Consider the following 56,470-nt stretch of genomic DNA (forward strand, 5'->3'; position numbering starts at 1 on the left):
ACCGGCGCCGGCAACGACATCGAGAAGGCCACCGGGCTGGCCCGCGCGATGATCACGCAGTACGGCATGAGCTCCAAGCTCGGCGCGATCAAGTACGGCACCAGCGGCGACGAGCCGTTCCTCGGCCGCAACATGGGCCACGAGCGGGACTACTCGGACACGGTGGCCGCCGAGATCGACAGCGAGATGCGGGCCCTGATCGAGCTGGCCCACGACGAGGCCTGGGAGATCCTGGTGGAGTACCGGGACGTCCTGGACAACATCGTGCTCGAGCTGATGGAGAAGGAGACCCTCTCCACGGCCGACATGGCCCGGATCTGCGCCCGGGTCGTGAAGCGCCCGCCGATGGCCCCGTACAACGGCTTCGGCAAGCGCCAGCCCTCCACCGAGCCGCCGGTGCTCACCCCGGCCGAGAAGAACGCGCTCAAGGCGCAGGCTGAGGCCGACGGCGCGACCGTCGGCGGCGGCACGCCGGGCTCGAACAACTCGGACGGTACGCACTGAGCACCGACCCGACGATCGGCGACGAGGCCCCCACCCGGGGTGCCTCGTCGACCGAGCCCGACACAGACGGCTTGGACTACCTCGCCGCGCGCCTGATCAACGGCAAGTTGACCGGGCGCCCGGTCGAGGAGTCCGTCGACCTCGGCCGGATCGAGAAGGCCGTACGCGAGATCCTGATCGCGGTCGGGGAGGACCCGGACCGCGACGGCCTGCTCAACACGCCGGCCCGGGTCGCCCGCGCGTACGCCGAACTCTTCGCCGGCCTGCGGGTCGACCCCGCGCAGGTGCTCAGCACCACCTTCGAGGCCAACCACGAGGAGCTGGTGCTGGTCCGGGACATCGACGTGATGAGCCTCTGCGAGCACCACCTGCTCCCGTTCCGGGGCAGCGCGCACATCGGCTACATCCCCGGGCCGGACGGCCGGATCACCGGCCTGTCCAAGCTGGCCCGCCTGGTCGAGGTCTTCGCCCGCCGGCCCCAGGTCCAGGAGCGGCTCACCGCGCAGATCGCCGACCTGCTGATGAGCCGGCTCGCCCCGCGTGGCGTGATCGTCGTGCTCGAGTGCGAGCACATGTGCATGGCGATGCGCGGCATCCAGAAGTCCGGGGCGAAGACGATCACCTCGGCGGTGCGCGGCACGCTCCAGAACGACGCGAAGTCGCGCGCCGAGGCGATGGCCCTGATCATCCCCCGCTGACGGCGGGAACCTCCTGCACGGCTGACGCCGGGCTGACCGTAGGGGTCGGCCCGGCGTCGTCCTCCCTACCGACCCGCCGGGCTCACCCGGCCAGCATCGCCAGCACGATCCCGGCCGTCGCCAGCACCGCCGGAACGAGGCAGACCAGGGCACCCCACCGGGGCGTGCGGTCGAGCCGGCCGCCGCCGAACGGCTCGCGCTCCGGCACGAAGGCGGCGGTGCGGCCGGCCGTCGCGCCCGCGTTCGCGGCCGGGCTGGCGGCGGTGGTCTCTACGGCCGGGTCGCTGGCTCGTGCCGCCGCGGCGTCGGTCTCGGGCGCCGGATCGTTGGCCGCTGGGTTGTCGACCGTTGCCGCCGGGCCGGGACCGCCGTTGCGCACCGAGAACTGCCCAGGGAGCCGGTTGGGCACCCGGCCGAACAGGCGGCCGACGCCGATCCAGCCGGCCAGGAAGGCGACCGCCGGCATCGGCAGCCCGCACACGAGCGCGACGAGACTCGCCGGGCCGGTGCCCGCCGCCGCGTAGACGGCCACCTGGAGCAGCGGCACGACCAGCGCCAACGGCCCGTACACCAGCAGGTTGCGGATTCGTGGCGGCCACGTCGCGACGGGGAGCGGACCCCGCGCGGCCAGCAGGGTGTCCGCCGCGTCGGCCCGGTCGCGGGCCGCCCGCAGCGCCGTCAGCACCGCCGTCGGCCCGGCGAGCATCTCCCGGGCTGCCTCGCTCAGCTCCGGCGGCGCGGGTACCAGCGTGATCGGGGGTACGCCCGACTCGCGCAGCCTGGAGCGCTGCGACGCCAGCCGCTCGCGTACCCCGGTCAGCTCCTCGCGGGCGGCCTGGACCGCCCGCGCCTGCTCCGTCGCGGCGGTCGTGGCGCCTCGGCGCACCCCGTCGAGCTGCCGCGCGGCGGCGACGTACTCCCTCCAGGCCGCCTCGCCGTCCACCGGGCGGGGTGGGGCGGTCGTCGCGTCGTCGCCGGTGCGCTGCCGAACCGGGCCGGCGACCGTCCGCGCGTCGGCGGCGCTGGTCGACTCCCCGCTCATGCGCCCTCCTCGGCTGGGTGGTCGTTCTGAGGGGTGGGCGTGGGTTCGGCGAACGGCACCAGCAGGACGCCGCGCTCGTCCCGGCCGTCCCACAGCATCGCCCGGCCCGGTCGGGGACGCCACTGCACCGGCTGCGCGAACACCGTCGCGAGCTGCGCCCCCGGCACGCCCACCGCCACCACGGCGGCCAGCTTGTCGACCTCGCCCTCCGGGCCCGCCACCGCGGTGAACGGTGGCACCGTGCGCCACCAGCCGAGCAGGTGCCGGCCGGCCGCCGGGCCCTCCCGGAGCACGGTCCGCAGCCGCTCCGGCGGCAACTCTTTCGGGGCGGGCGCGTCCAGCCGGAAGACCACGAGGTAGCCCGGCTCGTCGGCATCCATCGCGGCGAGCAGGCCCGGCAGGTCGACCCGGTCCACGCGGTGCTGTCCGGCCAGGTCGGCGGCGAGCGCGTCGGCCGCCGGCGCCGGGGCGTCGCCGAGCGCCGCCACGACGAACCGCGCCGCGCCCGGCGGATGGTGCGCGGCGACGCTGCGGGCCGCGGTGGCCAGCAGCGCGGCGGCGTCCCCACCCGGGCCGAGGACGGCGAGATTGCGGCCGGCGGACGCACCGAGCGACACCGCGACCGTGGAACGGGACGGGTCCACCGCCCGACCCAGCAGGACCGCCGGCACCCGCGCCCGACCGGCGAACGCGGCCCGGTAGCGGGGGTCGTTGCGCAGCAGCGGGCGCGCCCAACCGGCGAAGACGACCGGGGGCGCCGACCGCTCCGGGCGGGCCGTCCAGAGCCGGTGCCGCAGCTCGCCGACGGTCTCCGGGACATCGTGCGGGTCGGGGAAGCGGACCATCCGCTCGTGCCCACGGGTCGCGCCCCGGGGGCCGCCGAGCCCGCCCGCCGTATTCACCACCGCGCTGCCCACCGGCAGCCCGGCCGCGGCGTCGTTGCTCGGCTCCAGCACCGGCCCGCCGCCAGCCAGCGCGACCCGCACCGGGAACTGCCCGGCCAGTGAGTCGCGGGTCGTCGGCCCGCCGGCGATGCCGAGGTCACCCTCCCCGGCGAGGACGAGATGGACACCGTACGCCCGGCCGGCGCGAACCAGGGTGTCCAACCGCGTGGCCAGCGCATCCCGGTCGGTGAGGAGGAGCGGAACGTTGTCGATCACGCAGACCAGCCGGGGCAGGGACTGGTGCTCCCGCAGGGCGGCGAACCGCTGCCCGCCGGCGCGCCGACCGGCCTCCTCGCGGCGTCGCACCTCGGCGACCAGCTCATCGAGGAGGCCCACCACGTACTCCGGGTCGGCGGCCATACCCGCCGAGCGCACCTGCGGCACCCACGACCGGTCCCGCTCGATCTGGAGGAACTCCGCGAACGACTCGCCGTCGCCCAGATCGGCCAGGTGCAGGACCAACTCGTCCGGGCCGTACCGCGCGCAGAGGCCGAGCAGCACGTTGGTGAGGAACGCGGCGCGACCCGCGCCGGACCGTCCGCTGACCAGCCAGTGCGGGGTCAGCTCGGTGAACCCCACCGTCACCGGTCGGCCGGCGGCGTCGCCGACCGTGGTGGCGATGCCTTCCGCCGAGCTGGCCGCCCACAGTGGCTCGTCCGGGCCGGGCAGCAGGTCGGTGAGGCTGAGCCGGGACCCGGCCTCGATCTCCTCCGCGAGCCGTTGACAGACGACGTCGACCAGGGCCGGGGGCGGGTCCTCGTCGACGAGAACGGGCGAGTTCAGCCCGCCGGGCTCCGCGCCAGGCCCGGCGAGCGAGGTGCCGGGCGGGTCGCCCAGGAGCGCGTACGCGTTGCGCATGGCCAGCGGGGTGGCCCGGGGCAGGGGCGCACGGGCGGCGTACGGGCCGGCCGGGGGCCAGCCGGCGACGACGAGGTGCAGGCCGGCGGACGGCCCCTGCCCGGCCAGCGCCTCGATCCGGCCCAGGTCCGTCGGCCCGGTCAGCTCCGGCAGCGCCGCGACGACCAGCAGCAGTGTCCGGTCGTGGCGGCGCGGCCGTCCGCTGCCCGGCGACACCCACTGTTCCGCCTCGGTGAGCACCGCCCGCAGCCCGGCCACGTCCACGGCGGGCGGGGGCAGCAGCCCGGCGTCGGCGAGCGCGGCGAACGGCGCGAACGTGCCCCCCGGTGCCCCGCCCGGGCCGGTGCCGGCCTCGGCCCGCGCCCCGTCGACGGCGCGGACCAGCAGGCAGCCGGCGGGCGTCGCGGCGAGCAGGCGCAGCAGGACCGCCCGGAGCAGCCCGGCGACGCGCGGGTCCCGGGCATCGGCGTCGACCGTCAGGTGACCGGTGCCGAGCAGGGGCACCAGCGCCGGGAAGCGCGCGTCGTCCAGCGGGGCGGCGATGCCGACCCGGACGAACGGGGGTGGGCCGTCGCCCGAGGCCACCTCCGGGGCGACCGCCTCCAGCGGCGCCCCCGCCCAGCCCGGAGCCAGCAGGGCCGCCGCGCTGCGCAGCCGGTCCGCCAACTCGTACTGCCGTCGCTGGTCGGCCGGCGCCGGCCGGGTCTCGTCCAGGATGCCCGCGGCTGCGGCGGCCGTCGCCTCCGCCTTCCGGTGCAGGGCAGCGGCGCGGTTCGCGCGTGTCCTCGGACCGATCACCGCGTCCACCCCCTCTTCCCGAGGCTGGCATCCCCTCCCCGAACAGTGACGGTATCCCAGGTCCGGCCCCTCCTCCGGGATGCGCCACGGCGCTGCGCTGGCGGCCCCGGTGATTGTCGGCACGGGCTCGCGGCGCCCGTCGCGCGACGGTCCGGTAACGACCACGATCGGTGGCATCCGGGGCATTGGGTACGAGGCGTCCAGCCGATAGCCTCAGGGGGTGGAATCAGTGCAGCCCCCCGCCGGTTCCCAGGTCTCCCGCGTACCGGCGCAGCGGACCCCGCCGGACCAGATGGCGCCCCCCGCCGGCCCGCCGGCTCCGGTCCGCCCGCCAAGCCGGCTGCGAACCGTCCTCATCGTGGTCGCGGGGGTGCTCGGGCTGCTCCTCGTGGGCGGCGTCGCCACCGCCTTCGTCCTGTACGACCGCGCCACCGCCCCGGACCGCACCGCCCCCGACGTGGCCGTCGACAACTACCTGCGCGCTTTTCTCGTCGACCGCAACGACACCAAAGCCAACCAGTTCACCTGCTCCTCCAACGCCCCTGAGCTGAACCAGCTTCGGGCGCTGCGTGAGGATCTTGTCGCCCGGGAAGAGCGTTTTGCCACAACGTTCGCTATCAGCTGGGGGAGACTTGATGTGCGGTCGCAAGCGAGACAAGCACAGGTCCGGGTCGATTTGATCATATCCGCACGTGTCGCTGGGATTTCGCAGAGTGATCGTCAGTCTTGGCAGTTCGAGCTTATGCGAGTCGATGACGGCTGGAGAGTGTGCAGCGGGGCTCTCGCCAGCTGAAGCGGATCACTCGATCCAGAGCAGGTGGACCGGTATCTCCAGGGTGGTCGGAGGTTGTCCCCGCCAGGCCCAGCGGTACCACTCCAGTTCCGGGGTGACCCGAACGCAGATGTCCCCTTCTGCGCCCGAGTAGGTCTCGGTCACGGCGCGTAGGTCCCGTTGCTCACCGCCGTCGACCACGTGCACGACCCGCCGACCGGTGACGGCGTCGGTCTCGAAGACGGGAGTCGGCGCGCGGTGGGCCGGCGCGTCCAGGGACACCAGGTTGACGCCGGAGCCGCCGGCGGCGGGGATGGCTGGCCGTTCCCCTACGGCCTCCACCCAGACCCGCTCGACCGGCACGAGCGGAGCGAAGACCTCCATCTGTTCGGACTCGGCTCGGTACCACTCCTGCTCCGGGATGACCGGCACGTAGGTGCGGCTGTTCTGCACCACTCGCTCGTCGGCGCGTAGGTCACCGCGCCACCCGAGACCCGGCAGCCCGATGAGGACCCGCCGCCCCCGCAGCTCGACCCCGCTGGTGGCGGGCACGATCTCGATGGGCCGGGGTGGCAGGGGCGCCCAGTCGGGCCGGTCGGCGAAGGGGTCGGGGAGCGGCCCGGTCATGCGGTCCCGAGCCTCACGCCTTGCCGCTCAACGGCGCGCCCCGGTCCCGCATGAACCGCGCCGGGTCGATGGCGCTGCGGCGGGACCGGTCCCCGTCGAGGTGCACCTCGAAGTGCAGGTGTGGGCCGGAGGAGTTTCCGCTGCTGCCGACCTCCCCGATCACTTCGCCCGCCTTGACCAGCTGGCCGGGAACCACCCGAGGTTTGACGATCATGTGGCAGTAACGGGTGACGTAGCCGCCGGAGTGCAGGACGTCGACGAACCAGCCGCAGCCGCCCTTGCCGGGCCAGCCGTCCGCGTTGCAGCTCAGACGACCGCTGTTGTCCGGGTCGCAGCGCGCGACGAGCACCCGGCCGGTCGCCGCGACGCGGATCAGGGTGCGCTTCGGCGCGCCGATGTCCACGCCGTTGTGGCTGGGCCGCGATGCCGTGCGGAACCCCGATCCGACCCCGCCCGGGATGGGAGCCGTCCAGCCCGAGGCGGCGATCTGACCCCGGGCAGCGGCGTTGCAGACGTTGCGTTGCGCGATCTGCACCGTACGGGCCGCGCCGCCGGCGAGCGCGTCCACGATCTTGCTCGCCAGTTCCTCGTGCTTGGCGTAGGCGTCAGGGAACGCGCTCACCTGCACCCGCTGGGCCGCCCGGGTCAGCGAAAGCTGCTCCCAATTCGGGACCTTCACCAGCTTTTCATAGAACTTCCGGGACGAGTAGGACGGGTCCTGCAGCTGCTGCGGCGTTCCCCAGCCCTGGCTGGGACGCTGTTGGAAGAGGCCCACCGAGTCGTGGTCGTTGCGGCTGCCCAGGTGGCCGAGGTTTCGCAGGGCGGATTCCTGCATGGCAGTGGCTACGGCGATGACCCAGCCGCGAGGCGGCACCTTCATGTCCGACCCGACCTTGATGATGACGGCCGCGTTGCGGATCTGGCTGTCTCCGTACTGGGCGAAGCGGGGCATGGTGCCGGAGATCTTGACCTGGTGCGTCCGGCCGCAGGCGGACTGGGCTTCCGGGGAGAGGGCGTCACGACCGCCGCTCAGCTCGGTGAGGAAGAACGCGGCGGTCCCGCCTGTGCAGCAGAGCAGCGCGAGGGTGGCGGTCAGTGCGACGGCCACCGCGCCCAGCCGCAGCTGCCTGCGGCCAGGGCTGCTGACATCTCCGGTGTGCTCGCTCATGCCCGCTCCCAGTCCACGGCGTCGACCAGCCACTTTCCGTCGGGGGCCACCAGCTCCAGTCGGAGCCGTCCGGTATCGAGCGGTACCAGCACCTCGACGAAGGTCCCCGTCCGAAGTCGCAGACTCGCTTCGCCGGTCGTCCGCTCAGCCGGGACCCCCGAGGGATCGGCCCCGGCGAGCTTCTCGGTCAGCTCGGGCGTGGAGAGCGGTCGCAGGGCGGCATGCCACTCGTCGGCACTGTCGCCGCGACCGCTCAGCCAGGTGGCGGTGAATCGGTCTGCGATCTGCTCCGGGGTTGGTGTGCCTGGCCGGGTGGACGGTGTCGGCGGCGTGGTGCTCCCCACCACGCCGTCGTCACCCGCGGCCGGGTCGACGGTAGTGATCGGCTGGCTCGGGCGATTGCTCAGACCCGAAGTCGGATCACCCGGCCCGGAGACCAACCGAGCGGTTCCGACCGCGCCGACCACGAGGATTCCGATTCCCAGGGCGATGCCCAGCCGGGACCGCAGAAGCCGAGTGAAAAGGAATTCCAGCGCACGTCGCATCGCCGTCACCGCGCCTCGGTGCGAATCCGTGGCGAGGCGGGGCGAGGCGCGGCGGGTTCGACCGAGCCGGGCCGGTAGACGACGAAGGAGGGGCTCTCCTCGGGCACGTCCGGCTCGGTCCAGGTCGCCGGCTGGCGACGCCGAGGTCGCGGTGCTGTGGGGCGTGGGGTGGTCTGCTCATCGGGCGCGGTTGCCTCGTCGGGGCGCTCGCGCCCGTCCGGCCGCTGACGTTGGTTCGTGTCCGCAGTGGCGTCAGCGGCAACGACGGTGTGGCTCGGGTCCTCGTGCCGGCTCTCCGGCCTGAGCCGAGTCTGCTCCGACGTGTTGCCTCGCCGTCGACCCATGGTTGGCTCGGCCGTGCCGCCCGGTTCTGCGACGTCCAGTCGGGCAGCGGTGCGCATGTCGCGGAAGAACCGCCGGTGCCACGAGCCGGCCGAGCTGACCGCCTCGCTGCTGTCCTTCCCGCCGAGCTGGGTGATCCGCCGGTACGGGCGCAGCAGCAACCAGCCCACCACTCCGCAGAGCCAGACCAGCACCACCTGCAGCCAGCCCGGCAGGGAGGCCGTGCTCATGATCAGATCTACGGCGAAGAGGTAGATGGCCGCTCCGGTGCCGAAGATGGCGACATTGAACACGGCGGCGACGACGGCGTTGGCCAACCGCCGCAGCCCGGCACTGGCCGGACGCATCAGTCCCACCGTGCCCAGGATCGGCGCCGCGATCACCGCCCACCGGAAGATGAGGAAGCCGAGCAGGACCAGGACCGAGGCGGTCAGGTCGAACATCGCGAAGAGCAGCGCGGCGAGCACGGCGATGAAGCCGGAACCCACCCGGTCCATGTCCCGGATGCCCTGGAGGTACTCGTACGCCTCGGGGTCCTCGGTCTTGATCAGCTCGGCGACCCGGGCCCACTGCTGCTGCTTGGCATCGAGGGTCGTTTCCCGGGTGGCCGGGTTGGCACGGAGCTTCTCGGCCTCCTCCCAGGAGATCGACTTCGCGTCGTAGAGCGCCGGGCCGTACTTCTTGGCCGTCTCGCTGTCGGCGGTGCCGAGCACTCCCCGCAGCCAGTTGCGGTAGAGCATGGACTCGGTCGCGGTATCACTCGCCCGCACCGCAGGAGGGCGTTTGTCAAGACAAGCATCAGGGTTTGGCAGCGCGCACTTGTCGGCTGGTACGTCCTTGGTAGCTGGGCCGACAGCGTCGTGGACTACGCCGAGGGTGGTGATGAGTGTGCCATCGGCGATGTTCGCGGACTTGACCGGCCACGCGGCCAGGGCGGTGACCGCCACCATCACCAGCAGGGCCCAGCCGGCCGTGGTCATCGCGTTGCTCATGTCCGACTGGCGGGAGCGCCAGAGCAGGTAGAGGCCCACCACGCAGAGCGTGATGATGCCGAAGACGCTGAAGACCTTCTGGTAGACGGCCTTGGTGGCCTGCTCCACCAGCGGGTCGGCCCACGCCCACATCGACCGGGGGTTCCAGGCCCGCTCACGCAGCGCGTTCGAGCCCCCGATGATGGCGGTCGCGATCATGAACTCGCCGTTCGCCACCGTCGTGGTGAACTTGTAGTCCGCATGGATCACTGCGGAGGCACAGCCGCCCGGCATGTCGTACGTGGGGAAGCTGTATCCCGCGTACCCGTAGTCGCTGTAGAGGCCCTTGGGGCCGGGAAGCTTGGCGGAGTCCGGCCGGCTGGCGAACCAGCCGGCGATGCCGGAGTCGGGCGCCGAGGGGACGGGGGCGTTGCGGCACTTGACCTGGTCCTCGCTGACCTTGGTCAGCTTGTTGACGCAGGAGCGGAAGTCGGCCTGCCATTCCTGGGTGCTGCACAGGTCCGCCCGTGCCTGGGTCACCGGCGGGGCCGCGTACGCCGCCTCGCCGCCCACCACCGGCCAGCCGACTGTGGCCCCCGCGAGTACGCCGAGCGCGAGGAGGAACGCCGCTATTCGGGCCCGCACCCTCGCCATGTCACGCCTCCAGGTCCGGCAGGTGGGTCGGCAGTTGCCCGGCGGCTGCAGCAGCCGCAGCGGGGGTGGTGTCCAGGTGGTCCAGCAGCCCGTCGACGTACGACACGTCCACCCGGACCTTCTGCACCCGCCCGTCGACGTCCCGCATGACGAACTCGCGGAAGCCGAGCCGGGCGGCGGATGTGGCGTCGGCGGTCGACAGTGAGGCCAGTGTCGCCTCGTACCCGTCGTTGACCGGGACGCGGAGCAGCCGCAGCGCCTCGGAGGCGATCTCGGAGTCCTCGGCGATCCGGCCGACGAAGACGGTGGAGACCAGGTTCTGCACGTCGAGGCCGAGGATGTCCTTCGGGTTCTGCGAGGCGACCAGCGCGGCGAGGTTCCACTTGCGGGAGTCGCGGGCGAGCCGGACGAGGAAGGAGCGGCCGGAGCGCCAGCCCTCCATGAAGTGCGCCTCGTCCAGGCCGACCAGCTTCCGGGAGGACATCGACCCGCCGTAGCAGCGGCGTACCGCGAGCCGGTGGGCGGTGTGCAGCATGGGCAGCGCGAGCGCCTCCTCGGCCGACCAGTACTCGCGCTCGATCTTGAGGTCGGGCAGCCGCAGGCCGGCCATGGTGATCACGGTCAGCGCGGCGTCGGCGCCGAGCAGCCCCTCCGGCGGCCGGCCGAAGAAGAGCATGGCCAGCGGCATCTCGGCGGTGTCCAGCAGGAGGTTGGCCAGCTCCTTGCCGGCGTCGTCGTCGAGCTGCCCGAGGCAGGCGACCACGTCGTCCAGGGTGGACGTCTCCTCCGCCGGCACCTGCCGGACGGCGTGCCGGAACAGGGTGGCGGTGGACGCCTCCCGGGCCACCTGCGGCGGCACCAGCATCATGCAGATGTCCTGCACCAGCATCCGGCGCTCGGCGCGGGCGTTGGAGACCGCGATCTCGAACTCCCGGTCACCGGCGGCGCCGGTGCCGAACTCGCTGCGCAGCGGCGTCGGGATGAGCGCGTACGGGGCCAGCGTCCCCTGCTCGGAGCCGGTCAGGTTCAGCACCCGCGAGTACGGCCGCAGCTCCGGCATGGCGCAGAGCCGGGCCAGCGGGCCGGACGGGTCGAGCAGCGTCACCTGCGCCCCCCGCCGGGCGGCCAGGTAGCCAAGCGCGCCGAGCAGGGTGGACTTGCCGCCGCCGGGCTCGGCGACGAAGACCGCGAGCCCGGAGCGTTCCCGCACCTCCATCGGGAAGTGCAGGTCGAGGAAGACCGGCCGGCGGCAGGTGCCGGCAGTCCGCCCGATCAGGTCGCCGCGCCGGTCGCCCACCGTGGACGCGGCCTGCGGCAGCGCGGCGGCGAGCAGGTTGACCGGCATCCGGCGGACGTACCCGGTGTTGGCGATGGGCTCGCCGGGGACGAACTCCCGGGCCAACCAGTCCTGGTTCTTCGGGTGCTGCAGCGAGATGCGCAGCTCGCGGGAGTAGAGCTGGATCAGCCTCCGGGCCCGCTCCAGGCACTCCTCCCGGGTCCGACCGCCGACGGCGATCCGGTGCCAGCCGTGGGCCCGCGCGGAGTCGACCGGCAGGCCGGTGGTCATCTCGTCGCCGATCACCAGCGCGCGCTTGGCCAGCCGCTCCAGCTCGGGCGGGGCGTCGATGCCGTGCTCGGCGTAGTCGAGCTGCTGGGAGCGGATCATCCGCAGCCGGTGTTCGAGATTACGGAACGAGTCGTTGGAGCCGAGGATGTCGACCCGCGTGGAGATCTCCATCGGCCAGGGCAGCCGCTCGTGGAAGTGCAGCCAGGGCTCGTGCCGCTCGGGGATCTCCAGGGGCTCCATCCGGCCCACCGCGAGGACGGCCACGTGCCGTTCCTCGCCGGTCATCCGGTTGATGAGCTTCACCGTCGACCCGTACGGGGTGCGGTAGCGTTCCACCTGCTCGGTGAGGGCGAGCAGGTCCCCGCGCTCCCACCGGCCGTTGGTGACGGGGGACAGCGTGCCGGGCGGGGCCATGCAGAGCGCGACCGAGCGGTAGAGCAGCCACTCCAGTTCCTGGGCGGTCACCCGCCGCCCGCGCATGCCGAACGCGCCCAGCACCTCGTCGAACTGCTCCACGGTGCGGCCGAGCTTGCGGCGTTCGCCCTCGGCGACGCCCCGGCCGAAGGTGCGCAGCAGCCGCTCGGAGAGGGAGTTGCCCAGCGAGCGCCGGGCGAAGGTGACCCCGAGGTAGGTCTGCCCTTCGGCGTGGTTGACCGAGAGCAGGTGCCGCTGGGCGGCGACCAGGTGGTCTGCCCAACTGGCGGTGCCGGGCACGTCGGGAAGCGGGGCCGCGGTGTGGGCGTCGACGGTGCGGGCCCACTCGTCGGCCGGGAAGGGCCGGGTGGTGCGGCGCAGGTGCAGCCGGAATCCGGCGAGGCCGGCGTACTGCTCGGAGATCGCGGCGAGGAGGGCCTCCCGCTCGGCGTCCGGTCGGAACGCCCAGCGCACCTCGGGCAGCCAGTACCACGCGGTGACGGTGTTGGGGGTGAAGGTCAGGTGGCCGGCGATCTCGGTGATGGCCAGGTCGACCGACGGGTCCCGGTCCCCGAACTTGATCTTCGGCGGCTTGACCGGCTTTGCGGGCTTGGTCGGCTTCGCGGGCTTGCCGGACCGCTCCCGCCGGTCGGGCGTGCGCTGCCGGGGCGGGGCGACCTCGCGGCCGGCGGGGGGCGGCGTCGGCTCGGGCGCGGGGCGCGGGTTCCGCTCCGGGTGTCGGGGCGCGGGCGGCTCGACGTCGCGCCAGCCGTACGTCTCGTCGTCGAGGCCGGTGGGCGGGGCCGCCGCAGGCGGGGCGGACACGGCCGGGGGGGAGGGCGGCCCGGGCTCGGGGCCCGGGCGGACGGCCGGCAGCCGGTCCGCCGGCTGCTGGGGGACTCGGGGGCGGGCCTGCGGCGCGGCGGGGGGCCGCACGACGGGGGCCGGCGGGATCTCCGGGCGGGCCGGCGGCGCCGCGGCGGCCGGCTGCTGGTGGGGGATCGCCGGGTGCTCGCGGGACGGTGCGGGCAGCTCCCGGCCGGTGGGCCGGGGCGACGCGGGCAGCGCGGGCCGGGGCGCCGGGCGGGCGCCGCCGAAGAGGTCGAGGAACGGCGAGTCGATGTCGGGGTTGTCGGCGACCGCCGGCGCGGGCGGTTCCGGGGCGGGCGTGGCGGCGCGCCCGGGGGCGGGCCGGGGGGCCTGGAAGACCCCGACCCGGCCGTGACCTGGCGTCGTGGCGAGCGCTGGGTCGAGGGCGACCTCGTCCAGCCCCTCGTCGGAGGGGTAGTTGAACGACCGCGCACGGTTACCGTGCGGGGCGGCCTGACGTCCTGCCGGGGAACCCGGCATGGAGGAGCGATTCATGCCACCGCCTCATCCGCGTGCTGCTTGCGCCCGATCGGCTTACGCCGGGTCATGCCAGTTCCTCCCGGATCCTGATCCGGCTCGCCACCATGCGCGGGTCGCGCTGCTCGGCGGCCGGCTCCCGGGTGCGTCGCCAGTCGGTCAGCGCGGTGCGGATCACCATGCGCGCGGGCCGGTCCGGGTCGACGTGCCGGAAGATGAACGAGGTGGTCACGATGGCGAGCGCGATCTCCCAGGCGGGGAAGATCTCGACCTGCATCGTGAACAACCAGTGGATGAACATGTAGAGGGGCACGAGGAGCATGAACAGCCCGTACTGGGCGTACGGGAGGTGGACGGGCAGGGTGTAGCCGGGCGGCCCGAGGTAGACCAGGCGTGCCCGGTAGATGTCGTCGTCGGTGCGCAGCCGCATCTGCCCGCGCCTATTCGAAGATCAGGTCGATCAGGTAGTCACCGACGAAGAAGAGTGTGGCCGCTCCGGCGATGAAGGCCAGCCCGACGATCGCGATCGCGGAGCTGGTCAGGACCTTGGAGATCTCACCCCGGCTGGCCCGGCCGATGAAGATGACGCCGAGCACGGCCAGCAGGATCGGCGCGATCTTGCTGGCGAAGAAGGTGACGACACCGTTGGTGTTGATGCCCTTCGGAGCCGGCTCGGCGAGTGGAGTCGACGCCAGGGTGTGGAGCGCGTGGGCGACGCCGGACGACGCCGTCTCCATCAGCTCGATGGCGATCACTGGAACCTCCCCATATCGCGGCCGGCGGAGCCGCGGCGGTGCAGTAGGCAAGCCTGGCGGGATGGTGCTGTTTCGACGCAGCGTCGGCGACCCTGCGTCCGTCGTCCACCACAGAGAGTGGCGAGCTTTGGGGGGATTTTTCCCGCTTCGGCCCTCCCTCCAGGCTCCGCCGTCTCGCTGCTGGGCAATTCCAAAGGGTACGGGCCGCCCCCCTTTGCGACAAGCCGCGAAGAGTCGACCCCGAAAGCCCCGAACGACCGATAGTACACGTGTTCCAATGCCCATGTCAGGGCCGTCGTGGACCCGCCATACCGGGCCGTGGGAGGCCGCCCGGGCGACCGGTACGGTGCAGTCGTGACCGATCTGGTACGGGCGCAGGCCCCGGTGGTGATGGGCGTCCTGAACGTCACGCCCGACTCCTTCTCCGACGGTGGCCGATACGCCGATCTCGGCGCCGCGGTCGCACAGGGCGTGCGACTGCGCAGCGAGGGCGCGCACCTGGTGGACGTCGGGGGCGAGTCGACCCGGCCGGGGGCCGACCGGGTGGACGCCGAGACCGAGACGGCCCGGGTGGTGCCGGTCGTCCGGGAACTCGCCGCGGCCGGTGTCCCGGTGAGCATCGACACCAGCCGGGCCAGGGTCGCCGAGGCCGCCCTGGCGGCGGGGGCGACGGTGGTCAACGACGTCTCCGGCGGCCTCGCCGACGTCGACATGGCCCGGGTGGTCCGGGACGCCGGCTGCCCCTGGGTGCTGATGCACTGGCGGGGGCACTCCCGCACGATGCGCGACCTGGCGCACTACGCCGACGTGGTGACCGACGTCCGGGCCGAGCTGGCCCAGCGGGTCGACGGGGCGCTGGCCGCCGGAGTGGCCGCCGACCGGATCGTGATCGACCCGGGCCTCGGCTTCGCCAAGACCGCCGAGCACAACTGGCAGCTCACGGCCCGCCTGCCGGAGCTGCTGCAACTCGGCTTTCCGCTGCTCTTCGGGGCCAGCCGCAAGTCGTACCTCGGGCGGTTGCTCGTCGACCGCGACGGAACCCCCCGGCCCACCGGCGGCCGGGAGGCGGCCACCGTCGCCACCAGCCTGCTCGCGGTGGCGGCCGGAGCCTGGGGGGTACGCGTGCACGACGTCCTCGGCACCGTCGACGCGCTGGCCGTCTGGCGGGCCAGCGGCAGCCCGCGACTCGTCGCCGCGAACAGCCCGACGAAGCCGGGGAAGCAGCCGGACCGCCCGGGGGAGCCGGGGGAGCAGCCGGGCCGCCCGGGAACGCCGGGAAACTCGGCGGAGCCGGGGGAACAGCCGGGCCGCCCGGCCGGCCAGGGAGAGAAGGAGGCAGACCGGTGACCGACCGGATCACGCTGACCGGCCTGCGGGCGCACGGCCGGCACGGCGTCTACGACTTCGAGCGCGAACGGGGGCAGGAGTTCGTCGTCGACGCCGTACTCGAACTGGATCTCGCGCCGGCCGCCCGCTCCGACGAGGTGGCCGACACGGTCCACTACGGGGAGCTGGCCGACCGGCTGGTGGCGGTGCTGACCGGGGAACCGGTGAACCTCATCGAGACGCTCGCCGACCGGCTGCTGGCGATCTGCCTGGCCGACCCCCGGGTGGCGCGGGCGACGGTCACCGTGCACAAGCCCGAGGCCCCCGTCCCGCACGCCTTCACCGACGTGGCGGTCACCATGACGCGGACGCGGACCGACCGGACGGCAGAGGCCGGGGGCGCCTGGTGACCCGCGCGCTGCTCTCCCTCGGCAGCAACCTCGGCGATCGGCTGGCCCACCTGCGCTCGGCGGTGGACTCCCTCGGCGGGGCGGTGCTGATGACCTCCGGCGTCTACGAGACGCCGCCCTGGGGCGACGCCGACCAGCCGGCGTACCTGAACGCGGTGGTGCTGGCCGGGGACCCGGCGGCGGCCCCGCGCGACTGGCTGGAACGGGCCCGGGCCGCCGAGCGACGGGCGGGGCGGGAGCGCGACCCGGGGCGTCGGTTCGGCCCCCGCACCCTAGACGTCGACGTCGTCGCCGTCTGGGGCCCCGACGACGAGCCGGTGCTCAGCGACGACCCCGAGCTGACCCTCCCGCACCCCCGGGCCCACCTGCGGGCCTTCGTGCTCCGCCCGTGGATCGACATCCAGCCGTACGGGCGGCTGCCCGGGCACGGCTGGCTGACCGACCTGCTCAACGCCGAGCCGGTGGCGGGGGACGCCCTGGAACTGAGTCCCCGGCCGGATCTGGCGTTAGAGTCGTCGGCATGAGCCAGTGGAGCCGGTCGGCATGAGCCAGGCGCAGTCCCCGCCGCCGCGCGGGACGGACCCCGACCGCTTCAGGATGGGCCCCACCCGGATCTCCACCCTGGTCGTCGCCGGCCTGGCCGCCGCTGCGGTGGCCTGGCTGCTGATCAGCGCCCTCTACTACAGCGGCATCCCCCGGCTGCCCTGGCTGCCGGTGGTCACGCTGGCCGCGCTGGCGGTGTTGGAGGCGTACGCGGCGGTCAACACCCGGGGCCGGATCGAGCGCAGGCCGGGCCGCGACCCGGTCAACCCGCTGCTGGTGGCCCGGTTCGTGGTGCTGGCGAAGGCGTCCGCGCTGGCCGGAGCGATCTTCGCCGGCTTCTACGCCGGGCTGACCGGGTGGCTCTTCGTCGAGCGCACCCGGGCGGCCGTCGAGGACCGCCCGGCCGCCGGGGCCGGGCTGCTCGCCGGGCTGGCGCTGGTGGCCGCCGCGCTCTGGCTGGAACGGTCCTGCCGGGTGCCGGAACGGCCGGAGGACGAGCGCGACACCGACCAGCGGGAGAGCCGGCCCGGCCAGCGCTGATCGCGGGGGTTACGCCCGGCCCGGAGCGCGGGTACCGTGCCTGGCGACCGGCGAGCAACGGCCGCCCCGGTCCGTCCGGGTCGGACCCTGCGGCCGTGACCTGGGGAGGGCACGCGTCATGGGGTACGACGATCCGGGCCGCGACGCCCCGGTGGAGCCCTCGTCCGGAGTGCCGATCTCCGGGGTGCCCGCGTCCGTGGTCGAGCACGGCTTCGACGACCCGGCCCACGGCGAGCCGGGGCGGGACCGCGTCGGCGTACACGTCGCCTGGGAACTGGTGCTGGCCGCCGGCCTGGCCGTGCTGACCTGGCTGCTCTGGCGGGACGGCCCGGCCGCCCTGCGCGGCGACGGCCTGCGCGTCCTGCTGGTCGACGTGGTGGCGGTGGGGCTGCTGGTCCTGGCCGCCGGCCTGAGCCTGCGCACGGCGGCGGTGAACCTCGCGGTCGGCCCGGTCGCGGTCGCCGCCGCGCTGCACGTCGCCGAGCAGGGCGACCGTGGGGTGGAGGTCGCGCTGGGCCACGCGGCGGCGGTGGCCGCCCTCGGTGGGCTGGTCGTCGGGCTGGCCGTGGTCGTGCTGCACGTGCCGGGCTGGGCGGCGAGCCTGGCCGCCGCGGCGGGCGTCGTGGTCTACATCCAGCGGCGCGCCGACCCGGTGCTGGTGCAGGCCGGGTACGACCCCCGGGAGAACGCCTTCCACCTCTTCGCCGGCTTCGCCGCGGTGGCGGTGCTCGGCGGCCTGTTCGGGGCGATCCACCCGGTGCGTCGGCTGGTCGGCCGGTTCCGGCCGGTGGCCGACCCGGCCCGCCGCCGGGGTGCCGTCGCGACCACCGTGGTCTTGGCCGCCTTCGTCACCTCCACCGTGCTGGCCATGCTGGCCGGCGTCCTGCTCGCCACGAACGCCGACGGGCCGATCGTGCCGACCGAGGGGCTGGGCTGGACGGCGCTCGCCGTCGGCGCCGCGCTGCTCGCCGGCACCAGCGCGTACGGGCGGCGCGGCGGGATCTTCGGCACCGTGCTCGCGGTCAGCCTGGTCACCGTGCTGTTCACCTGGGTGGAGGCGCGGGGCTGGACGGTGAGCCGCTGGGTGGTCGGCGGGGCCGCGCTCGGCGCCGGCCTGGTGATCACCCGGCTGGTCGAGGCGTACGGGCGGCCCCGGCCGGCGGACGGGGACCCGGAGGCCCGCCCGCACGGCGACGGCCCGATCAGCTCCGGCTGGTCGGTGGCGCGCCCCGCGCCGGTCGACGACTGGCCGACCGTGCCGCCCACCCGCGCCGACGACCCGCCCGCCGACCCCTGGGACACGCCTCGCTGGGACAGCCCCCCGCAGCGCTGGGACTCCGGCGACCAGTGATCCCGCCGCCGGCACCGGGGGACGTCCCGCCGCCGGTCGGGCCGCGTCCGGCGCGCCGCCGTGATCTCGGCGGTTAGGCTCGGCGGCATGACCGAGACTTCTTCCACCGGCACCGGCGGGCACACGTTCGAGGAGTTGGACGCCCTCTCCACCGAGGAGCTGCGGGAGCGGGCGTTCGCGCTGGCCAGGGAGCGGCGCGACGTCAGGTTCTTCTGGTCGGTGCTGCGTCACCTGCCGAACGCCGACGAGGCCGCCGCGCTGGACGGCGCGCCGAACTCGGTCGGCCCGACCATCGACGAGGCGTCGGCGCTGTGGCGGGAGCTCACCGGGCACGGCTACGAGGAGTCCGCGCCCCTGCTGCGGGCCAAGTTCATCGACTACCTGACGAAGTCCTGACCCGAGCGTCGGCCCCGTGGTCCGCAGGTTTGCCCGGCGGGGCGCCCCGGGAACTGGTCGCGCCATGACTGTCACCCACCGCCCCGGCGCGATCGGCCGGTACGGGAGCGCGGCCGGCACCGGCATCCTCGCGGTGCTGGTGCTCGTCGGGGTCTGCGGCAGCCCGATGTACGTCCGGTGGGCGGAGGACAACACCGACCCGAACTCGGCCGGCGGCTGGTTCCTCCAACTGCTCGCCTGGCCGGCCTGGCGGTTCGCCGCCGACGGCTCGGGCCAGGGCGTGCTCGGTGCCGATCTGCGGGCGATCCTGCTGGTGGTCCTGGCCGCCGCCCTGCTCTACGTGCTCCCCGTCTCGCAGGTGGCCAGGGTGCAGGGGTCGCTGAGCCAGTTCTTCTCCGGCTGGGGCGCGTACGTGCTGGCCGCAGGCGCGGCCGCGCTGCTCAGCACGCTGTTCGGGCCGGACCGCTCGCTGCTGGCCGCCCTGCAGGCCGCCGGCACCGGCGCCAGCTACGGCTTCCTCTCCGGCTGGATCATCGGCACGGCCAGCCTGGGCAGCCGGGCCTGACCGGACACCGCCGGCCCACCCACCCAGGCCGGCGCTTCAGCTCCCGCCCGCCCAGGCCGCGTTGCAGACTTCGCCCGCTCTGGCCGGCGCTTCAGCTTTCGCCTGGCCGGGCGGCCAGCGCGCGGTCCCGGGTGAGCACCCCGGCCGGTCGGCCGTCGGCGGTCACCAGCACCCGGTCCGCCCCGGAGGTCAGCATGGCGGCCAGCGCGTCGTAGGCCGACGAGCCCAGCGCGACCTGCGGCAGCCCGGCCGGGTCGGTGGGCAGCGGGTCCAGCGCGTCGCGGGTGACCGGCGTGACCGCGAGCGCCCGGATGCCCCGGTCCGCGCCGACGAACTCCCGGACGAACTCCGACGCGGGCGCGCCGAGCAGGGCCGCCGGGGTGTCGTACTGCTCCAGGTGGCCGCCCTGGGACAGCACCGCGATCCGGTCGCCGAGCCGGACCGCCTCGTCCAGGTCGTGGGTGACCAGCACGATCGTCTTGCGCACCTCGGCCTGGAGCCGGAGGAACTCCTCCTGCAACCGGGTCCGCACGATCGGGTCGACGGCCGAGAACGGCTCGTCCATGAGCAGCACCACCGGGTCGGCGGCCAGCGCCCGGGCCACCCCGACCCGCTGCCGCTGCCCGCCGGAGAGCTCGTGCGGGTACCGCCGCCCGAACTTGGCCGGGTCGAGCCCGACCAGCTCCAGCAGCTCCTCGGCCCGGCGGCGGACCCGGTCGCGGGGCCAGCCGAGCAGCCGCGGGACGGTGCCGACGTTGGCGGCGACCGTCTGGTGGGGGAAGAGGCCCACGTTCTGGATGACGTACCCGATGCGGCGGCGCAGCGTGACCGGATCGACGCGGGTCACGTCCTCGTCGCCGAGCAGGACCCGGCCACCGGTCGGCTCGATCAGCCGGTTGATCATCCGCAGCACGGTGGACTTCCCGCAGCCGGACGGGCCGATCAGCACCACGAGTTCGCCGGCGGCGATCTCCAGGCTCAGCTCGCGGACCGCCTCGGTGCCGTCCGGGTAGCGCTTGCCCACCCGTTCCAGGGTGATCGCCGCCGATCCGTGCCCGGCGGCGGTCGGGGTCTCCGGGGTAACGTCCACGCATGTCCTTCCGCCTGAGCTACCGGGCCGAGCCGGATAACCCGTGGTTCTCCTGGCAGTACGTGCGGGACAACTCTGACACGATCCTCGCCGCGCTGCGCGACCACGCCTCGCTGACCGCCCGGGCGGTGCTGATCGCCGCCCTGGTCGCCCTGCCGCTCGCCGTGGCGGCCCACTGGTTCCGCCCGCTCGCCGGCCCGATCCTCGCACTCACCGGCGTGCTCTACACGATCCCGTCGCTGGCCCTGTTCGCCTTCCTCGCGCCCTACCTGGGCATCGGGGCGGTGACCGTGCTCAGCGTGGTGGTGCTGTACGCGCTGCTGGTCATCGTCCGCAATGCCGTCGCCGGGCTGCGCCAGGTGCCCCCCGAGGTCCGCGAGGCCGCCGAGGGCATGGGGTACGGCCGCTGGGGCCGGCTGCTGCGGATCGAGCTGCCGCTGGCGCTGCCCGGCATCCTCACCGGCCTGCGGCTGGCGACCGTGTCGACCGTGGCGCTGGTCACCGTCGGCGTGGTGGTCGGCCGGGGCGGCCTCGGTCAGCTCATCTTCGCCGGCTTCCAGAACAACTTCTACAAGGCCGAGATCATGACGGGCACCCTGCTCTGCGTGCTGCTCGCCCTGGCGCTGGACCTGGTCCTGGCCGGGATCGGCCGGGCGGTCACCCCGTGGGCGCGCGGGCGGGCCCGGTGAGCGGCCCGGTCGGCCAGGCCGTGCTCTGGCTCAACGACCCGCTGAACTGGACCAACCCCGGCGGCATCCTCGACCGGCTCGGCGAGCACCTCGGCATGTCGGCGGCGGCGGTGCTGCTCGGCTGCCTGGTGGCCTGGCCGGTCGGCCTCTGGCTCGGGCACACCGGCCGGGGTGGCGGGCTGGTCGTGCTGGTCTCCAACGTCAGCCTGGCGATCCCCACCCTGGCCCTGCTGACCATCCTGCCGCTGACCTTCCTCGGTTTCGGCCGCCCCGCCGTGGTGGTCGCGCTGGCGGTCTTCGCGGTGCCGCCGCTGCTGGCCAACGCGTACACGGGGGTGCGTCAGGCCGACCCGGAGGCCCGGGACGCCGCGCGCGGGATGGGGTTCTCGGGCGGGCAGGTGCTGCGCCGGGTGGAGCTGCCGCTGGCGGTGCCGTACCTGGCGGCCGGTTTCCGGACCGCCACCGTGCAGGTGGTGGCCACGGCCGCGCTGGCCTCGTTCGTCAACGGCGGCGGTCTCGGCCAGATCATCCGGGCCGGCTTCGGCCTGGACATCGCCGCCGGAGGCGGGCAGATCATCGCCGGCGGCCTGCTGGTGGCCGGTCTGGCGGTGCTGGCCGAGCTGCTCCTGGCCCTGGTCGAGCGGCTGGTCACCCCGCGCCACCTGCGGCGGGTCCGGCGGCGGGCCGGCAGCCGCGCCGCCGACGCGATCGCGGGCGGCTGACCGCGCACCCCGCCGCGTACGCCTCGTTTGTGAGCGCCCGTACGCCTCGTTGTGACGATCCGGTGACGAAAACAGCGTCTCAGGTTGTCGGTAGCGGGCGAAAGGATGTTGGGTGGGAGATCGCGGGCGGCGAGGAAGATCGCCCGTCGGATACGCGGCCGGCCCGGCACGGGTCGCGCCGGGACACGGAAGGCGGGCTCGATGCGCGCACGTACACGCCTGGCGCTCGGCGCGGTGGGCGCCCTCACCGCGGCCGGGTTCCTGACCGGCTGCGGGGACGCCGGCTCCTCCGGCACCGAGGCGCCCCAGTCGGGCGCGTCCGGGGCCGGCTGCGCCCCGGTCGCCGGCGACCAGTTGGTCGTCCTCACCGACGACAAGAAGTTGCAGAACTCCGACAACATCATCCCGGCGGTCAACGCCAAGGCGGCCACCCCGGAGCTGATCGCGGCGCTGGACAAGGTCTCCGCCGCGCTGGACACGCCGAAGCTGATCCAGCTCAACAAGGCCGTCGACGTCGACCGCAAGACCAGCAAGGTCGCCGCGGAGGAGTTCGCCTCGGCCAACAACCTCACCCAGGGCATCGCCCGGGGCGCGGGTGGCACGGTCGTGGTCGGCGCGGGCAACTTCGCCGAGAGCCAGACCCTCGCCGAGCTGTACCGGATCGCCCTCACCGCCGCCGGGTACCAGGTCAAGGTGCAGCAGATCGGCAACCGGGAGCTGTACGAGCCGGCCCTGGAGAAGGGCCAGATCCAGGTCGTCCCGGAGTACGCGGCGACGATGGCCGAGTTCTTCAACACGAAGGCCAACGGCAAGGACGCCCCGCCGGTCTCCTCGCCCGAGCTGGAGAAGACGGTGACCGCCCTCAAGGCCGCCGGCGAGAAGGCCGGCATCGCCTTCGGCACGCCGTCCGCCGCCCAGGACCAGAACGCCTTCGCCGTCACCCGGGCCTTCGCCGACAAGCACGGCGTGGGCACGCTCTCCGAGCTGGCCGCCAAGTGCTCCGGCACGGCGACCGTGCTGGCCGGCCCGCCGGAGTGCCCGCAGCGCCCGAAGTGCCAGGCCGGCCTGGTCGAGGTCTACGACTTCCGGGCGGGCTCGTTCAGCTCGCTGGACGCGGGCGGCCCGCAGACGAAGAACGCCCTGAAGACGGGCAGCGCGAGCGTCGGCCTGGTCCTCTCCTCCGACGGGGCGCTCGCCGCAGGCTGACCCCGGCGGTGGCCGGCGGCCCGCGCCGCCGGCCACCGTTTGCTGGTCAGGGCGTTCCCCGCAGCCCGAACTCTCGGTAGGCTGCACATCCATGCCCGCCCCGGTTGCCGCACCCGACAGGCGTGACTCCCGACTGCTGCCCGCGCTCTTCTGGGGCGGCGTGGGCCTCGCTCCCGTCGCGGCGCTGATCCTGCTGGTCGCCGACAGCAACGGGCCGCTGCGGTTCGCCGCCGTGCTGGCCATCTTCGCCGTGGTACTGATCGGTCTCTCGATCGCGCTGCGCGGCGGCGACGGTGCCCTCGCCGAGGCCGAGGAGCTGCGGGACGAGATCGAGGTGTGGCGCAGGGAGGTCGAGGGGCTGCGCCGGCAGGTCGAGGAGCAGCACCGGGAGACCGAGGGGCTGCGCCGGGAGGTGCGCGGCGAGGTCGCCACCGCCGCCCGGCGCGGAGACCAGGCGCTCGACGCGACGCAGCGGCTCCAGGAGCAGGTCGCGGCGCTGCGCCGCCGGCTCGACGCCGCAGCGGCCGGGATCGCCGCCGACCCCGACCCGCCCGCCGGGCCGCCGGCCGGCGCGGGGCGCGCCCGCGTCCGGGCCGCCGGACCACAGGACGCCGCCCACGGCCCCGGGTACGACGCGGACCACGCCGGGTACGGCGCGGACGGTCCCCGGTACGAAGCGGACCACCCCGGGTACGGGGCGGACGCTTCCCGGTACGACGCGGACGGCCCCGGGTACGGCGCGGACGGTCCCCGGCCGACCCCGCGCCACGGCGCCGACCGCCCCGCCCCACCCGATCCGTACCCGGCGGCGGCCGGGCACTACCGGGGGGCGGCCGGGCCGTACGACGCGCCGGCCGGGCGCGGCATCTGGCCGCCGCAGCCGGCCGCGCCGGAGCGAACCCCGGGACCGGGCGGCGTGGTCCGGCACACCGAGACCGTGCACGTCACCACCCGGCACACGGTCGTCAACGGCCCGGCCCCGCGCGACGAGCCGGGCCCGCCGGAGCGACCTGCGGAACCGGCCTGGCCCGGCCGAGACGCCGAGCCGGGCCGGAGTGGCCGACCCGGCGAGCCGGGCCCGGCCGGGCGACAGGCCGAGGCGGGCTGGGGCGGTCGGCACGCCGAGGCGGGCTGGTCCCGTCCGGACGACGGGCCCGGCCCAACCGGGCAGCGGGGCGAGCCCGGCGGGGCCCGGGATTCCGGGCAGCCTCCCTGGGGCACTCCCGCCGAGCCGGGATGGCCCGCCGGAACAGGACCCACTGGAACAGGGCATGCCGGGACAGGGCGCGCCGGGGCGTACCCGCCGGAGATCGCCGACGACGGGCCCGGCCAGTGGTCGGAGCTGCGGGCCGGCGGCCGGTGGGCCGAGGTGCACGACGACGAGCGGGGCCGGGAGGTCCGGTTCGGCGAGCGCCGGGCGGCGGCGCACGCGGACGCCACGGGCAGCGGGTACCGCCTGGAGGACCGCTGGGCCGCGCTGCGCCGGGGCGAGTCGCCGCAGGGGCGGGACGGCGAGCGCCCGTCGCCCCACCGCGACCCCCGGTCCGATCAGGGGTGGCCCGCGCCGGAACCCGAGACCGACCGGCCGAGCCGGCACCAGCGCGCCGACGGGGGCCGGTACGGCCATCCTCCCCGCGACGACGCCCCCCGCTCCCCGGACCGGCGGCGCTGACCCCCGCTCCCGGGCTCCGGCCCCCGGATCACGTTGCCACAGGTCACGGCCCCGGGGTGCCGGCCGCGGGCCACCGCCCCCGGGTCACGGCTCCCGGGCCCCGGGTCACCGCCCCCGGCCGGGGAAAGCGCCCTACTTGTCGATGTCCCCGACCACGAAGAACATCGAGCCGAGAATGGCGATCAGGTCCGGTACCAGGCAGCCGGGGAGCAGCGTGGCCAGCGCCTGCACGTTCGCGTACGACGCGGTGCGCAGCTTGAGCCGCCACGGGGTCTTCTCGCCCCGCGACACCAGGTAGTAGCCGTTGATGCCGAGCGGGTTCTCGGTCCAGGCGTAGGTGTGCCCCTCGGGGGCCTTCACCACCTTCGGCAGCCGGGTGTTCACCGGCCCGGTGAGCCGGTCCACCCGCTCCAGGCACTGCTCGGCGAGGTCGAGCGAGGCGTACACCTGGTCGAGCAGCACCTCGAACCGGGCGTGGCAGTCCCCGGCGGTCTTGGTGACGACCGGCACGTCGAGCTGGTCGTACGCCAGGTAGGGCTCGTCGCGGCGCAGGTCCAGGTCCAGCCCGGAGGCCCGGGCGACCGGCCCGGACGCCCCGAACGCGGCGGCGTCGGTGGCCGAGAGGACCCCCACCCCGACGGTGCGGGCCAGGAAGATGTCGTTGCGCCGGATCAGGTCGTCCAGGTCCGGCATCCGGCGGCGCACCTCGCCGATCGCGGCGCGGGCCCGGCCCGTCCAGCCCGCCGGCACTTCTTCCTTCAGCCCGCCGACCCGGTTGAACATGTAGTGGACCCGGCCGCCGGAGACCTCCTCCATGACGGCCTGGATGGTCTCCCGCTCCCGGAACGCGTAGAACATCGGCGTGATCGCGCCGATCTCCAGCGGGTACGAGCCGAGGAACATCAGGTGGTTGAGCACCCGGTTCAGCTCGGCGAGGGCCATCCGCAGCCAGGTGGCCCGCTCGGGCACCTCCATGCCCATCAGCCGCTCGACGGCGAGCACCACGCCCAGCTCGTTGGAGAACGCCGACAGCCAGTCGTGCCGGTTCGCCAGCACGATGATCTGCCGGTAGTCGCGCACCTCGAACAGCTTCTCCGCGCCCCGGTGCATGTACCCGACGATCGGCTCGGCGGTGACCACCCGCTCCCCGTCGAGGACCAGCTTGAGCCGCAGCACACCGTGCGTGGACGGGTGCTGCGGGCCGATGTTGAGCACCATGTCGGCGCCGAGCTGCTCCCCGCCGGCCCCGGTGCCGACGGTCAGCTCACGCAGGTCGCCGGTCTGGTTGGTCATGCCCGTCATCGTGCCATGAGCGGATCGACGGCGACGCCGACCGGTTGCAGCAACCAGTGGTGCCCGCCGAGCCCGGCGGGGTCGGTCAGCTCGGCCGCCGTTGACGCGGCGGCGAGCGCCCGCACGTACCCGGCCGGGTCGGTGGCGGCCAGGCCCAGCGGCGGTCGCCCGCCGTCGATTCCGAGCGCCCGCAGCGCCTCCCGCTGGGTGACCAGGGCGTACGCGCACCCCGCGACCCGCTCGCCGGCGGCGGCCACCGAGTCCACGGCGACGTGCGCGGTGACGTCGCACGACCCGTCGGGCACCGGCGGCACCTGCCGCCCGCCCCGGTACCCGCTCAACGTCCCGCCCACCGGCCGCGCCTCCCGCAGGTGCCCGTAGTCCACCGTCACGGCCACCCCCCGCCCGACCCGTCCCACGGCCTCACCCCAGGCCAGATCCCGCCCCCGCCCGATCTCCACCCGTAGCCCTTCGCCGATCAAGAGATTCGCGTCGGGATCGGGGCCGTTCCCGTCCGCAAACTTCTTGATCGACGAGGCGGGGGAGGGGGCGGGAGAGGGGGCGGGGGTGGGCCACCAGGTGGTCAGCCAGGCGGCGTCGGCGGGGGTCAGGGGGTCGCCCACCGTCTCGCCGCCCGTTGCGGGGTCCACCAGGAGGTAGCGCCAGCCCGCCGGGGTGAGGGTGGCGATGTCCAGGGGGACGTTGTCGAGCCACTCCGTGGCCAGCAGCAGGCCGGTGAATCCGGCCGGGATCTCGTCCGTCCAGGTGAGCTCCGCCGGCAGGTCGTGGGGGCGGGGGGCCTTCTCGACGGCGGTGAGGCGCAGGCGGTGGGCGAGCGGGGGCGGCGCGGCGGGGCCGGAGCGAGCGGCGGGGTCGGGGGGCGCGGGCGCGGGATTGAGGGCGGGGTCGGGGGGCGCGGGGGCGAGGGCCGGGTCGGGGTGGGCGAGGGCCGCCAGGGCGAGGAGCAGCTCGCCCCGGCCGGCCCCCACGTCGACCACGTCGAACGGGGACGGGTGCCCGAGGGCGGAGTCGAGGCGCGAGACGAGGCGGAACAGCGCCGAGGCGAACGCGGGCGACGCGTGCGTGCTGGTCCGGAAGTGGCCCGCCGGCCCGGGGTCGGAGACGAAGAAGCCGCCCGGCCCGTACAGGGCCCGGTCCATCGCGTCTCGCCAGAGCATCGACATCAGTTCATCCCACGTTCAACGTCCGTCACCGTGCCGACCCTACGGTTGCCGGGCATGAGACGAATCGCAGTCCCCGCCCTGGCGGTCGTACCGCTGCTGCTGGCCGCTCCGGTCGCCGCCGCGCCGACCCACGGCGGCGCGCCACGCCCGACCCACGCCGACGTGCCGCGCCCGGTCCGGGCGGTTGCCGAGACCCCCTCCCTCTTCGACGACGCGGCCGGCGGCGACGCGGACGCCGACGACCCGGCGATCTGGGTGCACCCGACGGACCGGGCCGGCAGTCTGGTGGTCGCCACCGCCAAGAACGGCGGCCTGCGGGTGTACGACCTGGGCGCACGCGAGCGGCAGGCGATCGCCACCCCGCCGGCCCCGGGCCCCGGCAGCGAGGCCGGCCGGTTCAACAACGTGGACCTGGTGACCGGGTTCCGGCTGGGCGGCCGGACGGCCGACCTGGCGGTGGTCACCGACCGGGGCCGCGACCAGCTCCGCTTCTACCGCATCGACCCGGCCACCCGGCTGCTCACCGACGTGACCGCGCCGGACGTGCCGTTCGCGTTCAGCCGGGACCAGGCCGAGGTCGACGAGCAGCGCACCGCGTACGGGCTGGGCACGTACGTCGACCCGACCGGGGCCGCGTACGCGGTGGTGAGCCGGCGCAGCACCGCCGAGGTGGGGGTGTTCCGGCTGGTCGAGCGGGCCGGCCGGGTCGGCTACCTCCCGGTGGACCGGCTCGTCCTGCCGTCGACGTTCACCCTGCCCGACGGCACCACCTGGTCGCCGTGCACCGACCCGGGCGACGGCCCGCAGGTGGAGGGGACGGTGGTGGACCCGGACAGCGGCGTGGTGCACCTGGCGCAGGAGAAGGTGGGCCTGTGGCGCACCCGGCTCGTGGGCGGCCGGTTCGCCGAGGCGCCCCGGTCGGTCGAGCGGGTCCGCGAGTACGGCGTGCCGGCCGTCTTCGACCCGGTCGAGGACGACTGCGTGACCGACCACTCGGCCGACCCCGGCTTCGGCGGCCGGATCGCCCAGGACGTGGAGGGCCTGACGATCTACCGCACCGGCCCGTCCACCGGCACCCTGGTCGTCTCCAGCCAGGGCGACGACACCTTCTACACGTACGACCGGCGCACCGGCCGCCCGACCGGCCGCTTCGCCGTGGTCGACGGCGTCGTGGACGGCTCCCAGGAGTGCGATGGCGCGGCGGTGACCTCCACCCCGCTGCCGGGCTTCCCCGGCGGCCTGCTCGTGGTGCACGACGGCCGAAACACGCCGGAGACCCCGGGGGAGGACGGCGAGGCCCGGACGGACACCGACTTCAAGTTCCTCGACGCCGGGTTCCTGCGCGACGCGCGCTGACCCCGTCGCCCGGGCCGCCGCGAGAGGGGCGCGGCGGCCCGGCCACCGGCGGTGAAGGTTTTCACACCTTCTTGTTGCGGCTCCGTGAACGCGGCGCATACTTGCGATCGACCGGTACCCCCTTCGAGGACTGGATCGTTGCCATGAGCGCACCGTCGCGCCCGCGTCCGGCTGCCCCCATCGGGGCCGCCGCACCGCCGGGCGGCGCCAACGCCCCGCTCGTCTTCCCCCGCGCACTCACCGTCGGCGTCGTCGGCACCGGCAGGGTCGGCGCCGTGCTCGGCGCCGCGCTCGCCGCCGCCGGGCACCGGGTGGTCGCCGCCTCCGGCGCCTCCGGCGCGGCGAAGGCCCGGATCGCCCTGCTGCTCCCCGAGGCCCACAACCGCTCCGCGACCGCGGTGGCCCGGGCCGCCGCCGACCTGCTGCTGATCGCCGTGCCCGACGACGCGCTCGCCGGGGTGGTGGCCGGGCTCGCCGAGGCGGGCGCGCTGCGCCCCGGCCAGGTGGTCGCGCACACCTCCGGCGCGCACGGGCTGGGCGTGCTCGCCCCGGCCGCCGCCGTCGGGGCCCGCCCGCTGGCCCTGCACCCGGCGCTGACCTTCACCGGTACGCCCGCCGACCTCGGCCGGCTCGCCGGCATCTCGTACGGGGTGACCGCCCCGGCCGAGCTGCGCCCGCTCGCCGCCCGGCTGGTCGCCGACCTCGGCGGGGTGCCCGAGTGGGTGGCCGAGGGCGACCGGCCGCTGTACCACGCGGCGCTGGCGCACGGCGCGAACCACCTGGTCACCCTCGTCAACGAGGCGGCCGACCGGCTGCGTGACGCCGGGGTGGACCAGCCGGAGAAGGTGCTCGCCCCGCTGCTGGGGGCGGCGCTGGAGAACGCCCTGCGGCTCGGCGACGACGCGCTGACCGGCCCCGTCTCCCGGGGCGACGCCGGCACCGTACGCCGGCACGTGGAGCGGCTCGCCGCCACCGCGCCCGAGTCCGTCGCCCCGTACCTGGCGCTGGCCCGCCGCACGGCGGACCGGGCCATCGCGGCGGGCCGGCTGCGCCCGGCGGACGCCGAGGCGCTGCTCGGCGTGCTCGGCAGCCGAGAGCTGAGGAGGCCCGAGTGAGCGCGAGGAGTGAGCCGCTTTTGCGAGCCCCGCAGTCGCGAACTGGGGAGGCTGAGTGAGCGCGAGGAGTGAGCCGCTTTTGCGAGCCCCGCAGTCGCGAACTGGGGAGGCTGAGTGAGCGCGAGGAGTGAGCGGTTTTTGCGAGCCCCGCAGTCGCGAACCGAGATGAGGCACTGATGACGGAGTTGGTGCGCACCCGCGAGGAGCTGGCGAAGGCGCGTGGCGCCCTGACCGGCACCGTCGGTGTGGTGATGACCATGGGCGCGCTGCACGCCGGGCACGAGACGCTGCTGCGGGCCGCCCGGGAGCGGGCTGACCACGTGCTGGTGACGATCTTCGTGAATCCGCTCCAGTTCGGCCCGAACGAGGACTTCGACCGGTACCCGCGCACCCTCGCCGACGACCTGGAGGTCTGCCGGCAGGCCGGGGCGGACCTGGTCTTCGCGCCGGACCGGGACGAGATGTACCCGGACGGCGAGCCCCGGGTCCGGGTGGACCCCGGCGTGCTCGCCGGGGACCTGGAGGGGCTGAGCCGGCCCGGCTTCTTCCACGGCGTGCTCACCGTGGTGCTCAAGCTGTTCCAGCTCACCCGCCCCGACCTGGCCTTCTTCGGCGAGAAGGACTACCAGCAGCTCACCCTGGTGCGGCGGATGGCCCGGGACTTCGACGTGCCGGTCGAGGTGGTCGGCGTGCCGACCGTCCGGGAGCCGGACGGGCTGGCCCTGTCCAGCCGCAACCGCTACCTCTCCGCGCGCGAGCGTCAGTCGGCGCTGGCCCTCTCCGCCGCGCTGCGGGCCGGCGAGGAGGCCGCCGACCGGGGGCTGGACGCGGGCGCGGTGCTGGCCGCCGCCCACCGCGCGTTCGCCGCAGACGCGCCCGAGGTCGAGCTGGACTACCTGGCGCTGACCGACGAGGAGCTGGAGCCCGGTCCGGTCGCCGGGCCGGCCCGGCTGCTGGTCGCCGCCCGGGTCGGCGCCACCCGGCTGATCGACAACACGGCGATCCAGCTCGCCCCCCGTTCCTGACCCGCCCTCCCCGCTCCGAAAGGCACGGCCATGTTCCGCACCATGCTCAAGTCGAAGATCCACCGGGCCACGGTGACCCAGGCCGACCTGCACTACGTGGGATCGGTGACGGTCGACCAGGACCTGCTCGACGCCGCCGACCTGATCCCGGGGGAGCAGGTGGCGATCGTGGACATCACGAACGGGGCCCGGCTGGAGACGTACGTGATCCCGGGCGAGCGGGGCAGCGGCGTGATCGGCATCAACGGCGCCGCCGCCCACCTGGTGCACCCGGGCGACCTGGTCATCCTGATCTCGTACGGGCAGATGGACGACGCCGAGGCGCGCGCGTACCGGCCCCGGGTGGTGCACGTCGACGCCGACAACCGGGTCGTCGACCTGGGCGCCGATCCGGCCGCGGCGGCCCCCGGGACGGCCGGCGACCCCGTCCCCAGCCCGCTCGCCGTCGTCGGCTGACGCGCCGCCGGCCTTCGGGCCGGCGGGGGACATCCGTGCGTGCGCGGTCTGTCACCGACGGACGTCCATGGTTACTCTGGGGGCGCCGTCGTGGACTGGTGGTTGGGGAGGCCGCGTGCGTCGTGCGCTGTCGATGCTGTGCGCCGCCCTGGTCACTGCGGGGGCGCTGGCCGGCTGCGGTGACTCCGCCGGCCTCGACGGCGATCTCACCGACGACTGGGCCGCCCCCGCGCCCGCCGGTCCGTTCACCCCGGCTGCCGGGGTGTGCCAGGTGGCCGACTTCGCCGAGGTGGTGACCCTGGCGGCGTACGCGCCGGTCGACTGCGCCGTCCCGCACCGGGTGGAGGCCGTGCACGTGGGCGCGTTCCCGGCGGAGCGGGCCGCCCCACCCGCCGGTGCCTCGACGGAGCTGCGCGGCGCCTTCGCCGACTGCGACGCCAAGGCCACCGGCTACGTGGGGGACGAGTGGCGGGCCGGCCGGCTCCGGCTGGCCGTGGCGCTGCCGTCGAAGACCGGCTGGGCGTCCGGGGCCCGCTGGTACCGCTGCGACCTGACCGAGGTGAGCACCGCCGAGGCCGGCGCCGTCACCGTGACCCGCACCGGCAGCCTCCGGGGCGCGCTGAAGGGGCCCTCCCCGCTGCGCCTGGGCTGCCAGCGCAGCCGCGCCGCGAAGACCCGTGGCGCGCAGGTGCTGGAGCCGGTGGCGTGCGGCACCCGGCACGACGCCGAGTTCGTCGGGGTGTGGAAGGCCCCGGACAAGCCGTACCCGGCCCGGGACGCCGAGTGGGCGCCGTTCTTCGCCGGCTGCCACACGGCGCTGGCCCGCTACGTCGGGGTGCCGGACGACGACGCCCTGCGCCTCCGTAGCGGCCTGGTGGTCCGCCCGCCCGCCGCCGGCCGCTGGCGGGTCGGCGACCGGGGGGTCCGCTGCTACCTGTGGCTCAGCGACCGCACGGTGACCGCCTCGCTCAGGGGCGCCGGCCCGGCCGGGCTACCCGTCCGCACGAGGTGAACCCGGGTCGGCCGCCGTGGCCCCGCACGGGGTGAACACCGGCCCGACGTCGTAGCCTGCGCCGTCCGTCGTGCCCCCGCCGCCCGGTGCGAGCGGGCTTCGGGTTGACTGTGCTCATGGACGCACCGCCCGTCGACCTGCCCGACCTGCCCGACCTGCCCGCCCTGCCGTCGCTGCTGGCCGCGCCCGCGCCCGGCTGGGTGGAGACCACCGACGTGATCGTCGTCGGCTCCGGGGTGGCCGGGCTGACCGCCGCGCTGCACCTGCGCGAGGCCGGGCTGCACGTCACGGTGGTCACCAAGGTCAACATCGACGACGGCTCGACCCGCTGGGCGCAGGGCGGCATCGCCGCCGTGCTCGACCCGGCCGACACCCCGGCCGCGCACGCCCTGGACACCGAGATCGCCGGTGTCGGGCTCTGCGACCCGGCTGCGGTGCGGGTGCTGGTCGAGGAGGGCCCGGTCCGGCTGCGCGAGCTGATGCGGATCGGGGCGGAGTTCGACCGCAACCGGGACGGCTCGCTGATGCTCACCCGGGAGGGCGGGCACCGGGCCGACCGGATCGTGCACGCCGGCGGCGACGCCACCGGGGCCGAGGTGCAGCGGGCCCTGCACGCCGCCGTCCGGCGCGACCCCTGGATCCGGCTGGTCGAGCACGCCCTGGTGCTGGACCTGCTGCGCGCCCCCGGCGACGGCCCCGGCGGCCTCGGCCCCGCCTGCGGCATCACCCTGCACGTCCTCGGCGAGGGCAGCGAGGACGGCGTGGGTGCCATCCTGGCCCGGGCGGTCGTCCTGGCCACCGGCGGGATGGGCCAGATCTACGCGGCCACCACCAACCCGGCCGTCTCGACCGGCGACGGCGTCGCCCTCGCGGTACGGGCCGGCGCGGCGGTGACCGACGTGGAGTTCGTCCAGTTCCACCCGACCGCGCTGATCACCCCGGCCGGCGCGGGCGTGCCCGGCGTCGGGCACGCCCAGCAGCCGCTGGTCTCGGAGGCGCTGCGCGGGGAGGGCGCCCACCTGGTCGACGGCGACGGCAAGCGGTTCATGGTCGGCCAGCACGAGCTGGCCGAGCTGGCCCCCCGGGACGTGGTGGCCAAGGGCATCCACCGGGTCCTGCTGGCCACCGGGGCGGACCACGTCTTCCTCGACGCCCGGCACCTGGGCGGCGACTTCCTGGCCCGGCGCTTCCCGACCATCGTCGCGTCCTGCCTGGCCATCGGGGTCGACCCGGGGACCGGCCTGATCCCGGTCGCCCCCGCCGCCCACTACGCCTCCGGCGGCGTCCGCACCGACCTGCGCGGGCGCACCACCATCCCCGGGCTGTACGCCTGCGGCGAGGTGGCCTGCACCGGCGTGCACGGCGCCAACCGGCTGGCCAGCAACTCGCTGCTGGAGGGGCTGGTGTTCTCCCGGCGGATCGCCGAGGACATCGCCGCCGGGCTGCCCGAGCAGGCCCAGCCCGCGCAGACGGGCGCCTGGGTCGGGGGCGAGGGTTGGGTGGTGCCGGCGGAGGCGACGCCGACGCTGCAACGGGCGATGACCCGGGGCGCGGGCGTGCTCCGCTCGGCGGACACCCTCGCCGCGACCGCCGGCGTGCTGAGCGGGCTCGGCGCGGGCCGGGGCCGGCCCCGGACGGCCGACTGGGAGGCGACGAACCTGATCACCGTGGCGTCGACGCTGGTCGCCGCCGCGTACGCCCGCCGGGAGACCCGGGGTTGCCACTGGCGGGAGGACTTCCCGACGGCCGACGAGCGGTGGCACGGCCACCTGGTCGGCGCGCTCGGGGCGCAGGGCCGGCTGACACAGGCGTGGGAGGGGATCCGATGACGGAGTCGACGGAACGGGCATTGCGGGACGCGGGTCTGGACCCGGCGCAGGTGCGGCGGGTGATCGAGGACGCGCTCGCCGAGGACCTGGGGCCGGAGCGGCTGGACGTCACCAGCGTCGCCACCATCCCGGCCGAGCAGAGCGACACGGCCGACCTGGTGGCCCGCGCCGACGGCGTGGTGGCCGGGCTGGCCGTGGCGGCGGCGGTGTTCGAGCTGGTCGGTGCGGCGGTCGACGCCGGCCGTACGGTCGAGGTGTCGGTGGTGGCCCAAGACGGGCAGCGGGTGGCGCGCGGCGACGTGCTGGCCACGGTGACCGGCCCGACCCGACTGCTGCTCGCCGCCGAGCGGACGGCGCTCAACCTGCTCTGTCGGATGTCCGGGGTCGCCACCCACACCCGGGCCTGGGCGGACGCCCTGGCCGGCACCAAGGCGACGGTGCTGGACACCCGCAAGACCACGCCGGGCCTGCGCGCCCTGGAGAAGTACGCGGTCCGGGCCGGCGGCGGCACGAACAAGCGGATGGGCCTGCACGACGTCGCGATGATCAAGGACAACCACAAGCTGGCGGCGGGCGGGATCACGGCGGCCTTCCGCCGGGTCCGGGAGGCGTTCCCGGACGTGCCGGTGCAGGTCGAGGTGGACACCCTCGCCGAGGCGCTGGAGGCGGTCGAGGCCGGGGCGGACTTCCTGCTGCTGGACAACATGACCCCGCAGACGCTGACCGAGGTGGTCGCCGCCGTGGGGGACCGGGCGGAGCTGGAGGCGACCGGCGGCCTGACCCTCGACGTGGCGGCCCAGTACGCGGCCACGGGGGTGGACTACCTGTCGGTCGGCGCGCTGACGCACTCCTCGCCGATCCTGGACGTCGCGCTGGACCTGCGGACGCGGTGAGCGCCGCGCCGCCCGGCGTCTAGGCTGCGTGCGTGCTGCTCTGCATCGACATCGGAAACACCAACACCGTGCTGGCGACCTTCGACGGCGACAGGCTGGTGCACTCCTGGCGGATCAAGACCGACGCCCGCTCGACGGCGGACGAGCTCGGGCTGATGTTCCGGGGGCTGCTGGCCGGTGACGCCGTGGAGATCACTGGGGTGGCCGCCTGCTCCACGGTGCCGGCCGCGCTGCGCTCGCTGCGGACCATGCTGGCCCGCTACTACGCGGACCTGCCGAGCGTGGTCGTCGAGCCGGGCGTGCGCACCGGGGTGCAACTGGCCATCGACAACCCGAAGGAGGTGGGCGCCGACCGGGTGGTGAACACCCTCGCGGCGTACACGCTGTTCGGTGGCCCGTCGATCGTGGTGGACTTCGGCACCACCACGAACTTCGACGTGATCAGCGGCCGGGGGGAGTTCCTCGGCGGCGCGTTCGCGCCCGGCATCGAGATCTCCTTCGACGCGCTGGCGGCCCGCGCCGCCCAGCTCCGCAAGGTCGAGGCGACCAAGCCCCGGTCGGTGATCGGCAAGAACACGGTCGAGTGCCTCCAGTCGGGCCTGTACTTCGGCTTCGGCGGCCAGGTCGACCGGATCGTCGAGCGGATGACCGAGGAACTGGGCGAGGTGAAGGCGGTGATCGCCACCGGCGGGCTGGCGTCGGTGGTGCTCGGCGAGTGCCGGACGATCACCCACCACGAGCCGATGATCACGCTGATCGGCCTGCGGATGGTCTACGAACGCAACCTGTGAGGTTGAGAGCAGCGCCGGGGTGGGGTGAGCGCCGGCAGGTAGAGGTCGGGCGCGGCGACAGGTCATGCCGTAACGGCCGCCGGGCGGCTTGAGTACGCTCGGGCCTGACCCCGCCGAAAACTCCTTACTGAGGAAGCGTGCCGTGACCGAGCAGAACGCCGTGCCAGTCGACCCCGCCGACGACCTTCCCGAGCAGATGAAGGTCCGCCGGGAGAAGCGGGACCGGATGCTCGCCGAGGGCGTCGAGCCGTACCCGGCCGGATACCCGCGGACCAGCACGCTGGCCGAGATCCGCGAGAAGTACGCCGACCTGGCCACGGACACCGCCACCGGCGACAGGGTCTCGGTCACCGGCCGGGTGATCTTCGTACGGAACACCGGCAAGCTCTGCTTCGCCACCCTGCGCGACGGCGACGGGACCGAGCTCCAGGCGATGCTCTCCCTCGACCGGGTGGGCGCCGAGCGGCTGGACGACTGGAAGCGCCTGGTCGACCTGGGCGACCACGTCGGGGTCGCCGGCGAGGTGATCACCAGCCGGCGGGGCGAGCTGTCGGTGCTGGCGGACGAGTGGGCCGTCACCGCCAAGGCGCTGCGCCCGCTCCCGGTGGCGCACAAGCCGCTCAGCGAGGAGGCCCGGGTCCGCCAGCGGTACGTCGACCTGATCGTCCGCCCCCAGGCGCGGCAGATGGTCCGCACCCGGGCCACGGCCGTGCGCAGCCTCCGCGACACCCTGCACGGGCAGGGGTACCTGGAGGTCGAGACGCCGATGCTCCAGTTGCTGCACGGGGGCGCGGCGGCCCGGCCATTCGTGACCCACAGCAATGCGTTGAGCACCGATCTGTATCTGCGAATCGCGCCGGAACTGTTTCTCAAGCGCGCGGTGGTCGGTGGCGTCGATCGGGTCTTCGAGATCAACCGCAACTTCCGTAATGAGGGTGTCGACTCTTCGCACTCGCCCGAGTTCGCGATGCTCGAGGCGTACCAGGCGTACGGGGACTACGACACCATGGCCGCCCTCACCCGCAATCTGGTGCAGGAGGCGGCGATCGCCGTCGCCGGCTCCACGGTGGTGACGCACGCAGACGGCCACGAGTTCGATCTGGGCGGGGAGTGGCGCTCGGTGACCCTCTTCGGGTCGCTTTCCGAGGCGCTCGGCGAAGAGGTCACCGTCCGCACCGAGCGGGCCCGCCTCGTCGAGTACGCCGACAAGGTCGGCCTGGCCGTCGACCCGAAGTGGGGCCCGGGAAAGCTCGCCGAGGAGCTCTTCGAGGAGCTGGTCGTGCCGGGGCTCCAGGCGCCCACCTTCGTCCGGGACTACCCGGAGGAGACCAGCCCGCTGACCCGGGCCCACCGGACCGAGCCGGGACTGGCCGAGAAGTGGGACCTGTACGTCCTCGGGTTCGAGCTGGGCACCGCGTACTCCGAGCTGGTGGACCCGGTGGTGCAGCGCGAGCGGCTGGTGGCCCAGGCGCAGCTCGCCGCCCGCGGCGACGACGAGGCGATGCGGCTGGACGAGGACTTCCTCCGGGCGATGGAGTACGGAATGCCGCCCGCCGGAGGTATGGGAATGGGAATCGACCGGCTGCTGATGGCGCTCACGGGCCTGGGAATTCGGGAAACCATCCTCTTCCCCTTGGTCCGGCCCGAGTAGGGGTTGCCCCGACCCGCCAGGTGCTTATTGCCTCATCCTATTGACGGGGCAAGCGCCGGGGGGGTTATTGTGCTCTCAGTTTGCAGGAGCATCACCCTGCTCGAAAGGAATGTGGGAAGTGGCCAAGCAGATCATTCACAAGCTGGTCGATGACCTGGACGGCGGGGACGCTGACGAGACCGTCAAGTTCGCGCTCGACGGCGTTCAGTACGAGATCGACCTCTCCAACACGAACGCCGAGAAATTGCGCGAGGTTTTCGCACCGTACGTCGCGGCCGGCACGAAGGTGGGCCGGGGCGGGGTCGTCGTGGGCGGCCGGGCCGCGCGCGGCCGGGGCGGTGCCACGGCCGACCGGGAGCAGAACAAGGCGATCCGGGAGTGGGCCAAGAAGGCGGGCAAGGAGATCTCCGACCGGGGGCGCATCCCGCAGGAGATCGTCGACGAGTTCCACGCCAAGCGCTGAGGGGCCAGCCCCCGCCGGGCGCCGAGGGATGCCGCGTCCCCGGGTGAACGCCGGGCCGCCGAAGGGGGCAGCCCGGCCGTGAGCGCGGGACGGACGGGGCACCACGGACACGGGCGACACCGACGCCGGACCGGAGCATGTCTCCGGGCCGGCGTCGCCGTCTGACGGGCCAGGGTCGGCCCGCCGGGGCCGCCGGGCCCCCTGCACCGCCGCCGCGACGCCGGTCGTCGCCGTGCTCCGTCGGCCGCGACGCCGGTCGTCGCCGTGCTCCGCCAAGAGGCTGGCTCGTCGCCGTGCCCCGCCGTACCGAGAGGTGGGGGGCCGCCGTGCTCCGCTAGCGAGGGGCGGGGTGGTCGCTGTGCCCCGCCGGCAAGAGGCCGGGCGCGCCGTGCCCCGCCGCGCCGGGCCCGGCCCCCGGGCGCGCCGCCGGGAAGAAGCCGGCGTGCCACGTCGTTGTCCCAGTCGGCGGAGACCTTCGCCCGCAGCCCGTGGGTGACCGCCCCGAGCGGCCGGCGCGGGCCGCCGGACGCCGCCCGAGGCCCCCGCCGGGGCCCCCGGGGCGGCCCGACGCCGCCGGCGAATTTCGCTCTCCGCGTACAGGCGGGGGTTCCGGAACACGCCCTGAGCGCGGACGGTTGGCTAAAACGGCGCGTACCGGGCTCCCGTGGAGGACACACGACCTCAGCGGAGTCGGTCCGCGGCGATAGAGTAATGAGGCAAGGACGCCCGTCCCGGACGTCCGCGCACCGGCCCCGCCGAGATCTGACCATCAAGGCGCACGGCACGTGAGGAGCACGAGGGCATGTTCGAGCGGTTCACCGACCGAGCGCGACGGGTTGTCGTCCTGGCCCAGGAAGAGGCCCGGATGCTCAACCACAACTACATCGGTACGGAGCACATCCTGCTGGGCCTGATCCACGAGGGTGAGGGTGTCGCGGCAAAGGCCCTGGAGAGCCTCGGCATCTCCCTGGAGGGCGTCCGTCAGCAGGTCGAGGAGATCATCGGCCAGGGCCAGCAGGCGCCGAGCGGGCACATCCCGTTCACGCCGCGGGCCAAGAAGGTGCTGGAGCTGTCGCTGCGCGAGGCGCTCCAGCTCGGCCACAACTACATCGGCACCGAGCACATCCTGCTGGGCCTGATCCGCGAGGGCGAGGGCGTCGCAGCCCAGGTCCTCGTGAAGCTGGGCGCGGACCTCAACCGGGTCCGTCAGCAGGTCATCCAGCTCCTCTCCGGCTACCAGGGCAAGGAGCCGGCCGCGGCCGGGGCCGCCCCGGGCGAGGCCGCGCCGTCGACCAGCCTGGTGCTGGACCAGTTCGGCCGCAACCTGACCCAGGCCGCCCGCGAGGGCAAGCTCGACCCGGTCATCGGGCGCGAGAAGGAGATCGAGCGGGTCATGCAGGTGCTGTCCCGCCGCACCAAGAACAACCCGGTGCTCATCGGCGAGCCCGGCGTCGGCAAGACCGCCGTGGTGGAGGGCCTGTCCCAGAAGATCATCAAGGGCGAGGTGCCCGAGACGCTGAAGGACAAGCAGCTCTACACCCTCGACCTCGGCGCGCTGGTGGCGGGCTCCCGCTACCGGGGTGACTTCGAGGAGCGCCTGAAGAAGGTCCTCAAGGAGATCCGCACCCGCGGCGACATCATCCTGTTCATCGACGAGATCCACACCCTGGTGGGTGCGGGCGCCGCCGAGGGCGCGATCGACGCGGCGAGCATCCTGAAGCCGATGCTGGCCCGTGGCGAGTTGCAGACCATCGGTGCCACCACCCTCGACGAGTACCGCAAGCACCTGGAGAAGGACGCCGCCCTGGAGCGTCGTTTCCAGCCGATCCAGGTAGGTGAGCCGTCGCTGGCCCACACCATCGAGATCCTCAAGGGCCTGCGCGACCGGTACGAGGCGCACCACCGGGTGAGCATCACCGACGCCGCCCTCGTGGCCGCCGCGACCCTGGCCGACCGGTACATCTCCGACCGCTTCCTGCCGGACAAGGCGATCGACCTGATCGACGAGGCCGGGGCCCGGATGCGGATCCGCCGGATGACCGCGCCGCCGGACCTGCGCGACTTCGACGAGCGCATCGCCCAGGTGCGCCGCGACAAGGAGTCCGCGATCGACGCGCAGGACTTCGAGCGTGCCGCGCAGCTCCGCGACAAGGAGAAGCAGCTCCTCGGCCAGAAGGCGCAGCGGGAGAAGGAGTGGAAGGCCGGCGACCTCGACGTCGTCAGCGAGGTCGACGACGAGCAGATCGCCGAGGTCCTCGGCAACTGGACCGGCATCCCGGTCTACAAGCTGACCGAGGAGGAGACCTCGCGTCTGCTGCGCATGGAGGACGAGCTGCACAAGCGCGTCATCGGCCAGGAGGACGCGGTCAAGGCCGTCTCGAAGGCCATCCGGCGCACCCGGGCGGGCCTGAAGGACCCGAAGCGCCCGTCGGGCTCGTTCATCTTCGCCGGCCCGTCCGGCGTGGGTAAGACGGAGCTGTCGAAGGCCCTCGCCGAGTTCCTGTTCGGCAGCGAGGACGCCCTCATCCAGCTCGACATGTCCGAGTTCCACGACCGGTACACGGTCTCGCGGCTCGTCGGTGCCCCTCCCGGCTACGTCGGCTACGACGAGGGCGGGCAGCTCACCGAGAAGGTGCGGCGTAGGCCGTTCTCGGTGGTGCTCTTCGACGAGATCGAGAAGGCCCACCCGGACGTGTTCAACACGCTGCTCCAGATCCTGGAGGACGGGCGGCTCACCGACGGTCAGGGCCGGATCGTGGACTTCAAGAACACGGTGATCATCCTGACCACGAACCTGGGCACCCGCGACGTGGCGAAGGCCGTGTCGCTGGGCTTCCAGGCGTCGGAGGACTCGGAGTCGAACTACGACCGGATGAAGCAGAAGGTCAACGACGAGCTGAAGCAGCACTTCCGCCCGGAGTTCCTCAACCGGATCGACGACACGATCGTGTTCCACCAGCTCCGGCAGAACGAGATCCTCTCGATCGTGGACATCATGATCGCCCGGATCGAGACCCAGCTCCGGAACAAGGACATGGGTCTGGAGCTGACCGACAACGCCAAGAAGTACCTGGCGAAGAAGGGCTTCGACCCGGTGCTGGGCGCGCGGCCGCTGCGTCGCACGATCCAGCGCGACATCGAGGACAACCTGTCCGAGCGGATCCTGTTCAACGAGCTGACCCCCGGTCAGATCGTCGTCATCGACTGCGAGGGCGACCCGGAGGACACCGACAAGTCCAAGCTGGTCTTCCACGGCGCGGACCGACCGGTCCCCGTCCCCGACGCCGTCCCCGCCGACCTCGGTGGGAGCACCGAGGCCGCCTGACGGCCGCACGACACACCAAACGGGCGACGGCCCGGCGGCTCTGCCGCCGGGCCGTCGCCCGTTTCTCGCGTAGACGGATCAGGCGTCGCCGTCAGGGCCGCAGAGCCTTGGCAGGGCGAAGCCGCCGCCAGGGCCCCGAGAGCCGCCCGGGGGAGAGAGGCCGGCCGGAGTCTGAGGCGACCCGGCCCGCCCCGGGGCCGCACGAGAGCGGGGCCGCCGTGACAAGCGGCCGGGGCCCGTACGGGAGCGGGGCCGCCGTGACAGGCGGCCGGGGCCTACAGGGGCGGGGCCGGGATCGCCGGGCCGTCGCCGGCCAGCCGGAACGACGCCTCGTCGACCGGCTCCACCAGGCCGTCGGTGACCAGCCCCGCCAGTGCCCGGGCGCGCTGCACGTCGTCGGCCCAGACCTGGTCCAGTCGCTGGTGCGGCACGGGCCCGCTGCTCTCCCGCAGCACCGCCAGCAGCAGCCCGCGCACCTGGCGGTCCGTGCCGGCGTACCGCTGGGGGCGGCGGGTCGGGCCGGCCGGGGCCGTCTGGCCCGACGCCCGCCACGCGCAGGTCGACTCCACCGGGCAGACCGCGCACCGGGGCGAGCGGGCGGTGCAGACCACGGCCCCCAGCTCCATGAACGCGGCGCTGGCCAGCGCCGCAGCGGCCGGCTCCGCCGGCAGCAGCTCCTCGGTGGCCACCAGGTCGGCGGGGCGGGTCGCCGGTCCGGCGTCGGGCTCCCCGGCGATCGCCCGGCACACCACCCGGCGCACGTTGGTGTCCACCACGGGGTGCCGCTGCCCGTACGCGAACGCGGCCACGGCCCGGGCCGTGTAGGTGCCCACCCCCGGCAGCGCCAGCAGGTGGTCCAGCCGGTCCGGCACCTCGCCGCCGTGCCGCTCGACGATCGCCACCGCGCAGTCGCGCAGCCGTATCGCCCGGCGCGGGTAGCCCAGCCGGCCCCACATCCGGATCGCCTCGGCCGGGGTGTCGTCGGCCAGCGCGGCGGGGGTCGGCCAGCGCTCCAGCCACGCCGTCCAGGCCGGCAGCACCCGCACCACGGGCGTCTGCTGGAGCATGACCTCGCTGACCAGGATCGCCCACGCGCCCACGCCGGGCACGCGCCACGGCAGGTCGCGGGCGTTGCGCTCGTACCACCGGCTGACGAGGGTGGCGAAGGTGGGTTCAGACATCGCGCCGCCGATCATGTCACGGGCCGGCTTCCCGCAGGATGGGCGGGCCGGGCGGGGCGATGCCCGGGGCCGACGCCGGATCGGGCAGAATGCCCGGATGAGCGAGCTAGCGATCACCGTCATCGGTCGGGACCGGCCCGGCATCGTGGCCGACGTCGCCGAGGTGCTCGCCGGGCTCGGCGCGAACCTCACCGACTCCACCATGACCCGGCTGCGCGGCCACTTCGCGATGACCCTGGTCTGCGTCGGCCCGGCCGCCGCCGAGGTGGAGGCCGCGCTGGCCCCGCTCGCCGCCGACGGTCGGCTCCTGGCCACCGTGCGGGCCGTCACCCCCGACGGCGCGACGGCACCGGCCGGCGAGCCGTACGTGCTGGCGGTGCACGGCGCGGACCGGCTGGGCATCGTCGCGGCGATGACCCGGGTGCTGGCGGACGCGGGCGGCAACGTCACCGACCTGAGCACCCGGCTGACCGGCTCCCTCTACGTGGTGGTGGCCGAGGTCGAGCTGCCGGCGGGCTCCTCCGACGCGGTGGCCGGGCGGTTGGCCCGTACCGCCGCGGAGCTGGGGGTGGGGGTCAGCCTCCGCCCGGCCGACTCGGACCTGCTGTGACAGCCGGGTACACCGGCCTGGGCGACTGGACCCCCGAGGCGCTGGGGGTGCCGGGCCGGGTGCGCCCGGTGGTCTCCGCCCCGGAGCCGGTGCTCAGCCGCCCCGGCCCGGAGGTGGACCCGACCTGCGAGGAGGTGGTCCAGCTCGCGGCCGACCTGGTCGCCACGATGCGGGTCTCGCCGGGCTGCGTGGGTCTCGCCGCGCCCCAGGTCGGGGTGAGCGCCCAGGTGTTCGCGGTGGACGTCACGGACCACCCGAAGGCGGTCACGGTGCACGGCACGTTCGTGCTGTGCAACGCCCGGGTGGTGGAGGCGACCCGCTGGAAGGCCGGGCGGGAGGGGTGCATGTCGGTGCCCGACCTGACCGGCGACGTCAAGCGGGCCAGCAGGCTCGTCGTCGAGGGGGCGCTCCCGGGCAGCGGCGCGCCGGTGCGGCTGGTCACCGACGGGTTCGAGGCGCGCGCGTTGCAGCACGAGATCGACCACTGCGCCGGCCTGCTCTTCCTCGACCGGGTGGCCGGGGCGCACGCCATCTACCAGCGCAAGGTCTACCTCTGACGGACGGCCGCCCGGCCCGGGACCGGGCGCGTTTCCGGTAGGGGCGCCGCCGCCGAGGGGCGGTCGGTCGTCGTGAGTGGAGGGTGGTGGCGGTGAGCCGAGGGCGGTCCGGCGCGTCGCGCCCGTCGAGCGCGGGTCGCGCCGTTACGGTGGGAGCATCATGCGTCTGACGGTCGGCCCCCTGCCACCCGCCGTGTACTGGCGGCGTCGCGTCGTCGTGCTGGGAGCGGGGCTTCTCTTCCTGATTGTCCTGCTCTACTCCTGCAACGGTGCGGGCAACACCGGCACCACGCCGCAGTCGAAGTCGACCCCGACTCCGACTCCGACGGCGACCCCGGGTGCCGCCGACCCGTCCGCGTCGCCGGGCCCGAGCGGTCTTGTGCTGCCCGGGCAGACCGTCTCACCGCCCGCCGGGTCGGACGGCGGCGGGACCGAGCCGGTCTCCCCCGCTGGCCCCGGCGCGCCCGCTTCCCCCGACGGCCCGGCCGCGCCGGCCAACAACGACGCGCCGGCCGCCCCGGGCGGCTCCGGCGACGGGGCGTGCACCAATGCGGAGATCTCGGTGACCCCGGTGGCGGTGCCGTTCTCGCTGCGGCGCGAGAACGGCGCCAGCCTGCAGCTCAGGATCAAGAACACGTCGGACCGCACCTGCAGCCGGGACGTCGGCGCGGACTTTCAGGAGCTGTTCGTGAAGTCGGGCGCGGAGAAGGTCTGGTCCTCCGACACCTGCGGCACCGTGAAGGGCTCGGACGTGCAGTCGTTCACCCCGGGCTTCGAGCGGTCGTACCAGGTGGACTGGAACGGGAAGGACTCCAGCCGGTGCAGGGACGGGCTGGCCGACGGCCCGTTCCCGCGCGCCGGGACGTACCAGCTCTTCGGGCGGCTCGACACCAAGGTGAGCGATCCGGTGAAGCTCACCATCACCGGCTGAGCCGGGCCGGTCTCCGGGGCACCCCCCCCGGGCCGCGCCCGGTCGCCCGGTGCGGCCCTGCGTGGCACCCGTCAGACGTGGCACCCGTCAGACGTAGCGCTCCAGGATGGACGCCTCGGCGAGCCGGGACAGCCCCTCCCGGACGCCCCGGGCCCGCGCGTCGCCGACGCCCTCCACGGCCTGGAGATCCTCCACCGTCGCCCCGAGGAGCCGCTGAAGGCTGCCGAAGTGCAGCACCAGCCGGTCGACGATCGCCACCGGCAGCCGGGGCACCTTCGCCAGCAGCCGGAAGCCGCGCGGGCTGACCGCCGCGTCCAGCGCGTCGGAGGCGGCCGGGTAGCCGATCGCCTTGGCGACGGCCACCAGGTCTATCAGCTCGGTGGCGCCCAGCAGGTCCAGCTCGACCAGGGCCTCGTCCAGCGTGCGGGGCTTGCGGCCGGTGGGCAGGTAGTCCCGGATGACCAGGGTGCGGTCGGCGTCGACGCCGGCCATCAGCTCGTCGAGCTGGAGGGCGAGCAGCCGGCCGTCGGTGCCCAGCTCCACCACGTACCCGGCGATCTCGTCGGCGATCCGCCGGACCATCTCCAGCCGCTGCACCACCGCCACCGCGTCCCGGACGGTGACCAGATCCTCGATTTCGAGCGCGGAGAGGGTGCCGGAGACCTCGTCGAGGCGCAGCTTGTAGCGCTCCAGCGTGGCCAGGGCCTGGTTGGCCCGGGACAGGATGGCCGCCGAGTCGTCCAGCACGTGCCGCTGGCCGTTGACGTAGAGGCTGATGATCCGCATCGACTGGCTGACCGAGATGACCGGGTAGCCGGTCTGCCGGGCCACCCGCTCTGCGCTGCGGTGCCGGGTGCCGGACTCCTCGGTGGGGATCGACGGGTCCGGCATCAGGTGCACGGCCGCCCGGACGATCCGGGTGCCGTCGCTGGAGAGCACCACCGCGCCGTCCATCTTGCACAGCTCGCGGACCCGGGTCGCGGAGAACTCCACGTCCAGCGGGAAGCCACCGGTGCAGAGCCCCTCGACCACCTTGTCGTAGCCGAGGACGATCAGCGCGCCCGTGCGGCCGCGCAGGATCCGCTCCAGGCCGTCACGGAGCGCGGTGCCCGGCGCCATGAGCGCGAGGTTGGCCCGCAGCGGGTCGCCACCCGCGCCGCCGACACTCCCGGTCACGCTGACGCTGATCGGACGGGCGGGCGAGCCCACGGGGCCGGTGCGGGCGTGGGGGGTCGCGCCGGCGGTCTTGCTGGCATCGCGGTCGATCGGCACGCGCACAGTCTACGGACTGGCGTGCGGTGGGTGCTGTCGTGGTTACTGTGATGTGTCACGATGCCCTCCTCGTGTCGCCCCGCGCCGCCTGCCGCGCATGTCCGGAAATCGCACGGGCGGTCCCTCCCGACGACCACCGTGGGTCACTCCGCCGATGCGCGGGCGGCACACTGGAGGGCCGAGCGAACGTCGGTGACCTCCATCACCCGCATGCTCTCCGGGCCCGCGCCCGCGCTCTCCGGGCCGCACCCGGGCGGCACGAGAGCCACCCGGAAGCCCAGCCGGGCCGCCTCCGCCAGCCGGCGGGGCACCGCCCCGACCCGACGCACCTCGCCGGTCAGCCCGACCTCGCCGATCGCCACCAGGTGTGGGTTCATCGCGAGGTTGAGCCCGCCGGAGGCCACCGCCAGGGCCACCGCCAGGTCGGCGGCCGGCTCCACCACCCGGATGCCGCCGACCGTGGCCGCGAAGACCTCCCGGTCGTGCAGGGTCAGCCGGTCGGCGCGGCGCTGGAGCACCGCGAGCACCATCGCCAGCCGGGCCCCGTCGAGCCCCGAGACCGTGCGCCGGGGCGAGCCGGCGACCGTCGCGCCGATCAGCGCCTGCACCTCGGTGACCAGGGGACGCCGCCCCTCCATCGCCACCGTCACGCAGGTGCCGGGCACCGGCTCGGAGTAGCGGGTGAGGAAGAGCCCCGACGGGTCGGCGAGGCTGCTGATGCCCCCCTCGTGCATCTCGAAACAGCCGACCTCGTCCGCCGCGCCGAACCGGTTCTTCACGCCGCGCACCATCCGCAGCGAGGAGTGCTTGTCGCCCTCGAAGTGCAGCACCACGTCGACCAGGTGCTCCAGCACCCGGGGGCCGGCCACCTGGCCGTCCTTCGTGACGTGGCCGACCAGCACCGTGGCGATGCCGCGCTCCTTGGCGACCGCGACCAGGGCGGCGGTGACCGCCCGCACCTGGGTCACCCCGCCGGGCACCCCCTCGGTGCCGGGGATGGAGATCGTCTGCACCGAGTCGAGCACCAGCAGCCCGGGCTTCACCGCGTCGAGGTGACCGAGGACCGCGCCGAGGTCGCTCTCGGCGGCCAGCCAGAGCTGGTCGTGCAGCGCGCCCATCCGTTCTGCGCGCAGCCGCACCTGGCTCACCGACTCCTCACCGCTGACCACCAGGGACGGGCTGCCGGCCGTGGCCGCCCACTGCTGGGCCACGTCGAGCAGCAGGGTGGACTTGCCCACCCCCGGCTCGCCGGCCAGCAGCACCACCGCGCCGGGCACCAGGCCGCCGCCGAGCACGCGGTCCAGCTCGCTCACACCCGTGGCGCGGGCCTTCGCGGGGGCGGCGCTGATGGTGGCGATCGGGCGGGCGGGCTCGGCGGGCAGCCGGGAGCTGACCACCCGGCCCGAGACGGTCGGGCCGGTGACCGTGCACTCGACCACTGAGCCCCACTCGCCGCACTCGGGGCAGCGCCCCACCCACTTGGGGGGCTGGTGGCCGCAGGCGTCGCACTCGTAGGCCGGACGGGGTTCGCGGGCGGCCCGGCCCGCGCCGCGCGGCGTCGCTCGGGAGGGTGTCGATCGGGACGTCGTCACACCGGAACGCTAGTCCTCCCGTACGACGAAAACACCGCCGGCGTGGCAGGTGCCACGCCGGCGGTGTCGTCGACGGTCGGTGCCGCGGCGCTATTCGCCGTGGCCGTTGCCACCCTCGGTGCCGCCCTCTTCGCCGTGCCCGCCCTCGCGCTCGACGATCTGGGAGGGCCGCGGGAGCGGGGTCAGCGGGATGCCGATCGGGACCGGCGTGCTGACGACCTGGCCGTTGCCGAAGTCGAAGGTCAGGTCGACCTGCTGCCCGACGCGGAGGGTCTCGTTCAGGCCGACGAGCTGGAGCGGGCGGCCGCCCTGCACGTTGAGCTGGACGTAGCTGAGGGCCGGGATCTCGAACCGGGCCGGCTGCCCGGCCGGGGCGGACGGGCCCTCCGACGGCGACGCGCCGGCCGAGGGCGAGGCGCTGCCCGAGGGCGACCCACCGGCCGAGGGGGAGGCGCTGCCCGAGGGGGAGGCGCTGCCCGACGGCGAGGTCTCGCCGGAGGGCGACTCGCCGGTCGAGGCGGACGGGCTGGCCGAGCCGGTCTCGCCGCCGCCGACCACGACCTCCCGGGCGCTGTCCGTGGTGACGGTCACCGTCACCGGGGTCTGCGAGTCGTTGTAGAGCACCGCGTTGAGCGCGGCGTTGGCGCCCGCCTGGTAGGTCCCGTTGGCCGGGTGCTCGACGTAGAGGCCGCGCACCTTGTAGTCCCGGTTCTCGGTCTGGACGTCGACGCCCTGGATCGACGGCACCTTGTTGGCGGTCTCGGCCTTCTGGCCGGTGCCGCAGCCGGTCGCCAGCAGGGCGGTCGCCGCCACGCCGGACACCAGCAGGGCCGCCCGCCGGGAACCCCTGATCGAGCGCGTCACGTCGGTCCTCCTCGTCACGATCCCCACCCGGCCGACGCCGGGCACGGTGGCCATACCCGCGCAGACCGGCTTCAGGGTAGTTGGGCCTGATCGTGACCCGCACGGCGACCCGGCACCACCACCTTGCCGGGGCCGCTCACACCAGCGGGCCGCTCGACACCAGCAGCACCACGTCGATCAGCGCCACCAGCAGCACCGCCCGGAACGCGGCCACCCCGCGGTCGCCGGCCCGGCCGGCGCCCCGGCCCGCGTACCAGGCCAGGGGCGGGACCACGGCGGCGGTCGCGACGGCCGACATCCCGGCCCAGGACGGTGGCCCGGGCGGCCCCGCGACCAGCGCGACGGTCGCCGCGAGCAGCAGCCCGGCGGCGGCGGCCCGGCTGCCGGTGGCGCCCAGCCGGTGCGGCAGCCCGCGCACCCCGGTCCGGGCGTCGTCGGCCAGGTCGGGCAGCACGTTGGCGAAGTGCGCGCCGGCCCCCAGCAGGGCGGCGGCGACCACCAGCCAGACCGGCGGGGCGGGCGCGCCGGGCAGCGCGAGCACCACGAAGGCGGGCAGCACGCCGAAGGAGACCGCGTACGGCAGCACCGAGACCGGCGTCGACTTCAGCGGCCGGTTGTACAGCAGCGCGGAGACCAGGCCGACGATCGCCCAGGGCGCCGCCGCCCGGTTGGTGGTCGTCACCGCCAGCACGACCGTGGCCAGGGCCGCCGCCCGCGTCGCCAGGCCGACCGTCCGCCGGCTCACCGCGCCGGCGGCGACCGGCTTGTCGGTACGCCCCACCGCCGCGTCCCGGGCGGCGTCCAGGTGATCGTTGGACCAGCCGACCGCGAGCTGGCTGGCGAGGACCGTGAGCGCCACCGCGGCGACCCCGGACGGGCGGTGCCCCACCCCCCAGGCGAGCAGCCCGGCGACCACGGTCACCGCCGTAGCGGGCTCCGGATGACTGGCCCTGAGCAGCGCTGACACCGTCGTCGACATAAGCCGAAGTCTTCCCGTTACCGCCCGGTCGTGCCACGCTCGATCTATGCGTGACGTTTCGCCCAAGCCGTCCGGCGTGCCCCGGCCGCCGAACGACCCCGGGCAGTACGACGACCTCGCCGACGAGTGGTGGCGCCCGGACGGCGCCTTCGCGATGCTGCACTGGCTGGCGCGGGCCCGGGGGGCCCTGGTGCCGCCGGCCGACCGTCCCGGCGCGCTCCTGGTGGACCTGGGCTGCGGCGCGGGCCTGCTCGCCCCGCACCTGGCCGGCAAGGGCTACCGGCACGTCGGGGTGGACCTGACCCGCTCGGCCCTGGCGCTGGCCACCGCGCACGGGGTCACCGCGGTCAACGGCGACGCCACCGCCGTGCCACTGGCGGACGGCTGCGCCGACGTGGTGGCCGCCGGCGAGCTGCTAGAGCACGTGCCGGACTGGCGGCGCGCGGTCGCCGAGGCGTGCCGACTGCTGCGGCCCGGTGGCCTGCTGGTGCTGGACACCCTCAACGACACCCTGCTCAGCCGGCTGGTGGCCGTCGAGATCGGGGAGCGGCTGCCGGCGGTGCCCCGGGGCATCCACGACCCCCGGCTGTTCGTCGACCATCGCGCGCTGGTCGCGGAGTGCGCCCGGCACGGCGTCGACCTGCGGGTCCGGGGCGTCCGCCCGGGGCTGCGCGGGACGGTGGGCTGGCTGGTCCGCCGGATGCGGGGCCGCGAGGGGCAGGCTCGGCCGGGCTCGGCCGGCCGGTCACCGCAGATCCGTCCGACCTGGTCGACGGCGGTGCTCTACCAGGGGCGCGGCGTGCGGCGCGGGTAGCCGGGCCGGCTCGCGGGTAAGGGAAGAACCGGAACCGGGCGGCACGAACCAGGCACCCGCCGGAGCCGCCGTCCCCGGCGGGCACCGGCACTCGGCGGCGGCCCGGACCGCGACGGCCCGGCCCCTCGTTGTGACGACGTGGGGTACGCGAACGAGAGGTGGGAAACGTGGCCGTACCGGTCATCGCGGGCCTGGGGACGGCGCAGCCGCCGGGCGCCACGCAGGACGAGCTGTGGGCGGGCTACTTCTCGCACCACTTCTCCGGCACCACCCGGACGCTGGCGCGGCGGATCTTCGCCAACTCGGGGGTGACCCGGCGGCAGGCGGCGGTGAACCCGCTGCTGGAGGACGTCGCCGACTGGCCGACGGAGCGCCGGATGCGGCGCTACCAGGTCGAGGCGCTGCCGCTGGGCAAGGAGGCGGTCGGCCGGGCGCTCACCGCCGCCGGCCTGGACGCCGCCGACGTCGGCCTCTTCATCGTCTGCTCGTGCACCGGGTACGCCACCCCCGGGCTGGACATCCTGCTCGCCCGGGACCTGGGCATGGCACCGCACACCCAGCGCATGGTCGTGGGCCACATGGGCTGCTACGCCGCTCTGCCGGGGCTCGGGGCGGCCGGCGACTTCGTCACCGCCCGGCAGCGGCCCGCGCTGCTGCTCTGCGCGGAGCTGACCAGCCTGCACCTGCAACCCGCCGCCGCCCGGGCCGACACCCAGCAGATCGTCTCCCACGCCCTCTTCTCGGACGCCGCCGTCGCGGCCGTGGTCGTCCCCGGCGGCCGGGGGTACGCGTTGCGCGAGGTCACCTCGGTCACCGACGCCACCACGGCCGACCACATGACGTGGGACGTCACCGACACCGGCTTCCGGATGGGCCTGTCGTCGAAGGTGCCGCAGGTGCTCTCCCGCCACGTCCGGGGGCTGGTCGACGGCCTGCTGGCCCGGCACGGCACCACGCTGCCGGAGGTGGACGGCTGGGCGGTGCACCCGGGCGGGCCGCGCATCCTCGACGTGGTGGAACGCGAGCTGGGCCTGCCGCCGGAGGCGCTGGCCGCGTCCCGGGCCACCCTGGACGAGCACGGCAACTGCTCCTCGGCGACGGTGCTGCTGATCCTGGACCGGCTGCTCCGGGCGGAACGCCCCCCGAACCGAATCCTGGTGCTCGCCTTCGGCCCGGGCCTGACCCTCTACGCCGCCCTCCTCGCCCCCGTCTCCTGACCCCCTTGTCGACCAGGAGGCGCTGCCCCGGGAGGCCGGGCGGACCTCTCGATCGCGGCGGCGCGCGGGACGGTGGGGGCGGCTCCGGGGCGTTACCCTTCGCGGGGTGAGCGGGGACACGGCGGGCCGGGCGCGGGGCGGGGCGCTCGTCGCCCTGGTCGTCCTCGCGCTGGCACTGGGCGTGGGGTGGTGGCGGGCCGAGGCGCCGGCCGTGACGGCCGGGTCCGGGCAGTCGGCCTCGGAGCCCCGCCGCGTCGGCGACGCGCCCCGTTCCCGCGCGGTCGACCCGGGGGCCCGCGCCGTCATCCTCGACCCGCGCACCGGCGGGGTGATCGTGCGGCTCGACGGGGACGCCTCCCCCGGAACGAACCGGCACGGCGGCCTGCCCCGACTCAGCGGGACCCTCTGGGAGGCCCAACTGGTGGTACGCCCCGGTCAGCCCCCGCAGCGGCGGGAGTTCACTCCGGCCGGGGCCCACACGCACCTGCTCCAATACCGGTGCCTCGGGCCGGGGCGACTGCTCATGGTGACCCTCCGCTCCGACCGGACCCAGAGCCGGCGGGCGGCGTGCGACGGCAGGCCGGGCGCGATGTGGCTGCGCCGGGCGGCCGGCCCGATCCAGGTCGAGCTGACCGCCGCCCCCGGCGGCCTCCCGGTCGTCGCCGACGTCCGGTTCGCGGGCCTGTGGTTCTGACCCGCCCGGTGCGCGGCCCTGCGGTTCTGCCCCGACCGGCTGGTGGCACTGGGGTTCTGACCTGCCCGGCCGCTCAGGCGGCGAGGCGGGCCAGGTCGGCGCGGTAGTCCTCGGCCGAGCGCAGCTCCGGCACCACCCGGACCAGCACGCCGGTGCGGTCGACCAGCAGCGCGGCGGCGGTGCCGGGGCGGGCCGGCAGGCGCAGGAAGGTGCGCAGGCCGCCGGCCGGGTCGGCGAGCGGACGTGCCGCCGGGCCGGGCGACGCCGGGGCGGGGCGGACCGCGCGACCGCCCTCGACGGTGACCACGGCGACGCCGGGCGGCGCGAGCGTCGCCGCCTCGGCCACCTGCTCCGGGCAGGGGCAGGAGTCCACCAGGATGATCACCGCGGGCACCAGCCCGCGCAGCGGGACCGCGGCGTTCCCGGCGTCGACCAGGTCCAGGGCCGGCAGCGCCCGGCCGGTCAGGTCGGCCGCCGTCGCGTGCGGCACGACGGTGGGGCGGTCCCCGGCCCGGGGCGGCCGGGGCCAGGTGACGGCGAACAGCCCGGCGACGGTGGTGAGCACCGCCACCAGCAGGACCAGCAGCGGCAGGGCGAGCGGTGGCAGGCCGTCCGGCCGGCCGGGGCGGGACGGTCGGCGGGCCCCCTCGGCCCGCCCGCGCAGCTCGCGGCGGACCAGCTCGGCCTCCTCGGCGAGCGCGGAGGCGTCCTGCGGCACGACGATGCGGCCCCACTCCGGGGGCAGGCCGGGAAGGCCCTCGGCGGGGCCCTGGCCCTCGGGGTCAGACATGCCCATCCAGCCCCCTCGAACCGGCTCGGTGCGTGGACAGCGGGTCGCCTCCAGCGTCCCGCACGGTCGCCTCCTCCCGCTACATCCGGGCGCGGTGGGTGCGACCGGGAGTATCATGGAACAAGCGCATCGCCCGAGAAATCCACGCTCCGACCACCCACGCCGGGGTGTCATCTGTCGCTCACGGAGCGTGTTCAGACCATCGGTTTGGCCGCCTGTCAAGCTGAAGAAATACCTCTCACAGGGCCCCTGAGCTGCGCCAACGGTCAGGACAGCGGTAGGACATCGGTGCCTGAGCGTGTTACCCTAGACACAGCGAAAGGGGTTTCGAACCTATGGTTTTCAGTGTCGGCGAGACCGTTGTTTACCCCCACCACGGGGCCGCACTCATCGAGGCAATCGAGACTCGGGTCATCAAGGGCGAGCCCAGGGAGTACCTCGTCCTCAGGGTCGCGCAGGGTGACCTGACGGTCCGGGTGCCCGCCGAGAACGCCGAGATCGTGGGCGTGCGCGAGGTGGTCGGCGAAGAGGGCCTCGGCAAGGTCTTCGACGTCCTCCGCGCTCCGCACACCGAGGAGCCGACCAACTGGTCGCGGCGTTACAAGGCGAATCTGGAGAAGCTGGCCTCCGGAAACCCGCTGAAGGTGGCCGAGGTCGTCCGCGACCTGTGGCGCCGGGAGCGGGAGCGGGGCCTGTCGGCGGGCGAGAAGCGGATGCTCGCCAAGGCCCGCGACATCCTCGTCGGCGAGGTCGCGCTGGCCGAGAAGAGCACCAAGGACGAGGCGGAGAACCTGCTCGACAAGGTCCTGACCGAGGCCTAGTTCCCACCGCATCGTCGTACCCACCCCGCAGCGAAGAAACCCGAGGACCGCGACGTGACCGCGCAGCTCAATCCGCGCGGTGACGTCGCGGTCCTCGTGCCTGCGGCCGGTGCCGGGGTACGCCTCGGCCCCGGCGCGCCCAAGGCCCTGCGCCTGCTCGCCGGCGAGCCGCTGCTCGTGCACGCCGTGCGCCGCATCGCCGCCGCCCCGTCCGTGCACACCATCGTGGTGGCCGCCCCGGCCGGCGAGGTCGGCGCGGTCCGCGAGCTGCTCGCCCCGGTCGCCCCGGTGCTGGTCGTCCCCGGCGGGGCGGAACGCCAGGCGTCCGTGGCCGCCGCGCTCGCGGCCGTCCCCGCCGGCCCGGAGATCGTCCTCGTGCACGACGCCGCCCGCGCCCTGACCCCGCCCGAGCTGGTCGAGTCGGTCGCCGCAGCCGTCCGCTCCGGGCACGACGCGGTGATCCCCGTCCTGCCCGTGGTCGACACCATCAAGGAGGTCGGCCCCGGCGAGATGGTCCTCGGCACGGTCGACCGGTCCGCCCTGCGGGCCGTGCAGACCCCCCAGGGCTTCCGTCGGGCGGTGCTGACCGCCGCCCACGCGGCGGCCGGCGACCCGCTCACCGACGACGCCGGTCTCGTCGAGAAGCAGGGCGTCCCGGTGGTCTGCGTCCCCGGCTCCGAGCACGCCCTCAAGGTCACCCGGCCGTTCGACCTGGCGCTCGCCGAGCACCTGCTCTCCGCCGGCGCGTGACGCGTACCCTCGGGTCATGATCGTTCCTCGGGTGGCCGTCGGCACGGACGTGCACGCCTTCGCCGCCGACCGCCCCTGCTGGGTCGCCGGCCTGCACTGGCCCGACCAGGACGGCCTGGCCGGGCACTCCGACGCCGACGTCGCCGCGCACGCCGCCTGCAACGCGCTGCTCTCCGCCGCCGGCCTCGGCGACCTCGGCTCCAACTACGGGGTGGCCGAGCCCGAGTGGGCGGGCGCGCCCGGCGCGACGCTGCTCACCGAGACCGCCCGCCGGGTCCGGGCCGCCGGCTTCGAGATCGGCAACGTGTCGGTGCAGGTCGTCGGCAACCGCCCGAAGATCGGCCCGCGCCGCGCCGAGGCCGAGGCGGTGCTCTCCGCGGCCGTCGGCGCACCCGTCACCGTCTCCGCCGCCACGACCGACGGCTTGGGCTTCACCGGGCGCGGCGAGGGGCTCGCCGGCATCGCGGTGGCCCTCGTCTACCCGACCCCGCCCGCGTAGGTCGCGGATGTCCGACGACGCCACCGCCGAGGGGTACCTCCAGCGCGCCCACCTGCTGGCCGACCTCGGCCGGTACGACGAGGCCGTCGGCGAGGTGGGGCTGGCCCTCGCCCTGGAGCCGGCGAACGCCGCCGCGCTGACCGCCCTCGCCCGGGTGCACCTGGCCGCCGGCCGGCCCGCCGAGGCGCGGGACGCCGCCGACGCGGCGCTGGCCGTCGCCCCGGACACCGTCGCCCCGCTGGTCGCGCGCGGGCTGGCCCTGGCCGACCTGGGCGAGCACGCCGAGGCGGCCCGAACCGCCGACCGGCTCCTCGCCGCCGGCCCCGCCGACGCGTACGCCCAGCGCAGCGCCGCCGCGATCCTGTCCGGCTCGCGCGGCGGGCAGCCGGCCCTCAACGCCGCCTGGCGGGGCGTGGAGCTGGCCGTCGAGGAGGCCGAGGCGCACCTGGTCCTCGCCCTGGTGGCCGCCCGGCTGCGGCTGTTCGACCTGGCCGAGCGGGCGTACCGGGAGGCGCTGCGGCTCCACCCGGAGTTGGAGGCCGCCGGCGACGAGCCGGGGATCGTCCGGCTGGAGCGACGGCGGTACGCCTCGGCGCTGGCCGAGCTGGCGGAGGGTGTCCCGGCCGCCCCGGTGCCCGTCGCCGACCCGCGCCGGAGCGCCTCGGAGGAGCTGCGCCGCCTCGTGCTGTACGGGGCGGGCTGGTCGCTGGTCGGCACCGTGCTGGTGGCGGTCGCGGCGTCCGCCGCGTCCGGGCCGTCCCGGTTCCTCGCGGTGCTGGTGGCGCTGAGCGGGGTGCTGGTGGGGTGGCTGCTGGCGGCGCGCGTGCCGGGGCTGACCCGGACCGTCCTGCCCGAGCTGCTGCGCTCGGACCGTTTCCTGGCGCTCGCCGTCTACGCGGTGGCCGCCGCGCCGCTGCTGTTGCTGGTGTACGCGGCGGTGGGGACGCCGTGGCCGCTGGTGCTGGCGATCGTGGTGGGGGCGGTGGCCGAGGTGGCGGTCTTCTCCCGGACCGTGCGCTGAGTCCTTCGCGCCGTCGAGGGGCTGCCTGGCTCGTAGTGGTGGGGTTCGCCGGGGCCCGCCCGCTCCGGGCGGTCAGGCTTGATCCCTCCGCGGGCGGGCCCCGGCGAACCCCTGACGTAGTCGCCGTCCGAGCGGACCGCTCGGCCCCGTGAGGTCAGGTTGGGGTCGTCGTTCGCAGGGGCGGCGAGGTCAGGGCTAGCGCGGCTGTCGAGGCTAGGACTACGGAGCAGATGACCAGGACCGTGCTGGCGGTGGTTGCGTCTGTCAGCGTGCCGAGCGCGTTGTTGGCGAGGAGTAGGGGGACGCTCTGTGTCAGCACGAGGACCGACTGTAGCCGGGAGAGGTGGCCGGCAGGGCTGCCGCCGAGGATCAGCGGGCCGATGTGGGTGCTGAACAGCCCCGAGCCGACGCCGACGACTGCGGCGGCACCGACGGCCGCCTGCGCCGTCGGTGCGAGCGCGAGGGCGAGGGTGCCGGCCGCCGCGACGACGAGTCCCACGGCGGCGGCCGATCCCGGCCGGCGCAGGACACCCCGAACGGTCACGAGGACCGCCACGCCGACCATGCCGAGGGCGATCGCGCCGGCGAGCACGCCGCCCGTCCGGGTGGTCCAGTGCCGCTGATGGGCGAGCAGCGCGACCAGCATCCCGGACACGGGCAGCAGGAACCCGGCGGCGACGGCGGTCAGGGCGAGCGCCGGGCGCAGCAGCGGATCGGTCCAGGCGACTCGCAGACCGTCGGCCGCCTGACGAAGCACCGTGCCGCCCGGAGCCGGCGGCGGGGCGGCCCGCAGCGCCCGAGGGCGCAGGGCGACCAGCACGAAGGCCATCACCGCGAACGTGCCGGCGTTCGCGAACGCCGCAGCCGCGAGACCTGCGGTCGCGACCACGAGCCCGCCGGCTGAGGGCCCGACGAAGGCGGCGAGCTGCCCGATCACCTGGCGGGCGGACATCGCCCGGGGAAGGCTCT

The 56,470-nt window shown here is 74.8% G+C and carries 52 protein-coding genes and 2 pseudogenes (1 of these 54 cut by a window edge); 35 read left to right on the forward strand and 19 right to left on the reverse strand.

Features of this window, described 5'->3' with window-relative positions; genetic code table 11:
• Nucleotides 1-504, forward strand: a pseudogene (locus tag LPU43_RS14375) (ATP-dependent zinc metalloprotease FtsH); the annotation flags it as partial.
• A gap of 71 nt (nt 505-575) precedes the next feature.
• Nucleotides 576-1,202: a GTP cyclohydrolase I FolE gene (folE, locus tag LPU43_RS14380; RefSeq protein ID WP_229400902.1), complete on the forward strand. Its 627-nt coding sequence runs from the start codon at nt 576-578 to the stop codon at nt 1,200-1,202.
• A 412-nt stretch (nt 1,203-1,614) separates the two neighbouring features.
• Here the strand turns inward: folE and LPU43_RS14385 are convergent.
• Nucleotides 1,615-2,244: pseudogene (locus tag LPU43_RS14385) on the reverse strand (hypothetical protein); the annotation flags it as partial.
• A complete protein-coding gene (locus LPU43_RS14390; RefSeq protein WP_229400903.1) occupies nt 2,241-4,853 on the reverse strand; it encodes an FtsK/SpoIIIE domain-containing protein in 2,613 nt (870 codons plus the stop codon). The pseudogene LPU43_RS14385 and the gene LPU43_RS14390, both read right to left, overlap by 4 nt.
• Nucleotides 4,854-5,073: 220 nt before the next feature.
• On the opposite strand from LPU43_RS14390, the gene LPU43_RS14395 reads away from it, so the two are divergent.
• Nucleotides 5,074-5,637, forward strand: a complete 564-nt coding sequence (locus LPU43_RS14395) for an Rv0361 family membrane protein (RefSeq protein ID WP_229401106.1) — start codon at nt 5,074-5,076, stop codon at nt 5,635-5,637.
• Nucleotides 5,638-5,643: 6 nt separating this feature from the next.
• Here LPU43_RS14395 and LPU43_RS14400 read toward each other — a convergent pair whose 3' ends face one another.
• From LPU43_RS14400 to LPU43_RS14430, 7 genes are read right to left on the reverse strand one after another with little or no spacing between them, the layout of a single operon-like run.
• On the reverse strand, nt 5,644-6,243 hold the full coding sequence (locus LPU43_RS14400) for a hypothetical protein (RefSeq protein WP_229400904.1): 600 nt from the start codon (nt 6,241-6,243) through the stop codon (nt 5,644-5,646).
• A gap of 13 nt (nt 6,244-6,256) precedes the next feature.
• Complete coding sequence (locus LPU43_RS14405; protein ID WP_229400905.1) at nt 6,257-7,411, reverse strand: M23 family metallopeptidase; 1,155 nt, start codon at nt 7,409-7,411, stop codon at nt 6,257-6,259.
• The gene (locus LPU43_RS14410; protein ID WP_229400906.1) at nt 7,408-7,965 is read right to left on the reverse strand and encodes a hypothetical protein; all 558 of its coding nucleotides are present in this window, start codon (nt 7,963-7,965) and stop codon (nt 7,408-7,410) included. The genes LPU43_RS14405 and LPU43_RS14410 overlap by 4 nt, the downstream gene beginning before the upstream one ends.
• Entirely contained in the window at nt 7,962-9,923 is a 1,962-nt protein-coding gene (locus tag LPU43_RS14415; protein WP_229400907.1) for an MFS transporter, read from the reverse strand. The genes LPU43_RS14410 and LPU43_RS14415 overlap by 4 nt, the downstream gene beginning before the upstream one ends.
• Before the next feature lies 1 nt (nt 9,924).
• Nucleotides 9,925-13,269: an ATP-binding protein gene (locus LPU43_RS14420; RefSeq protein WP_229400908.1), complete on the reverse strand. Its 3,345-nt coding sequence runs from the start codon at nt 13,267-13,269 to the stop codon at nt 9,925-9,927.
• A gap of 49 nt (nt 13,270-13,318) precedes the next feature.
• Entirely contained in the window at nt 13,319-13,681 is a 363-nt protein-coding gene (locus tag LPU43_RS14425; RefSeq protein WP_229400909.1) for a hypothetical protein, read from the reverse strand.
• 10 nt (nt 13,682-13,691) lie between these two features.
• Entirely contained in the window at nt 13,692-14,006 is a 315-nt protein-coding gene (locus tag LPU43_RS14430) for a hypothetical protein (protein WP_229400910.1), read from the reverse strand.
• 354 nt (nt 14,007-14,360) lie between these two features.
• Here LPU43_RS14430 and folP point away from each other — a divergent pair, with 354 nt between their 5' ends.
• From folP to LPU43_RS14465, 7 genes are all read left to right on the forward strand, one after another.
• Nucleotides 14,361-15,353 carry a dihydropteroate synthase gene (folP, locus tag LPU43_RS14435; RefSeq protein WP_229400911.1) on the forward strand — a complete coding sequence of 331 codons (993 nt, stop codon included), beginning with the start codon at nt 14,361-14,363 and terminating at the stop codon, nt 15,351-15,353.
• Entirely contained in the window at nt 15,350-15,742 is a 393-nt protein-coding gene (gene folB, locus LPU43_RS14440; RefSeq protein WP_229400912.1) for a dihydroneopterin aldolase, read from the forward strand. Before folP ends, folB begins: the two co-directional genes overlap by 4 nt.
• Nucleotides 15,739-16,266 (forward strand): 2-amino-4-hydroxy-6-hydroxymethyldihydropteridine diphosphokinase, encoded by a 528-nt coding sequence (gene folK / locus LPU43_RS14445; RefSeq protein WP_229400913.1) that lies wholly within the window; start codon nt 15,739-15,741, stop codon nt 16,264-16,266. The genes folB and folK overlap by 4 nt, the downstream gene beginning before the upstream one ends.
• Nucleotides 16,267-16,285: 19 nt before the next feature.
• Nucleotides 16,286-16,825 carry a DUF3180 domain-containing protein gene (locus LPU43_RS14450; RefSeq protein ID WP_229400914.1) on the forward strand — a complete coding sequence of 180 codons (540 nt, stop codon included), beginning with the start codon at nt 16,286-16,288 and terminating at the stop codon, nt 16,823-16,825.
• A 118-nt stretch (nt 16,826-16,943) separates the two neighbouring features.
• On the forward strand, nt 16,944-18,176 hold the full coding sequence (locus tag LPU43_RS14455) for an ABC transporter permease (protein WP_229400915.1): 1,233 nt from the start codon (nt 16,944-16,946) through the stop codon (nt 18,174-18,176).
• Nucleotides 18,177-18,263: 87 nt separating this feature from the next.
• Complete coding sequence (locus LPU43_RS14460) at nt 18,264-18,572, forward strand: hypothetical protein (RefSeq protein WP_229400916.1); 309 nt, start codon at nt 18,264-18,266, stop codon at nt 18,570-18,572.
• A 64-nt stretch (nt 18,573-18,636) separates the two neighbouring features.
• Nucleotides 18,637-19,137: a hypothetical protein gene (locus tag LPU43_RS14465; RefSeq protein ID WP_229400917.1), complete on the forward strand. Its 501-nt coding sequence runs from the start codon at nt 18,637-18,639 to the stop codon at nt 19,135-19,137.
• A gap of 91 nt (nt 19,138-19,228) precedes the next feature.
• Here LPU43_RS14465 and LPU43_RS14470 read toward each other — a convergent pair whose 3' ends face one another.
• A complete protein-coding gene (locus tag LPU43_RS14470) occupies nt 19,229-20,227 on the reverse strand; it encodes an ABC transporter ATP-binding protein (RefSeq protein ID WP_305074211.1) in 999 nt (332 codons plus the stop codon).
• Nucleotides 20,228-20,229: 2 nt separating this feature from the next.
• Between LPU43_RS14470 and LPU43_RS14475 the strand changes: the two genes are divergently transcribed.
• The 4 genes from LPU43_RS14475 (at nt 20,230) to LPU43_RS14490 (ending at nt 24,516) form a co-directional block, all read left to right on the forward strand.
• Nucleotides 20,230-20,916 (forward strand): ABC transporter permease, encoded by a 687-nt coding sequence (locus LPU43_RS14475; protein ID WP_229400918.1) that lies wholly within the window; start codon nt 20,230-20,232, stop codon nt 20,914-20,916.
• Nucleotides 20,913-21,638, forward strand: coding sequence for an ABC transporter permease (locus tag LPU43_RS14480; protein ID WP_229400919.1), 726 nt, complete (start codon nt 20,913-20,915; stop codon nt 21,636-21,638). The genes LPU43_RS14475 and LPU43_RS14480 overlap by 4 nt, the downstream gene beginning before the upstream one ends.
• A 201-nt stretch (nt 21,639-21,839) precedes the next feature.
• Entirely contained in the window at nt 21,840-22,844 is a 1,005-nt protein-coding gene (locus LPU43_RS14485) for a glycine betaine ABC transporter substrate-binding protein (protein ID WP_229400920.1), read from the forward strand.
• A 91-nt stretch (nt 22,845-22,935) separates the two neighbouring features.
• Nucleotides 22,936-24,516 carry a hypothetical protein gene (locus LPU43_RS14490; protein ID WP_229400921.1) on the forward strand — a complete coding sequence of 527 codons (1,581 nt, stop codon included), beginning with the start codon at nt 22,936-22,938 and terminating at the stop codon, nt 24,514-24,516.
• 132 nt (nt 24,517-24,648) lie between these two features.
• On the opposite strand, the gene LPU43_RS14495 is transcribed toward LPU43_RS14490, so the two are convergent.
• Nucleotides 24,649-25,818, reverse strand: a complete 1,170-nt coding sequence (locus LPU43_RS14495) for an NADH-quinone oxidoreductase subunit D (protein WP_229400922.1) — start codon at nt 25,816-25,818, stop codon at nt 24,649-24,651.
• Nucleotides 25,815-26,993 carry an SAM-dependent methyltransferase gene (locus LPU43_RS14500; RefSeq protein WP_229400923.1) on the reverse strand — a complete coding sequence of 393 codons (1,179 nt, stop codon included), beginning with the start codon at nt 26,991-26,993 and terminating at the stop codon, nt 25,815-25,817. Before LPU43_RS14500 ends, LPU43_RS14495 begins: the two co-directional genes overlap by 4 nt.
• A gap of 54 nt (nt 26,994-27,047) precedes the next feature.
• On the opposite strand from LPU43_RS14500, the gene LPU43_RS14505 reads away from it, so the two are divergent.
• From LPU43_RS14505 to LPU43_RS14555, 11 genes are all read left to right on the forward strand, one after another.
• Nucleotides 27,048-28,349 (forward strand): phytase, encoded by a 1,302-nt coding sequence (locus tag LPU43_RS14505; RefSeq protein ID WP_229400924.1) that lies wholly within the window; start codon nt 27,048-27,050, stop codon nt 28,347-28,349.
• Nucleotides 28,350-28,492: 143 nt separating this feature from the next.
• Entirely contained in the window at nt 28,493-29,464 is a 972-nt protein-coding gene (locus LPU43_RS14510; RefSeq protein WP_229400925.1) for a Rossmann-like and DUF2520 domain-containing protein, read from the forward strand.
• A 176-nt stretch (nt 29,465-29,640) separates the two neighbouring features.
• Nucleotides 29,641-30,489, forward strand: coding sequence for a pantoate--beta-alanine ligase (panC, locus tag LPU43_RS14515; protein ID WP_229400926.1), 849 nt, complete (start codon nt 29,641-29,643; stop codon nt 30,487-30,489).
• A gap of 30 nt (nt 30,490-30,519) precedes the next feature.
• Nucleotides 30,520-30,945 (forward strand): aspartate 1-decarboxylase, encoded by a 426-nt coding sequence (gene panD / locus LPU43_RS14520; protein WP_229400927.1) that lies wholly within the window; start codon nt 30,520-30,522, stop codon nt 30,943-30,945.
• A gap of 115 nt (nt 30,946-31,060) precedes the next feature.
• Nucleotides 31,061-31,957: a septum formation family protein gene (locus tag LPU43_RS14525; protein ID WP_373321714.1), complete on the forward strand. Its 897-nt coding sequence runs from the start codon at nt 31,061-31,063 to the stop codon at nt 31,955-31,957.
• 116 nt (nt 31,958-32,073) lie between these two features.
• On the forward strand, nt 32,074-33,786 hold the full coding sequence (locus LPU43_RS14530; protein WP_229400928.1) for an L-aspartate oxidase: 1,713 nt from the start codon (nt 32,074-32,076) through the stop codon (nt 33,784-33,786).
• Nucleotides 33,783-34,679 (forward strand): carboxylating nicotinate-nucleotide diphosphorylase, encoded by an 897-nt coding sequence (nadC, locus tag LPU43_RS14535; protein WP_229400929.1) that lies wholly within the window; start codon nt 33,783-33,785, stop codon nt 34,677-34,679. Before LPU43_RS14530 ends, nadC begins: the two co-directional genes overlap by 4 nt.
• Before the next feature lie 32 nt (nt 34,680-34,711).
• Entirely contained in the window at nt 34,712-35,470 is a 759-nt protein-coding gene (locus tag LPU43_RS14540; RefSeq protein ID WP_229400930.1) for a type III pantothenate kinase, read from the forward strand.
• A 142-nt stretch (nt 35,471-35,612) separates the two neighbouring features.
• On the forward strand, nt 35,613-37,121 hold the full coding sequence (gene lysS / locus LPU43_RS14545; RefSeq protein ID WP_229400931.1) for a lysine--tRNA ligase: 1,509 nt from the start codon (nt 35,613-35,615) through the stop codon (nt 37,119-37,121).
• A gap of 118 nt (nt 37,122-37,239) precedes the next feature.
• On the forward strand, nt 37,240-37,584 hold the full coding sequence (locus LPU43_RS14550; protein ID WP_229400932.1) for a histone-like nucleoid-structuring protein Lsr2: 345 nt from the start codon (nt 37,240-37,242) through the stop codon (nt 37,582-37,584).
• 802 nt (nt 37,585-38,386) lie between these two features.
• Entirely contained in the window at nt 38,387-40,909 is a 2,523-nt protein-coding gene (locus LPU43_RS14555) for an ATP-dependent Clp protease ATP-binding subunit (RefSeq protein WP_229400933.1), read from the forward strand.
• A 275-nt stretch (nt 40,910-41,184) separates the two neighbouring features.
• On the opposite strand, the gene LPU43_RS14560 is transcribed toward LPU43_RS14555, so the two are convergent.
• Nucleotides 41,185-42,090 carry an iron-sulfur binding domain-containing protein gene (locus LPU43_RS14560; RefSeq protein WP_229400934.1) on the reverse strand — a complete coding sequence of 302 codons (906 nt, stop codon included), beginning with the start codon at nt 42,088-42,090 and terminating at the stop codon, nt 41,185-41,187.
• Between the two features lie 97 nt (nt 42,091-42,187).
• Here LPU43_RS14560 and LPU43_RS14565 point away from each other — a divergent pair, with 97 nt between their 5' ends.
• The 3 genes from LPU43_RS14565 to LPU43_RS14575 all read left to right on the forward strand — a co-directional run bounded on the left by LPU43_RS14565 (nt 42,188) and on the right by LPU43_RS14575 (nt 44,188).
• Nucleotides 42,188-42,700 (forward strand): glycine cleavage system transcriptional repressor, encoded by a 513-nt coding sequence (locus tag LPU43_RS14565; RefSeq protein ID WP_229400935.1) that lies wholly within the window; start codon nt 42,188-42,190, stop codon nt 42,698-42,700.
• Nucleotides 42,697-43,257: a peptide deformylase gene (locus LPU43_RS14570; RefSeq protein ID WP_229400936.1), complete on the forward strand. Its 561-nt coding sequence runs from the start codon at nt 42,697-42,699 to the stop codon at nt 43,255-43,257. Before LPU43_RS14565 ends, LPU43_RS14570 begins: the two co-directional genes overlap by 4 nt.
• 160 nt (nt 43,258-43,417) lie before the next feature.
• Nucleotides 43,418-44,188, forward strand: a complete 771-nt coding sequence (locus tag LPU43_RS14575; protein ID WP_229400937.1) for a hypothetical protein — start codon at nt 43,418-43,420, stop codon at nt 44,186-44,188.
• 87 nt (nt 44,189-44,275) lie between these two features.
• Here the strand turns inward: LPU43_RS14575 and disA are convergent, their stop codons facing one another.
• From disA to LPU43_RS14595, 4 genes are all read right to left on the reverse strand, one after another.
• Complete coding sequence (gene disA / locus LPU43_RS14580; RefSeq protein ID WP_229400938.1) at nt 44,276-45,460, reverse strand: DNA integrity scanning diadenylate cyclase DisA; 1,185 nt, start codon at nt 45,458-45,460, stop codon at nt 44,276-44,278.
• Between the two features lie 143 nt (nt 45,461-45,603).
• Nucleotides 45,604-47,052, reverse strand: coding sequence for a DNA repair protein RadA (radA, locus tag LPU43_RS14585; protein WP_229400939.1), 1,449 nt, complete (start codon nt 47,050-47,052; stop codon nt 45,604-45,606).
• A 90-nt stretch (nt 47,053-47,142) separates the two neighbouring features.
• Nucleotides 47,143-47,916, reverse strand: a complete 774-nt coding sequence (locus tag LPU43_RS14590) for a hypothetical protein (RefSeq protein WP_229400940.1) — start codon at nt 47,914-47,916, stop codon at nt 47,143-47,145.
• A gap of 136 nt (nt 47,917-48,052) precedes the next feature.
• Entirely contained in the window at nt 48,053-48,895 is an 843-nt protein-coding gene (locus tag LPU43_RS14595; RefSeq protein WP_229400941.1) for a UbiA family prenyltransferase, read from the reverse strand.
• Between the two features lie 46 nt (nt 48,896-48,941).
• Here LPU43_RS14595 and LPU43_RS14600 point away from each other — a divergent pair, with 46 nt between their 5' ends.
• From LPU43_RS14600 to LPU43_RS14610, 3 genes are all read left to right on the forward strand, one after another.
• Entirely contained in the window at nt 48,942-49,709 is a 768-nt protein-coding gene (locus LPU43_RS14600) for a methyltransferase domain-containing protein (RefSeq protein WP_229400942.1), read from the forward strand.
• 167 nt (nt 49,710-49,876) lie between these two features.
• Nucleotides 49,877-50,926: a type III polyketide synthase gene (locus LPU43_RS14605; protein ID WP_229400943.1), complete on the forward strand. Its 1,050-nt coding sequence runs from the start codon at nt 49,877-49,879 to the stop codon at nt 50,924-50,926.
• A 106-nt stretch (nt 50,927-51,032) separates the two neighbouring features.
• The gene (locus LPU43_RS14610) at nt 51,033-51,620 is read left to right on the forward strand and encodes a hypothetical protein (protein ID WP_229400944.1); all 588 of its coding nucleotides are present in this window, start codon (nt 51,033-51,035) and stop codon (nt 51,618-51,620) included.
• 73 nt (nt 51,621-51,693) lie between these two features.
• On the opposite strand, the gene LPU43_RS14615 is transcribed toward LPU43_RS14610, so the two are convergent.
• Complete coding sequence (locus LPU43_RS14615; RefSeq protein WP_373321715.1) at nt 51,694-52,410, reverse strand: hypothetical protein; 717 nt, start codon at nt 52,408-52,410, stop codon at nt 51,694-51,696.
• A gap of 335 nt (nt 52,411-52,745) precedes the next feature.
• Between LPU43_RS14615 and LPU43_RS14620 the strand changes: the two genes are divergently transcribed.
• Genes LPU43_RS14620 through LPU43_RS14635 form a run of 4 tightly spaced genes read left to right on the forward strand, consistent with a single transcriptional unit; the run spans nt 52,746 to nt 55,501 of the window.
• The gene (locus tag LPU43_RS14620; protein WP_229400946.1) at nt 52,746-53,231 is read left to right on the forward strand and encodes a CarD family transcriptional regulator; all 486 of its coding nucleotides are present in this window, start codon (nt 52,746-52,748) and stop codon (nt 53,229-53,231) included.
• A gap of 54 nt (nt 53,232-53,285) precedes the next feature.
• Nucleotides 53,286-53,981, forward strand: coding sequence for a 2-C-methyl-D-erythritol 4-phosphate cytidylyltransferase (gene ispD / locus LPU43_RS14625; protein WP_229400947.1), 696 nt, complete (start codon nt 53,286-53,288; stop codon nt 53,979-53,981).
• 16 nt (nt 53,982-53,997) lie between these two features.
• Nucleotides 53,998-54,480, forward strand: coding sequence for a 2-C-methyl-D-erythritol 2,4-cyclodiphosphate synthase (gene ispF / locus LPU43_RS14630; RefSeq protein ID WP_229400948.1), 483 nt, complete (start codon nt 53,998-54,000; stop codon nt 54,478-54,480).
• A 7-nt stretch (nt 54,481-54,487) separates the two neighbouring features.
• Nucleotides 54,488-55,501 carry a tetratricopeptide repeat protein gene (locus tag LPU43_RS14635; protein WP_229400949.1) on the forward strand — a complete coding sequence of 338 codons (1,014 nt, stop codon included), beginning with the start codon at nt 54,488-54,490 and terminating at the stop codon, nt 55,499-55,501.
• A 154-nt stretch (nt 55,502-55,655) separates the two neighbouring features.
• On the opposite strand, the gene LPU43_RS14640 is transcribed toward LPU43_RS14635, so the two are convergent.
• On the reverse strand, nt 55,656-56,470 hold the 3' portion of the coding sequence (locus tag LPU43_RS14640; protein ID WP_229400950.1) for an MFS transporter. The gene runs 427 nt beyond the window's last position; only the last 815 of its 1,242 coding nucleotides appear in the window; its start codon lies off the right edge, out of view; it ends in the stop codon at nt 55,656-55,658.

Source organism: Micromonospora okii (assembly GCF_020884795.1).
Classification (GTDB): domain Bacteria; phylum Actinomycetota; class Actinomycetes; order Mycobacteriales; family Micromonosporaceae; genus Micromonospora; species Micromonospora okii.

Excerpts from the sequence above, each read along its gene's own strand:
- LPU43_RS14400 (WP_229400904.1), bottom strand. The coding sequence starts at position 6,243 with ATGACCGGGCCGCTCCCCGACCCCTTCGCCGACCGGCCCGACTGGGCG.
- LPU43_RS14405 (WP_229400905.1), bottom strand. The coding sequence starts at position 7,411 with ATGAGCGAGCACACCGGAGATGTCAGCAGCCCTGGCCGCAGGCAGCTG.
- LPU43_RS14415 (WP_229400907.1), bottom strand. The coding sequence starts at position 9,923 with ATGGCGAGGGTGCGGGCCCGAATAGCGGCGTTCCTCCTCGCGCTCGGC.
- LPU43_RS14420 (WP_229400908.1), bottom strand. The coding sequence starts at position 13,269 with ATGAATCGCTCCTCCATGCCGGGTTCCCCGGCAGGACGTCAGGCCGCC.
- LPU43_RS14425 (WP_229400909.1), bottom strand. The coding sequence starts at position 13,681 with ATGCGGCTGCGCACCGACGACGACATCTACCGGGCACGCCTGGTCTAC.
- LPU43_RS14450 (WP_229400914.1), top strand. The coding sequence starts at position 16,286 with ATGAGCCAGGCGCAGTCCCCGCCGCCGCGCGGGACGGACCCCGACCGC.
- LPU43_RS14455 (WP_229400915.1), top strand. The coding sequence starts at position 16,944 with ATGGGGTACGACGATCCGGGCCGCGACGCCCCGGTGGAGCCCTCGTCC.
- LPU43_RS14460 (WP_229400916.1), top strand. The coding sequence starts at position 18,264 with ATGACCGAGACTTCTTCCACCGGCACCGGCGGGCACACGTTCGAGGAG.
- LPU43_RS14465 (WP_229400917.1), top strand. The coding sequence starts at position 18,637 with ATGACTGTCACCCACCGCCCCGGCGCGATCGGCCGGTACGGGAGCGCG.
- LPU43_RS14475 (WP_229400918.1), top strand. The coding sequence starts at position 20,230 with ATGTCCTTCCGCCTGAGCTACCGGGCCGAGCCGGATAACCCGTGGTTC.
- LPU43_RS14485 (WP_229400920.1), top strand. The coding sequence starts at position 21,840 with ATGCGCGCACGTACACGCCTGGCGCTCGGCGCGGTGGGCGCCCTCACC.
- LPU43_RS14490 (WP_229400921.1), top strand. The coding sequence starts at position 22,936 with ATGCCCGCCCCGGTTGCCGCACCCGACAGGCGTGACTCCCGACTGCTG.
- LPU43_RS14495 (WP_229400922.1), bottom strand. The coding sequence starts at position 25,818 with ATGACGGGCATGACCAACCAGACCGGCGACCTGCGTGAGCTGACCGTC.
- LPU43_RS14500 (WP_229400923.1), bottom strand. The coding sequence starts at position 26,993 with ATGTCGATGCTCTGGCGAGACGCGATGGACCGGGCCCTGTACGGGCCG.
- LPU43_RS14505 (WP_229400924.1), top strand. The coding sequence starts at position 27,048 with ATGAGACGAATCGCAGTCCCCGCCCTGGCGGTCGTACCGCTGCTGCTG.
- LPU43_RS14510 (WP_229400925.1), top strand. The coding sequence starts at position 28,493 with ATGAGCGCACCGTCGCGCCCGCGTCCGGCTGCCCCCATCGGGGCCGCC.
- panC (WP_229400926.1), top strand. The coding sequence starts at position 29,641 with ATGACGGAGTTGGTGCGCACCCGCGAGGAGCTGGCGAAGGCGCGTGGC.
- panD (WP_229400927.1), top strand. The coding sequence starts at position 30,520 with ATGTTCCGCACCATGCTCAAGTCGAAGATCCACCGGGCCACGGTGACC.
- LPU43_RS14530 (WP_229400928.1), top strand. The coding sequence starts at position 32,074 with ATGGACGCACCGCCCGTCGACCTGCCCGACCTGCCCGACCTGCCCGCC.
- nadC (WP_229400929.1), top strand. The coding sequence starts at position 33,783 with ATGACGGAGTCGACGGAACGGGCATTGCGGGACGCGGGTCTGGACCCG.
- LPU43_RS14555 (WP_229400933.1), top strand. The coding sequence starts at position 38,387 with ATGTTCGAGCGGTTCACCGACCGAGCGCGACGGGTTGTCGTCCTGGCC.
- LPU43_RS14560 (WP_229400934.1), bottom strand. The coding sequence starts at position 42,090 with ATGTCTGAACCCACCTTCGCCACCCTCGTCAGCCGGTGGTACGAGCGC.
- LPU43_RS14565 (WP_229400935.1), top strand. The coding sequence starts at position 42,188 with ATGAGCGAGCTAGCGATCACCGTCATCGGTCGGGACCGGCCCGGCATC.
- LPU43_RS14575 (WP_229400937.1), top strand. The coding sequence starts at position 43,418 with ATGCGTCTGACGGTCGGCCCCCTGCCACCCGCCGTGTACTGGCGGCGT.
- LPU43_RS14595 (WP_229400941.1), bottom strand. The coding sequence starts at position 48,895 with ATGTCGACGACGGTGTCAGCGCTGCTCAGGGCCAGTCATCCGGAGCCC.
- LPU43_RS14600 (WP_229400942.1), top strand. The coding sequence starts at position 48,942 with ATGCGTGACGTTTCGCCCAAGCCGTCCGGCGTGCCCCGGCCGCCGAAC.
- LPU43_RS14615 (WP_373321715.1), bottom strand. The coding sequence starts at position 52,410 with ATGTCTGACCCCGAGGGCCAGGGCCCCGCCGAGGGCCTTCCCGGCCTG.
- LPU43_RS14620 (WP_229400946.1), top strand. The coding sequence starts at position 52,746 with ATGGTTTTCAGTGTCGGCGAGACCGTTGTTTACCCCCACCACGGGGCC.
- ispF (WP_229400948.1), top strand. The coding sequence starts at position 53,998 with ATGATCGTTCCTCGGGTGGCCGTCGGCACGGACGTGCACGCCTTCGCC.
- LPU43_RS14635 (WP_229400949.1), top strand. The coding sequence starts at position 54,488 with ATGTCCGACGACGCCACCGCCGAGGGGTACCTCCAGCGCGCCCACCTG.